The organism is Phaeodactylibacter sp. (assembly GCF_040219495.1).
GTDB lineage: Bacteria > Bacteroidota > Bacteroidia > Chitinophagales > Saprospiraceae > Phaeodactylibacter.
The window spans coordinates 1-57671 of sequence record NZ_JAVJSK010000011.1 but is presented as its reverse complement, the minus strand read 5'-3'; the positions used below and the strand labels follow the sequence as shown (position 1 = coordinate 57671).

36 protein-coding genes (1 of these 36 running past the window's edge) are annotated in these 57671 nt (G+C 52.1%); 23 read left to right on the top strand and 13 right to left on the bottom strand.

All coding sequences use genetic code 11. The annotated features are described in order from the left end of the window. From RIC19_RS02195 to RIC19_RS02180, 4 genes are all read left to right on the top strand, one after another. Positions 1 to 923: the 3' portion of a hypothetical protein gene (locus tag RIC19_RS02195; protein ID WP_350176377.1), read on the top strand. Its footprint begins 628 nt before the window's first position; only the last 923 of its 1551 coding nucleotides appear in the window; the start codon falls outside the window, past its left edge; its stop codon occupies positions 921 to 923. Positions 924 to 1102: 179 nt separating this feature from the next. Beyond that, entirely contained in the window at positions 1103 to 1657 is a 555-nt protein-coding gene (locus RIC19_RS02190) for an RNA polymerase sigma factor (RefSeq protein WP_350176375.1), read from the top strand. Continuing rightward, positions 1647 to 3065: a hypothetical protein gene (locus tag RIC19_RS02185; protein WP_350176373.1), complete on the top strand. Its 1419-nt coding sequence runs from the start codon at positions 1647 to 1649 to the stop codon at positions 3063 to 3065. The genes RIC19_RS02190 and RIC19_RS02185 overlap by 11 nt, the downstream gene beginning before the upstream one ends. A 252-nt stretch (positions 3066 to 3317) precedes the next feature. Then, on the top strand, positions 3318 to 4856 hold the full coding sequence (locus tag RIC19_RS02180; protein WP_350176371.1) for a glycosyltransferase family 39 protein: 1539 nt from the start codon (positions 3318 to 3320) through the stop codon (positions 4854 to 4856). Positions 4857 to 4931: 75 nt separating this feature from the next. Here RIC19_RS02180 and RIC19_RS02175 read toward each other — a convergent pair whose 3' ends face one another. Together RIC19_RS02175 and RIC19_RS02170 are read right to left on the bottom strand one after the other, a co-directional pair. Further along, on the bottom strand, positions 4932 to 5345 hold the full coding sequence (locus RIC19_RS02175) for a HEPN domain-containing protein (RefSeq protein WP_350176369.1): 414 nt from the start codon (positions 5343 to 5345) through the stop codon (positions 4932 to 4934). Then, on the bottom strand, positions 5345 to 5680 hold the full coding sequence (locus RIC19_RS02170; RefSeq protein WP_350176367.1) for a nucleotidyltransferase domain-containing protein: 336 nt from the start codon (positions 5678 to 5680) through the stop codon (positions 5345 to 5347). Before RIC19_RS02170 ends, RIC19_RS02175 begins: the two co-directional genes overlap by 1 nt. A 156-nt stretch (positions 5681 to 5836) precedes the next feature. Here RIC19_RS02170 and RIC19_RS02165 point away from each other — a divergent pair, with 156 nt between their 5' ends. The 13 genes from RIC19_RS02165 to RIC19_RS02105 all read left to right on the top strand — a co-directional run bounded on the left by RIC19_RS02165 (position 5837) and on the right by RIC19_RS02105 (position 18281). Continuing rightward, complete coding sequence (locus tag RIC19_RS02165; RefSeq protein ID WP_350176365.1) at positions 5837 to 6718, top strand: pirin family protein; 882 nt, start codon at positions 5837 to 5839, stop codon at positions 6716 to 6718. A 49-nt stretch (positions 6719 to 6767) separates the two neighbouring features. Continuing rightward, entirely contained in the window at positions 6768 to 7340 is a 573-nt protein-coding gene (locus RIC19_RS02160) for a class I SAM-dependent methyltransferase (protein WP_350176363.1), read from the top strand. Positions 7341 to 7415: 75 nt separating this feature from the next. Further along, positions 7416 to 7913, top strand: coding sequence for a hypothetical protein (locus tag RIC19_RS02155; protein ID WP_350176361.1), 498 nt, complete (start codon positions 7416 to 7418; stop codon positions 7911 to 7913). 43 nt (positions 7914 to 7956) lie between these two features. Continuing rightward, positions 7957 to 8829: a dTDP-4-dehydrorhamnose reductase gene (gene rfbD, locus RIC19_RS02150; RefSeq protein WP_350176359.1), complete on the top strand. Its 873-nt coding sequence runs from the start codon at positions 7957 to 7959 to the stop codon at positions 8827 to 8829. 109 nt (positions 8830 to 8938) lie between these two features. Next, positions 8939 to 10000, top strand: a complete 1062-nt coding sequence (locus RIC19_RS02145; protein ID WP_350176357.1) for a VOC family protein — start codon at positions 8939 to 8941, stop codon at positions 9998 to 10000. 2 nt (positions 10001 to 10002) lie between these two features. Further along, positions 10003 to 10401 carry an SET domain-containing protein gene (locus RIC19_RS02140; protein ID WP_350176355.1) on the top strand — a complete coding sequence of 133 codons (399 nt, stop codon included), beginning with the start codon at positions 10003 to 10005 and terminating at the stop codon, positions 10399 to 10401. Between the two features lie 191 nt (positions 10402 to 10592). After that, positions 10593 to 11267: a hypothetical protein gene (locus tag RIC19_RS02135; protein WP_350176353.1), complete on the top strand. Its 675-nt coding sequence runs from the start codon at positions 10593 to 10595 to the stop codon at positions 11265 to 11267. A 356-nt stretch (positions 11268 to 11623) separates the two neighbouring features. Then, positions 11624 to 11977 (top strand): hypothetical protein, encoded by a 354-nt coding sequence (locus tag RIC19_RS02130; protein WP_350176351.1) that lies wholly within the window; start codon positions 11624 to 11626, stop codon positions 11975 to 11977. Then, positions 11974 to 15153, top strand: a complete 3180-nt coding sequence (locus RIC19_RS02125) for a hypothetical protein (RefSeq protein WP_350176349.1) — start codon at positions 11974 to 11976, stop codon at positions 15151 to 15153. The genes RIC19_RS02130 and RIC19_RS02125 overlap by 4 nt, the downstream gene beginning before the upstream one ends. Positions 15154 to 15223: 70 nt before the next feature. Beyond that, on the top strand, positions 15224 to 16120 hold the full coding sequence (locus RIC19_RS02120) for a hypothetical protein (protein WP_350176347.1): 897 nt from the start codon (positions 15224 to 15226) through the stop codon (positions 16118 to 16120). A 39-nt stretch (positions 16121 to 16159) separates the two neighbouring features. Then, positions 16160 to 16765, top strand: a complete 606-nt coding sequence (scpB, locus tag RIC19_RS02115; protein ID WP_350176345.1) for an SMC-Scp complex subunit ScpB — start codon at positions 16160 to 16162, stop codon at positions 16763 to 16765. A gap of 4 nt (positions 16766 to 16769) precedes the next feature. After that, the gene (locus RIC19_RS02110; protein WP_350176343.1) at positions 16770 to 17294 is read left to right on the top strand and encodes a DUF2480 family protein; all 525 of its coding nucleotides are present in this window, start codon (positions 16770 to 16772) and stop codon (positions 17292 to 17294) included. 72 nt (positions 17295 to 17366) lie between these two features. Continuing rightward, on the top strand, positions 17367 to 18281 hold the full coding sequence (locus RIC19_RS02105) for a transglycosylase SLT domain-containing protein (RefSeq protein WP_350176341.1): 915 nt from the start codon (positions 17367 to 17369) through the stop codon (positions 18279 to 18281). 3 nt (positions 18282 to 18284) lie between these two features. On the opposite strand, the gene RIC19_RS02100 is transcribed toward RIC19_RS02105, so the two are convergent. From RIC19_RS02100 to RIC19_RS02085, 4 genes are all read right to left on the bottom strand, one after another. Beyond that, positions 18285 to 19202 (bottom strand): DUF4249 domain-containing protein, encoded by a 918-nt coding sequence (locus RIC19_RS02100; protein WP_350176339.1) that lies wholly within the window; start codon positions 19200 to 19202, stop codon positions 18285 to 18287. A 4-nt stretch (positions 19203 to 19206) separates the two neighbouring features. Then, complete coding sequence (locus tag RIC19_RS02095; RefSeq protein WP_350176337.1) at positions 19207 to 21567, bottom strand: TonB-dependent receptor; 2361 nt, start codon at positions 21565 to 21567, stop codon at positions 19207 to 19209. Positions 21568 to 21760: 193 nt separating this feature from the next. Continuing rightward, a complete protein-coding gene (locus tag RIC19_RS02090; RefSeq protein ID WP_350176335.1) occupies positions 21761 to 23896 on the bottom strand; it encodes a T9SS type A sorting domain-containing protein in 2136 nt (711 codons plus the stop codon). Positions 23897 to 24165: 269 nt separating this feature from the next. Then, a complete protein-coding gene (locus RIC19_RS02085) occupies positions 24166 to 27468 on the bottom strand; it encodes a VCBS repeat-containing protein (protein ID WP_350176333.1) in 3303 nt (1100 codons plus the stop codon). Between the two features lie 237 nt (positions 27469 to 27705). Between RIC19_RS02085 and RIC19_RS02080 the strand changes: the two genes are divergently transcribed. Then, entirely contained in the window at positions 27706 to 29046 is a 1341-nt protein-coding gene (locus RIC19_RS02080; protein ID WP_350176331.1) for an HTTM domain-containing protein, read from the top strand. A gap of 84 nt (positions 29047 to 29130) precedes the next feature. Here the strand turns inward: RIC19_RS02080 and RIC19_RS02075 are convergent, their stop codons facing one another. Next, on the bottom strand, positions 29131 to 36204 hold the full coding sequence (locus tag RIC19_RS02075; RefSeq protein ID WP_350176329.1) for a PKD domain-containing protein: 7074 nt from the start codon (positions 36202 to 36204) through the stop codon (positions 29131 to 29133). Positions 36205 to 36611: 407 nt separating this feature from the next. On the opposite strand from RIC19_RS02075, the gene RIC19_RS02070 reads away from it, so the two are divergent. Further along, on the top strand, positions 36612 to 37214 hold the full coding sequence (locus RIC19_RS02070; protein WP_350176327.1) for a hypothetical protein: 603 nt from the start codon (positions 36612 to 36614) through the stop codon (positions 37212 to 37214). Between the two features lie 77 nt (positions 37215 to 37291). Here RIC19_RS02070 and RIC19_RS02065 read toward each other — a convergent pair whose 3' ends face one another. Then, complete coding sequence (locus tag RIC19_RS02065; RefSeq protein ID WP_350176325.1) at positions 37292 to 43684, bottom strand: T9SS type A sorting domain-containing protein; 6393 nt, start codon at positions 43682 to 43684, stop codon at positions 37292 to 37294. 434 nt (positions 43685 to 44118) lie between these two features. Beyond that, positions 44119 to 46830, bottom strand: a complete 2712-nt coding sequence (locus RIC19_RS02060) for a PD-(D/E)XK nuclease family protein (RefSeq protein WP_350176323.1) — start codon at positions 46828 to 46830, stop codon at positions 44119 to 44121. A 198-nt stretch (positions 46831 to 47028) separates the two neighbouring features. On the opposite strand from RIC19_RS02060, the gene RIC19_RS02055 reads away from it, so the two are divergent. Continuing rightward, the gene (locus RIC19_RS02055; RefSeq protein ID WP_350176321.1) at positions 47029 to 47433 is read left to right on the top strand and encodes a hypothetical protein; all 405 of its coding nucleotides are present in this window, start codon (positions 47029 to 47031) and stop codon (positions 47431 to 47433) included. A 6-nt stretch (positions 47434 to 47439) separates the two neighbouring features. Here RIC19_RS02055 and RIC19_RS02050 read toward each other — a convergent pair whose 3' ends face one another. Beyond that, on the bottom strand, positions 47440 to 47817 hold the full coding sequence (locus tag RIC19_RS02050) for an START-like domain-containing protein (protein ID WP_350176319.1): 378 nt from the start codon (positions 47815 to 47817) through the stop codon (positions 47440 to 47442). A 566-nt stretch (positions 47818 to 48383) separates the two neighbouring features. Between RIC19_RS02050 and RIC19_RS02045 the strand changes: the two genes are divergently transcribed. Beyond that, positions 48384 to 49253: a sigma-70 family RNA polymerase sigma factor gene (locus tag RIC19_RS02045; RefSeq protein ID WP_350176317.1), complete on the top strand. Its 870-nt coding sequence runs from the start codon at positions 48384 to 48386 to the stop codon at positions 49251 to 49253. An 83-nt stretch (positions 49254 to 49336) separates the two neighbouring features. Here the strand turns inward: RIC19_RS02045 and gpmI are convergent, their stop codons facing one another. The 3 genes from gpmI to RIC19_RS02030 form a co-directional block, all read right to left on the bottom strand. Continuing rightward, positions 49337 to 50866, bottom strand: coding sequence for a 2,3-bisphosphoglycerate-independent phosphoglycerate mutase (gpmI, locus tag RIC19_RS02040; protein ID WP_350176315.1), 1530 nt, complete (start codon positions 50864 to 50866; stop codon positions 49337 to 49339). Between the two features lie 123 nt (positions 50867 to 50989). After that, positions 50990 to 54301, bottom strand: coding sequence for an isoleucine--tRNA ligase (ileS, locus tag RIC19_RS02035; RefSeq protein WP_350176313.1), 3312 nt, complete (start codon positions 54299 to 54301; stop codon positions 50990 to 50992). 320 nt (positions 54302 to 54621) lie between these two features. After that, the gene (locus RIC19_RS02030; protein ID WP_350176311.1) at positions 54622 to 55029 is read right to left on the bottom strand and encodes a hypothetical protein; all 408 of its coding nucleotides are present in this window, start codon (positions 55027 to 55029) and stop codon (positions 54622 to 54624) included. Positions 55030 to 55530: 501 nt separating this feature from the next. On the opposite strand from RIC19_RS02030, the gene RIC19_RS02025 reads away from it, so the two are divergent. Continuing rightward, entirely contained in the window at positions 55531 to 56160 is a 630-nt protein-coding gene (locus RIC19_RS02025) for an ABC transporter ATP-binding protein (protein WP_350176309.1), read from the top strand. Positions 56161 to 56163: 3 nt separating this feature from the next. Continuing rightward, positions 56164 to 57492: an ABC transporter permease gene (locus RIC19_RS02020; protein WP_350176307.1), complete on the top strand. Its 1329-nt coding sequence runs from the start codon at positions 56164 to 56166 to the stop codon at positions 57490 to 57492. Positions 57493 to 57671 lie beyond the last annotated feature (179 nt).

The window sequence follows — 57671 nt, the reverse complement described above, 5'->3', positions numbered from 1 at the left end:
AGAGCTACAACGGGTTCTTCAATCTCGTCGAAAGCTGTGATGGTATGGGCGTTAATCCTCCGGTTGTGGTTAACGGCCAGTTTGAGGTCACCGGATTTGGGTGCTGGGAACTGCAATTCCCTTTCACGTTGGAGTTGAGCGATGGCACGACTACAGAAGTCAATACAGAAAGTGAGTATGCCACCACTATTCTGAATGCAGGTGAGGAGTTCCAGTTGATCTATCCATTTACACTTCAATCCCTGTTAGACGATGAGGAGCTCACCGTTTCAAATGATGATGAATTCATTTCAGCTCTGGAGTCCTGTGGAATCATAATTGATATTGGCGACGGCGGCGACTGCGGTTCGAGTGAGGGCCATATCATTCTGTTTTTCAATGAAGGCAGCTGCTATACTGTTAACTACCCCGCTCAGGTGCAGGCGGAAGGCATAACGTATACGCTGAATAGCATCGCTGATTATTTTGATGTGTTCGGCATGTATGCTACACAGGTGGATGCCATTGAAATCATCTACCCCATTTCCGCAACCAATACGGAAACCGGTACCGAAACCATACTGAATAACAGGGATGAAATTTGCGATTACGTCAATGCCTGCTTCGATGACGATAACAATTTCCCAGGATGTGACAACCCGAGCGATGACGATCAAACCATACACGTACCCTTGTTTTTCAGTGCCTATAACTTCTTCAGTGTATTCGACTGCCCATTCGACTTCGAGTATCCGGTACAGATAGAAGTGGAAGGCACGCTTTACAATATCAACAACAGGGATGATTACATGGCAGTGGTCAGCCCGTTCAGTCCCGGTGAAGCGACACTGATTTTCCCAATCACCGTGATTGAGGAAAATGGCGCTACCCTAACCTTGAACAGCAATGCCGACGTTTGCAGCTTTATTTCAAGTTGTGAATAGTATCTGGTTGTAGACTATATCAGCGTGTTGGAGCTCCGGAAAGCTAACATCCGTTTTTCGGAGTCCAACATTAATTTTCGCATTAGTAACTACCGACATAATGACATTGATGAAAAATAAAGAATCGGGTCTTCAGTCCACCGTCAAGCCAGTCCACGCTTGCCAAAACGACCTGCCCCGTGGTTGAAACAAACGTCATAAATGCTGCGGTACGGCGCGACAAGGGGGCTTTCAAAATCATCTATGAAAGCTGTGCCCCTTATGCCTTTTCCATCATCAGGCGATACATCTCAAGCACCAACGACCACAAAGATATCCTTCAGGAGGTTTTTGCGCGACTGTTCCTAAGCCTGAACACCTTTGACACTTCTAAAGACTTCAAACCCTGGTTACGTAGAATTGTCATCAACCAATGTATGCAGCACCTCCGGAAAAATAGGAAAAGGTCCGTTGTGGTCCCACTGACACCCACTACCAGGGAACCCAACGAAAACCTGGAAGCTCAGCTAACAAAGCTATCCAAATCAGATATCGAAATGTTGCTTTCGCAAATGCCGGATGGCTACCGGCAGGTCTTTATGCTGATTGCCATTGACGATTACACCCACAAAGAAGTAGCTGAGCTGGTCGAAATCAGCCCTGAAACCTCCCGCTCTCAATACCTGAGGGCAAGAAAATGGCTTAAGAAGCACCTGATCAACAACAACTATAAAACATTAGCGAATGGACTCTGATCAAAACAAACTCAACAAGCGCTTCTCGGAGAGCGATACGGGCCTGCCGCCGGAACTGAGCTGGGAGCAGATGGAGGAGGGTATCCTGGAAAAGATGGAGGCTCTGGAAGCACCGCCTTCAAATGGGCAGTCCAATGGCGATATTATCAGGATCGTGTCCACGCTGCTGTTGTGCCTGTTGCCTGTCCTCTTCTTCAATAATGGCTTGTTGCTGGACTTCAAAGGCTTGGCCTCTTCTGAGCCCGGGCAACCGATAGCAGATGCAGCCGCACCAGCTGCTTCATCTTCTTCCCTGCCAGTTACTTCCGCAAAGGATAAAGGTGAGCGTACAGACGACGCTTTGCTACAAATGGACCAGCAAACATCAGCAGCAGCCACTAATGAAAGGCCTGAAACAGCAGTAGCATTACCTCCCGTAAATGGCAGAAAAGATCAGCGTACAACAAGCTCAGAAGCACCATTCAAACCTTCCCCTTCTCTGTTGCCTGGTAACAGCCTTTCTTCTCCAAAGAAGAGTTTAGACAGCACTGAAGAATCACTGAACGATTCCGGTCATACGGCAGGCATTACAGCAGAAACACCAGCAATACAGCCCCCAATCGCTGCACTGGCGAACCTGGCTACACTGAACTTAGCGCCCCAAAGGAAAGCAGCAGAAACGCTCCTTCCGATAGCAGCGAATACTGAAGCTGAAGCCAGCCTGATACCCGCCCGTCAGCTGTCCCTGCACAGCGGTGTTTCCCAATGGAACCCGGGATATGGGCAGAACTTACCCGAAAATGCCAACTATGAACAGTCCATCCTGTCCTACTACACCCAGCTGAGCTACACCCACCGGTTCGGCAAAAACTACACCCTGACTGCCGGGCTGCAATACCAGCAGCTGGAGACTCAACTGCAGTGGAGTCAGCGCATAGAAGACTACACAACGGTTACCCTTCAGGATACGATTGTCGAAATACAGGTCAGCACTTTAACGGGCAATTCCACTGCCGTACGCGGAGATGTGGAAGTCAGTGTAGACGCCACCCGAAATATCCGCCATTACAATCAATACCGCATCCTCCAAATTCCACTCGCCATCGGTAAATCCTGGACTTTTGGCAAAAGATGGCAAGCTGGCCTGTCGGTTGGCAGCGCGGTCAATGTGCTCAGCCACAACAAAGGCCGCTACATCTATCAGGGGGAGCTACAGGAAATGGACGGGCCAGCCACCAGGCTCATCGACAACCGCTGGGGCATCCATGGGCTGGTGATGGGAAGGATGGGCTACCAAATCACACCAAGCCTGGGCGTCATGATCGAGGCGCAGTACCAAAGGGGCCTAACCAACTGGAGCACAGTTCCAGGCTTTGAAATACGGCCAGAGGTACTTAACCTTGGAGTTGGGGTCTTTCGTAGGTTGTAAAAGGATTGGGTGGAGGTTTTTGGCCGCCTGCTCTTTTGAAGAGCCTGGAGGGCTTGGGAGGAGCTTCAGTTCGGGCCTCTGTAGTAATCAAGGCAGACTTTACTTTCGGTCCTGTTGACTGGCTGTAGGAGTCTAATGCATCCTTTTGCTGTCATTCAAATATTCCTCTTTTTAAACCCTTAAAATCAACCATCTTTCAGCTATATTTGAACCATTGTATGACATTGCTCTAATTCTTTAACATAAAAGGATATGACAGCGCGCCAGCTTAACCACCAACAAAATAGCATCTGGATTTTTATTTTCCTGGGTTACTTACTGATTTTACTCTTCTCCGCCAATGCCCACGAAAGCCTGTTCTACCGCCCGCGCAGCGTGCATCAGTGGCGGCAGGCAGACAGTGCCAGCCAATCACTGAATTTTCATCAGAATGAAGTCTCTTTCTGGACACCACAGCTGCACAATCAGGCTGGGAAAAATGGCTACGCTATCGCAGAATTCCCGGTCACCTATTACTTCATCAGTATATTGTATGATTGGTTTGGGGTCCATGAAGTGTTCCACCGGGGCACCCACCTCCTGATCGTTATGGCAGGCTGGTGGTTTTTGTTCCTGATCGGGAAGCGGTTGACGGGTAGTGGCGGTCTCGCTCTGTTTCCGGTAGCCCTGATGAGCACCTTTCCAGTCTTCTTTTATTACAGCAACAACTTTCTGCCTAATGCCCCGGCAATAGGGCTGGTTTTGATTGGATGGTATGCTTTCTTCAGATACCGGGACAACCCAAAGCTGGTATGGCTTTACTTGATGGCTTTTTTTATGCTCATCGCCTGTCTGCTGAAGATTTCGGAAGGGATTAGTTTCATTGCCATTCTTGCGGTTGGCCTGCTCAGCTTGCTACCGGGGCGCTTGTTCCCCAACGCTTTCATACCCCGAAATCACCTGCTGCACTGGGTTGGAATTGCCGTGGCCGTCATCGCTTTGAATGTAGCCTGGTACGAATACGCCCGTTATTACAACGATGTATATGGCAACAACCAAAGCCTGATCGGTATTTTACCCTTCTGGGAAATGAATAAGGACGACTGGCAACTGCTGGAGTATATGGTAGAGGACGTTTGGCTTCCTCATTTGATGCACCCGGCATGGTTGTATACGCTGGGCGCTATGACGCTTTTGTTCCTGGGGCTCTTCCTAAGGATGCATGAGCTGTTGCGCTGGATTACCCTCCTTTTGCTGGTGGGGTGTGGAGGCTACGGGCTGCTCTTTTTGAAAGCCTTTCCCATGCATGATTATTACTGGCTAACCTTTGCCATATATCCGACATTTCTGCTGATCACCTTATTGGAATGGGGAAGGCGGGCGTTTCAGGGGCGGCATTGGCTCATCAAGGCTGTCCCGGTAGCCGGCCTTTTCGTGCTAAGCATCCTGGGGCTGATGCAGAACCGCGAGATTCAAAAAGTGCGCTACACCGATGACCGGTTCCGGAGCGGACTGCCCGAAGGTTCCTACGAACTGGAACCCTACCTCCGTTCCATAGGAGTAAGCCGCCATGCCAAGGTGGTGAGCGTTCGGGACAAAAGCCCCAATATCACGCTTTACCTGATGAATAATCCGGGATACTCAGAGGCTTTCAACGGCGGTGACTATACCGTAGCCGGGTTTCAAAAAGTAGGGGCAGAATTCCTCATTATCAATGACAGCAGCTATCTGGAAAAACCCATGTACCAACCTTTCTTAAAGAAACAAATCGGGGCGTACAAGGGGATTTTGATCTATGATATTCGGGAATAGCAGGAGTTAATTGAGGAGCTTTGCTATATCTAAAGCTTATAATGTAAATAGGCTCAGGTATAAAAGTTCAGTACGCTAACGGTTTGAATTTCCCCTGCCGTGACCTTTTATTATGGAAACCAACTCCTCAACAATCATCTCCACTGCTTCAATCAGAGGGCTTATTTCATGCTCTGAAAAATCTCTAAAGTCCCTGTAGTCTGCATCCTGCCTGAGGTTAAATAACCTGGAATAAATTAGCCCGTATTCTTTGGGAATGATGGCAGTCTTGATTAACGCTTTGTTGAAGGCTGTCTTAACTCCATTATGAGTTCCTGCCTTGATATTATTTGCGATGAGGTAAGCTGATGCAACGTAAAAGCAGGCGTAATAAAGTCGGCTAACGGTTGTGTTCCAATGATTTTTTTCAGCAAGAATTTTAGCCTCATCGATAGATTCCATTGCCCGATCTATCCTATACTGGGCTAAAGCCTCTTTTGAATAGCTCATTATGCAGCTTTTGAAACGAATACCTCAATACCTTCCTCCTTCACATACTTATACAGCTCTGACGCTTGATATTTATGCCAGATATCTTCATTTTCAATGATGTAAGAAATGATCTGTTCTGCATCAAGCTCAATGTCGTATAAAAGCGCTCCTATCTTATTATAGATGGATGGGGAAACTTTTTGCCGGGTAATGATCAGGAAATCCCAGTCTGAGTCGGATTTATGATCCCCCCGCGCTCTTGAGCCAAAAAGGATCACTCTGGCTTCCGCATCTACCTCAGCTACTTTTGCTTTTACCCTTTCAGGTATTCCGTTAAATTCGGCCCTTTCCATAATCTCGCTCTTTTGGGAAAGTTAAGCATATAGCGGTAAAAAATCAATCCATCTGCCCTCTTTGTCCAAACTTAAAAATATATTGGGCTGCATCATATTCCTGTATAATATCTTTAGGGTAATACCCCATTGTAAAAGCACTCAACAAAACAAGCCATGGCCAACAACACACTCATCGTAGACGAACGCCAGAAAGACCTTGGAAACTTCATGGTCGGCCGGTTGCTGCCCTTCCGCAAGAAACGGCAGGTGGGGCCCTTTACGTTCATCGACCATATGGGGCCTGCCCGGATTGGCGATGGCATTTATGTGGATGTGGACCAGCATCCGCACACCGGGTTAAGTACCCTGACGTATTTGTTTGAAGGGGAAATTGAACATCGGGACAGCATAGGAAGCGTGCAGGTCATTAGGCCGGGAGATGTGGGGTTTATGACTTCAGGCAAGGGGGTGACGCATACCGAAAGGACCCCGCAGGATCGGAGGGACGGGAAGATGTCCACCCTGCACGGGTATCAAATCTGGGTAGCCTTGCCTAAAGCACAGGAAGAGATGGAGCCCCGGTTTGATTACTATCCAAGTAAGGATATTCCCTCCTGGACGCAGGGCCCGTTGCAAATTAAACTGGTGGCCGGCCAGGCTTTTGGCAAATCCGCTCCGCTACAGGGGTATTCTCCCTTTTTCATGGTGGATATTTTCACTGCCGAAGAAACGACGTTGGATTTAAGCGGGCAGCTCAAGGGAGAAGTCGCATTTGTTATCGTAAAAGGGGCAATCAGCAGTCAGGGGCAAAAGGTAGAGGCAGGCCAGATGCTGATCAGCAAAACGGATGAGGAATGTGAGATCTGTCTTGATGCCAACTCCCAAATTCTGCTTTTCGGAGGCGAGCCTTTGCCCGAAGAGCGGTTTTTAATGTGGAACTTCGTATCCCACAGCAAAGACCGCCTAAAAAGAGCCAAAGCGGAATGGATAGATAAGCAGTTCCCTAAGGTGCCGGGGGACAATACCTACATTCCCTTTCCTGATTTTATAAGGTGAAAATGGCCAACAACAAATGGATAGCAGACGAAACGCAAACAGCAAAGCTATGAGTGTAGGCTACGACAAGCACTACCAAACCGAAAACCTCTTCGGCGCCCCCTACCCCGAGCTGGTGGCTTTTTACGCCGGCCTTAGCCACCGCGGCAAGCTTTTGGATGTAGGCTGCGGGCAGGGAAGAGACGCTATTGCGCTGGCCCGCCTGGGGTATGAAGTGACCGGAATAGACCACTCTGCGGTTGGCATTGAGCAGATGAATAAAATTGCTTACCGCGAGCATCTGCCCTTAACTGGCATCGTTGGCGATATTTACGAATACACTGCTTTCGACCAATATGATTTCATCCTGCTGGACAGCCTGTTCCACTTTGGGAAAAAAGAAAGAGCCCGGGAGGTTGGTTTGCTGGAACGTATTTTGAAGACCGCAAAGCCGGGCGCCTACATTACAGTATGCATACAGGATGTAGGGAAAAAAGTAGAAATACTGAATGCATTGCTCTTCAGGTTCGAGGAAATTGATTTAGTGGACAAGACCAGTCTTGTTTACGAATTCAAGGATCAGGCTTCCAGTCACACCTCTACCACAAAGTACAAGATGCTCATAGTCCGAAAACAGACCTAACAGTTGGGTGCCAGAGCACAAGACAATATTTGCAGCCGCCCGCGATCAAAAACAGACTGTCGATGTTAACAACACATGGGCAATTTCTTTCTCTTTCTGATCCTCATATTGATCATCGGCGTACTGCCGCTGTCGGTTTATCTGTTGCGCAGCCTGCGCGAAAGCACCAACGGCACCGGCCCCCTCGATGAAGACCTGACCCGCACCGGCGAAGGCGCGGAAGCTATCGAATGGTGGGAAGCCCGCCGCAGCACCTTCAACCGAAGCCTGCTCGCCTCGGGCGCGGTGGTCCTGCTTGTCTACTATGCGCTCATGCGGTGGCGGGTAGCCGCCTTTACCGGAGAAGCCTTTCAGGTGCAGCCCCGGCAGGTCCTCTTCCTCATCGTGATTTACCTGATCTATATGGGCATTGCCAATCTGCTGTATAACATCGGCGTATTTGTGGAGCAGGCACAAAAACCTGCCACGCCTTCCGCTTACCGGCACCGTACCTTTCAACTCATTTACTGGGTGGCTATTGCAGCGCCTTTTGTCGTAGTTTTGTGGAAGGCGCTAAGCCCGGTTGCCCGGTAAGTTTTGCTATCTTTAGCCATTCGAACCAAATACGCACAACCCCATGGCAAAAATACTCGTCACCGGCGCCAACGGACAGGTAGGGCGCGAACTGCAGGTACTGGCCGCACAGCGCTCCGATATACAATTTATCTTCACCAACCGGACCTTACTGAACATTACCGATGGTGATGCGGTCGAAAAGTTCTTCAACGAGCAGCAGCCGGATTACTGTATCAATTGCGCAGCTTATACGGCCGTGGACAAAGCCGAAACGGAGACTGATTTGGCGAAAGCCGTTAATGTCACCGCCGTACAGCACCTGGCCACTCAATGCCATAAGCATGGTGCCCCCTTTATCCACTTCTCCACCGACTACGTCTACCACAACAGCCTCAACCGCCCGCTACGGGAAGACGACCCCACCGAGCCCAAAGGCGTCTACGCCCAAACCAAGCTGGACGGAGAAAAAGCAGCCCTGGAGGCCCACGACCACAGCATGATTGTGCGCACGTCCTGGGTGTACTCCACCTTCGGGCACAATTTTGTCAAAACGATGCTCCGCCTGGGCGGGGAGCGCGACCGGCTGACGGTGGTGTTTGACCAAATTGGCAGCCCGACCTACGCCCGCAGCCTCGCCGATGCTATGCTCAAGGTCATCCAACTGCACCGCATGGGTACGGTAAGCCAGGAAAAATGGCACGGCATCTACCACTACAGCAACGAAGGGGTTTGCAGCTGGTACGATTTTGCGAAAGCAGCGATTGACGCCAAAGGGCTAACCTGTGAGGTACTGCCTATAGAGACCAAAGATTTCCCTACGCCCGCGCAGCGCCCCCCCTTTAGCCTGCTCAACAAGGCCAAATTCAAATCGGCATTCGGGCTCGCCATCCCCCACTGGCAGGACGACCTGAAAGCCATGTTGGAGCGCCTGTAAAAAATGACTAGCTGACCACTCGACTTTAGAATTTTTGACTTAATTTCGTCCTTCTTTTCCAGCCCCGGTCAAAGTATTCATCGGATAACAAGAACGATCAAGATCAGACATGAGCTATATTATCAGTGGCATTCAGCAAATGGGGGTAGGCGTAAAAGATGCCGACGAGGCCTGGAAGTGGTACCGAAAATACTTTGGCACCGATGTACCCGTTTTCACGGAAAAGGCTGAAGCCGGGCTGATGCTCCCCTACACTGGTGGGCAGCCGCGCAGCCGCTATGCGATACTTGCTTTGAATATGCAGGGTGGTGGTGGGTTTGAAATCTGGCAGTATACCTCCCGTGAGCCTCAACCTTCTGCTTTTGATATTCAAATGGGGGACTACGGCATTTTCGCCGGGAAAATCAAGACGCCCAATGCACAAAAGACCTATGATTATTATCAGGCTAACGGTGTAATCTGTTTGTCCGGAGTGCACCGGGTTGGGCAGGGAGCCCTCAACTTCTTTGCCCAAGACCCCTACGGCAATGTCTTTCAGGTTGTGGAAGCTCAAGACTGGTTTCAGGACCGCAAGCAACTGACTGGCGGCATCTATGGTGCCATCATCGGCGTTTCCGACATTGATGCTGCGTTAAAGCTGTACCGTGATGTCCTGGGCTACGACGAGGTCATTTTTGATGAGGAAGGCACCTTCACCAGCCTCGGGAAAGTACCCGGCGGTCAGCATCCGGTCCGTCGGGTGTTACTGCGGCACAAAGCCGAGCGGGCCGGCGCTTTTGCTCCCCTGCTTGGTCGTAGCGAAATCGAACTGGTACAATTAAAAGGCGGGCGGGAGCCTCGTAAAATTTATGGCGAGCGCCTTTGGGGCGACCTCGGCTTCATCCACCTTTGTTTTGACGTACGGAACATGGATGAACTCAAAGCCAAGTGTACCGGGGCGGGCTTCCCCTTTACCGTAGACAGCAGCAACAGCTTCGATATGGGCGAGGCCGCAGGCCGTTTCAGTTATGTAGAAGACCCCGATGGCACCCTCATCGAATTTGTGGAAACCCATAAGGTGCCCATAATGAAAAAACTGGGCTGGTACCTTAACCTCAAAAAGCGTCAACCTTCCAAACCCCTGCCCCGCTGGATGATTAAGGCGATGGGGCTGTCAAGGGTAACGGAATAATCATGCAGCGAATCCCTTCTTTATACTACGCAGCAAGTGACTTAGGCGGTCGCGGAGTCTTCACAGCAGCCGAGGTGCCGGAAAGAGCCTTACTGGAAATATGCCCCGTTATTGTGATGCCCAGGGAGCACCTCAAACATCTCGACCAAACCGGGCTGTATGACTATTACTTTCTCTGGGGTGAGCAGGAGAATGCCTGCGCTATCGCGCTAGGGTATGGATCGCTCTACAATCACAGCTACACGCCCAATGCCGTATACCTGCCCGACTTTGACGAGCAGGCCCTCCACTTTATGACCTTACGCTCCCTGAAAGCCGGCGAAGAAATCACAGTCAACTACAATGGCCATCCTACCGATGAGGACGAAGTCTGGTTCATGGCCAGAAGACTGGAAAGCTAAGAGCTCCTATCGTCTGGTATCTCTGCTAAAAACTACGTAGCTTCCGCCTAACTTAATTTCGGGCTCCCCCCTCAACAAAGGCACAGAACCCTACTGTTGATGATGCAGTAGCAGTTCTTTTCAGAAAAATAACTATTTTTCGGTAATGGTAGCGGGCATGACCCACTGCCCAATTCATAAAACCCAGCCCCATGCCAGCTCAAAACGAAACACTCATTACTTTACTCCGGGATATTCACCAATCCTGTATTTCCAAGCTTCAAAACATCCAAAGCACTGATACAGAGGAGGGTACCCGTCTATCCGAAACACAGGCGCAAATCGCTCAACTGGAGAAAGACTTCAATAACGAAGCGCTTTGGGCACATGCGGTAGAGTACGACAACCATGAGCTTTTGCAGGCTATTGTTGCCGTTAAAATGGCGCCGGAAACGGAAACCGGTCACTTTCTGGACAAAGTGGAACACCTGCTTTTGTTTCTGAAAGACAACCTCCTTTCCAAACTACAGGCCTTTTCCAATCAGGCTGACACTTCCGTCTGGAACCAAAAAATGCTGGATGAACTCCTCAAAGTCAGGCGGGCACTGCGGCAAACAAAGAGCACCCTCACCGAAGCAGGGCATGACCTGGAAAGCGATGAAGAACTAATCATTCTCGAAGAATCCTTCACCCTCCTGCTTGCCGACTACCGCAAGCATTTGCGGGAAAACAGCGTACAGAGCAACGAAGACCATATCCGCTTGATGCAACTCCTCTCTGACCTGATAAAATCAGCCGGAACGGTTGCAGATTTCAAATCAGCCTACCAGACCCTGAATGATTTTGTGGAGCGCCAAATCCCTTCCAATGAAAAAGAGGACTCATGAGTAAGAACCTGTCTGGATTTCACACTTCGGCCAGCTCTGGTCAATTTTCGCCCCGCTCAGCGTTCCGCTCCGGCCTGCCAAAATCTCGTGCGGACTCCGGTGGCCAAAGCCCACAGCCAAAGCGGTACGGGCAGGCCGGTCGCGTAACTATGGCAATGCGCCCTCATCGAACCTTGATCAGAACAACACCTGCCGGCGTTCGCACCAAAAGCAAAACCCCAACAAGCGCTCGGTATCGACTTCTTACCACAGCACTATGCCTTTGTTTGGGTGCAGTCAGTTGCGGTCACGGCGCCGAACCCACCAGTACCAGTGAATCGGCTGGGGAGATCAGGGTCAGGGACAGCCTGGCTTTAATGGACAGCCTAAGGGCTCGTGTGGGTGGATGGGAAGCCCAGCTGCTTGAAGCCCTCACGGATTTCAAGATCACTTGCCGGGTTAAGGAGGACAGCCTGATGGAAGCGGGGCAGGCGATGCTCAACGACTCTGCATTCCTCCTCCTTCGCTCAGAAGTAAAGGCCCTGTCTGACAGCCTGCGGACCAGTTTGGTATTCGGCACGTCGACTTCTGACGAAGCACAACTTCAAACCCTGCAACTCATCAACAGCCTTACTGCCGAAAGCAAAACAGCGGAGGAAGTACAGCAGGCCCTTCTTCTATTTTGCGACTGGGCCCGTGTAAAAAAAGATTCAACCCCTATTATCCAATGACCAAGCGAAACACTATGCCTTACCTATTCCGAACCCTGGCCCTCTGCTTGCTTAGCGGGCTTTTTGCTACAGGCCTGCAGGGTCAAAGCCTGATTGAGGACGCCGCAAGGCTCGTGGAAGCCAAACGCCTGCTGGAGCAACCGGTAGACAGCCTCAACGCCGATTCCATCGCCCAGGCTTTTGCGAATACGATGGCCATCCTGCAGCAGTACGATGCCTCTGATATGCCCCAAAGTGAGACGGCAGCAGAACTGCTCAAGACCGCTGAGCACTACCAACACAATCAGGTGCTGGCAGAGTGGCTCCCCTTCAGACAGCTGAAGCAGTACGCAGAAGTACCGGACAGCCTGTCTATGGCCAGGTACAAAGCACAAAGAACCCGGTTGCAACGAGCGCCCAGAGAGCAAATGGCCCGCGCTTTAAAGAGCAATGAAGGCCAGACTATGGCTGACTACCTTTCAATTTCCAAAGCCCTGCAGCGGTACACCATTCCACCGGTAGAGAGCCGGCTGGCACTGAAGAGCGCTGCTAAAACCAGCAACCGAAACATCGATAACGGAATGGTGAACACCAGCGTACTGCTGGAGGGCGTGTTCCACTTTGTGCTCGAAAGGGCCCAACAGGAAGTCGCCACCAACTTCCTCGACCGCTTCCTGGAAAAGGAAGTCCCGCCCGTCAAACTCCTGTTCCCAACGGTGTTCAGCGAAGTCAGCAGTACCAGCTTCAGCTATTCCCAGTCTTTCCTGGACCGGGTGCGCAGTGCTTTCTATCAGGACTTACAGCTCTTGAGCGTCCGCCTGCCCATTATCCTGCTGGAAGACGAGCGGTTTGAAGCCTTGCAGACTGACCCCATTATGTACAACCTGCTGACCGTCTATACCATCATCGGGCTTTCGCAGAACGAGATACCTTTGGGCGACGTCATGAGTGTTACCCACCGCAACCTTTTCAGCAATTACGAAGAAAATGGGAAAAAACTCAACTTCACCCTTGCCGATACCATGAAGCAGGGCTCCGGTTTCGACAAGCTGCACGCTAAAACGAAAACCGTCACCAATCTGCTGAGCACAATCTACCTGGGCCTGAATGAGGCGGAGAACATTCTGGAAGACAGCCTGCAAGCCATTGAAAACCGAAGGCGGTCCAGTACAGACAGTACAACCGTTCAGGGAGCAACCCCCCATTTCTCTTACCTCTTTAAGCCGGCATACAACCTGGGCACATTGATGAGCGACGAGGCCGAGGGCTACCGGCTGAACTTCCTGCCCTATCTGTTGCAGGGGCGCCTCGACAGCGCTTACCTCATGGGTATCCGGAGTGTGCCCACATACGACCGCTACTTTGCGGAGGAGCCCACCGAACGCATGCTCATTGCTGCCGGTTTGGAAATTGCCCGCCGGCTGGACGGCGCATGGTACGAAGACCAAACCCTGGCCGATCTCCTGGACAACTGGGTGGCTGACCTGACCCTCTACCATCGCAGGCTCAATGAGTGGAAATACAAAGTGCTGCCCAAAGAACTTGACGCCCGGGTCTACCAGAACCTCGAACTCAAGCGGCAGACCCTCTTTATTGCCGTAGAGAACACCAAAGCCTATTGGGGTAACCGGGACAGCCTGAGCTATCAGCAAGGGCTGGCTTTCCAGGTCCTCGGCAATATGCTCAGTGAGCCCTACGATATCAACAGCCCGGCGGTGCGCATTGAGCTGCTGTCGCGCAAGGTCACCCGTCAGGGGCTTATCCGCGAGTGGCAGGAAGAACTGCAGTCCATCGAAGAGCGGCTCTTCTCACTCAACGAAAGGATCATGGGCGAGGATGCCGAACTGCCCCCTCAGCACCCGATCAGTATCTACCTGCTCGGGCAACAGCCCGCACACCCCTACTCCGGGCTCGTCTTCAAGGTGCAGCAGCTCAAAAATGAGTTGAGCAATTTAAAAACCGAACTCCGCAACGTCGATACCTCCTACGCAGCTGTACCCTACCAACTGCAGCGCAATGCAGAGCCTATGCTCTTTCTGACCGAGTCGGTGTCTCAACTGACTTACTGCCTGCGCTCTTCAGACCCGGTTCGGATGTGGATAGAACGCCCGGTGCTGGACAGTGCACTGAATGACTCTGACCTCCGGCCGGCCTTCCTCGGGCTACTATACCAACGTATGCGGCAGGTCAAGCAGATCCGCGACATTTCACCGGACGGGCTGGCACAGCTGGTGCAGCTGACCGTAGCGGACCTGCCTGCCCTCACTTCGCCAGATACGCTGACGATTGAGCAGGACACCTTGCTGTTTTACCGCAAAGCCGCTTTTGTGGTCAATACCCTCAACCGAATTCTCGAACTCCCGCTGATGGTTGACCCCAACAACAACGGGCAGCTGCTGCCATTGGTAGAGAGCAACCCCAGGCTCAAGCCGGTACCTGAGATTTCCCAAAAACTCCTTGATATGGTGTACCACCTCAACCGCCGCGACCATCGGCAGGCGATGGGGGCAACGCTGGGCCTGTTTACCAGTCTGGCGCCGGTATTTCAGGGCGACCCATCGGGGCAGAAGGAATTGAGCGAATTTCTGAGCTTCCTCACTGAGTACGGCTACTTCATTGCCGGGCTCGTTGATGCCCAATCTACCAATGAAGTCCAAAGCCTGATGGAGGGTATTGCTGACCCGCCGGGCAGTTCTCGCCTCAAACGGAAAAAGGACGTAACCGTAGCCCTGAATGCCTACCTCGGTGCCTCCACCGGGCAGGAAACCTGGGAACAAAACAGCAGCAATACAGAAGAGACCTTCATCAATGTCATGCCAACCATGCCCATTGGGTTTTCCATTAGCCGGAGGTTGGGCAAACGCCACATCGAGATCAACGAGACGACCCTTCAGACCAAGCAGCTGGACGGGCACTCGATTTCCCTCTTCCTGAGCCTGATTGACCTGGGCAGCTTTTTTACTTATGTGCCGGGCGACACCCAGTTTGGAGAAACGGACCTGACCTTCAAAAACGTCTTCAGGCCAGGGCTGCAACTGCACTATAATTTCAAGAACTCTCCCTTCTACACGGGGGTTGGCGCTCAATACGGGCCCCAATACCGGGAACTGCAGGGCGAGCAGATCACCCTGCAGTCGACCCGCTTTTTCCTGAGTTTCGGCGTGGATGTCCCTTTGAAAACCTTGTTTGTCCGGTAAGATTGTTAAACCCAGGTCAAACAAGCAGAAGACATAGCATTTTTCCCATTGGCTTCGTACCTTTAGAACGATGCTACCACACCAACTCACCTGGACATACGCCAGCGATACCGGGCAACGGTATACGGTCGGGCTTTTCCATAGCATTCGGGAAGGGCATCTCATGGTGTACTGCAATCAAAAGGTGGTATTGATTGACTTTAAAGTCTTTGACACCCGCTCTTATCCCCTTTTTCTGGATGATGAGCTGTTTCATATTGATATTGAGCGTAAGAACGGGAAGTTCTTCTACGGCTTCCGTATGGACAAGGAAGTGGATACGCCCCGCAACAAAGCCCGCCGCCTTCTGGAGCAGAAGCACTGGAAGCAAACGCTGGTTTTTGTACTGCTGCTGGCACTTGCCGTAACGGCGGTCACCATCGTGGGGCGTAGCCTGAAAGAAGAGACAACCGATCCGGAGGCACGCGCCGAGCTGATCCGCTATCATGGCAAACCAACAGAATGCCGGGTCGAAGGCATTTATCAGCATGATGACCAAACCACCGTCCGCTACAGCTTCAAAATCAACGATAAGTCTTACAGTGGCCGGGAGGTACTGCCTCCGCTGGCCCAACCGATCCTGCCCAGCGGGCTGCCACTCCGGGAAGGCGATCAGTTTGCGGCCCGCTACGTGGGCGACCGGCCCGGCTGGAATGCGATACAGTTCGACCACCCCACAACGGAACAGATCAAAAGTTACCGGCAGCTTGCGCTGGAACAACAGGCGCAGCAACACCCGGAACAGTCCCTGCCTTTCATCGAGTGCCTACTTGATATTGCCTATGCACAAAACGGGTTGTCCGGATATGCTGCTTTCATTTTTCAGACCGCTACGGCCACCGAAAACCCTTTCGCCAATGAGCTGACCTACAAGCGGCTGGTACGTTCTCTCGATTTTCAGAATGCCCGGCAGCGGCAATGCTTGTAAAACCGGCCGGGTTCACCTATTTTCGCAAAAATGATCAGTTTGGACCCAATCATTCCACATATCGAAAGCCTTATTTTTGTTTCGGATGAGCCCATCACGCTGAAGGAAATCCGCGACTGCCTGGAAGCGGTGCTGGAGGCTACCTTTACGGACGAGGCGCTGATGGAAAACATCACCGCCCTTCAGGAACGGTACGCGCAGGACCACTACGGCTTTGAGCTTGCCCTGATTGCAGGGGGCTATCAGTTCCTGACCAAGCCCGCCTACCACAATACGGTGGGTACTTTTTTGCGGCAGACCACCCGGAAGCGCCTGTCCAGAGCAGCCTTGGAAACGTTGTCCATCATAGCCTACCGGCAGCCGATCACCAAATCGACGATGGAAAAAATCCGTGGGGTCAGTTGCGATTACTCCGTACAAAAACTATTGGAAAAGGAGCTTGTTGAAATTACAGGGCGTGATGAAGGGCCCGGCCGGCCATTGCTCTACGGCACAAGTTCCAAATTCATGGACTACTTCGGCCTGAAAAGCCTGGAGGACCTGCCTAAGCCCAAAGAGTTTAAAGAAGCCGATTTCGAAATTGGCGAAAAAGCGCCCATTGAAGAAGACATCGCCGAAGGCGACAACCTGAATGAAGAGGAATAGCAACATGAGTACAACCAACCCACCACTCGTTAATAAAGTAGCCAGCAGCGGCCTGATCACCCTAAAGCTGGAAACATTCTGGCCAGACGCTGAGCTGGCTGAAATGGACATTAAGGACTACCTGTTTAAGGAACTGCTGCTCAAGGAAAAGGACTTCCGGGAAGCTATGCAGGCCCACGACTGGGCGCAGTACGAAGGCAAGGTATTGCTGGTCGACTGCTCCACGGATGCCATCATCCCCATGTGGGCGTACATGCTCATTTCGGCCCATGCCGCCCCTCATGCAAAGGATGTTTTCCAGGGTACCGCTGAAGACTATTACCGCACTTACTTCACCCAAAAACTGAGCAGCCTGGATATGGCGCCTTATCAGGATCAGCGGGTTATCCTCAAAGGTTGCACCGACGGTAAGGCGATCCCGCCACAGGCTTACCTGGAGCTGACCAAGCGCCTGCGGCCCGTTGCCAAAAGCATTATGTTTGGAGAGCCCTGTTCCACGGTGCCCATCTATAAGCAGCCCCGTAAATAATAAGCCGGTTGTAAAAATCAAAGGAAAGGTGTATCTTATCTAATTATTCCTTTTGCTGAAAACGTGTTACCCATGAACAGTCGCCATCTGCAGTATCTCAATATTGCTTTAGCTGCCTTTTTAGGCATCGCTATCTTTACCTCATCTGATAAGCCGGAAGATGAAAGCCGGGCCTACCGGCCGGATACGGACATTCCACAGGTTGTAAAGCCCGTAGACCTGGACCGCGAATTTGACTTTGCGGGCGAACTCCTCCCTATGGACAATTTCGACGTGCGGGAGCGCCTCGACCGGGAGCTGCTCGTCAATACCTACTGGCACAGTAGTACCCTGCTGAACCTGAAGAGCACCTACAAGTTCTTCCCTATGATTGAAAGAAAGCTGGCTGAAGCAGGCATCCCCGAAGACTTCAAATACCTCGCTGTAGCGGAAAGCAGCCTGCGCAATGCGGTATCTCCGGCGGGCGCCCGCGGCCTTTGGCAAATCATGAGCGCTACGGGCCGGGAGCATGGCCTGGAGGTCAACAACGAAGTGGACGAGCGCTATCATTACGAAAAAGCCACCGAAGCGGCCTGCAAAGTACTGAAACAATACTACCGGAGCTTCGGTAGCTGGACTACAGCCGCCGCTGCCTACAACGCTGGTTATGGCAATATCAAAGATGAGATTGAAACCCAACGGGCAAAAACTTACTACGACCTTAACCTCAATTCAGAAACCGGCCGCTACATCTTCCGCCTCGTTGCTATCAAAGAAATCCTGAGCCGCCCCGCCGACTTTGGTTTCTATCTGGAAGCCGAAGACGGGTACCCGCCACTCGACAATTATGAGCTTATTATTGTAAACGAGACCATCAACAACCTTGGTGATTTTGCCCTGGAAAACGGTACTACCTACCGCATGCTCAAGGTGTATAACCCCTGGCTACTCGACTCCCGGCTAACGGTACGCCCCGGGCAGGAATATGAGATCCGGGTGCCTAAATAAGAGCTATAGGTCAATCTTGTAGACAGTGGTATGCCCCAGCCCAAAAATCCCGTACCCATTCTCAATATTGCTGTGGACCGTCACCGGCTCTGCGAAGGGGTTGCCGTCTGCTTCCCAATATTGCCCCAGAGAGCGGAAGTACAGAAAGGCATCCCGCGACAAGCTGGTGACCCGAATCCGCAACTTGCTCCCGGACATGAGCCCGATTGGCAGATCCTCCCAGGTATAGGTAGCAAAGCGGTAAGTACTGCCGTTAAAGGCGCCATCTGAACAAATCAATGCCCCCCTCCGGTCTACTTCAGCGTAGGAAAGGATAGGGTCATTGGATTCCAGCCAGACGGTGTAATAACCAGCAATGGTGTCGTTGTTTTCATCTACATACTGGTATTCCACCTCGCCCTGCAGTGCGTAGTAATGCTCACCCGGCTCATCTTGTATTTCAATGACAATCTCATCCAGTCGCTCTCCGCTCTCGCTGAGCGCTCCCTCTTCATCAACTATGACATCCAAAACAATTGGTGCCTTGGGCATTAGCTGCTGCGCCCTGACCGCTGGATAATCCGCTTGCTGTATATCAAGGGTGTACACTTCATCTCCCGCAGCCCAATCCGGACTTAGCACCGTATAATGCCGGCCATCATCTGGCGTATAGGAAAAAGTTACACCATCTACATTCGGGCCAGAAAACTGGATTTCAGCATCCGGAAAGACCGAGAACTCCTCTTTCGAAAGGACACTACGGCTGTTGGAGACCAGAACACCAAAGGCATCACTTTCGCTAAAGGCCAGGGCATGCACAGCCAGGCGCGGCTCATGCTCCGGCAGTTCGATATCAACAATTTGAGTGAAGGCATCTTCCCCGCAGGAGGAGAAGCTGATTGCCGTCAACAGACCGATTGCAAAAAATAGGCTATAGCGCATGGTTCTAGAATTTGAATTGGTAAGAAATAGATGGAATAATGGGCAATATGCTCACTTCCCGGAACACCGGCTGCTCCTCGAAGCTACCGTCCGGCTGCTGTACCAGGTCCCGATCAGCGAGAATAAAGTAGGGGTTGCGATGGAAGTAGGCATTGTACACTCCAAATACCCAGGTCCGAACGTGACGCTTCATCTGTTTCGTCATGCGTAAGCTAAGGTCCAGGCGGTGGTAGTCGGTCATGCGGAAGGCATTGCGCTCGCCCCCACTCTGAATGGTGGAAAACCCACTGAAAAAATCAGACCCAAAGTAGTTGATCGGGTACTCAAAAGTATTGAGTGTAACGGCATTACCGGTGCCATAAACCCATGCTCCGGACAGGGAGATGCGTTCATTAAAATCGTGGTTGACCACCAGAGAGAGGTCATGCCGCCGGTCGTAGCGGAAGGGGTAGCGCCGCCCGCCGTTGATTTCATCAAACTGCCGGTAGTTCCAGCTCAGCGTATAGCCCAGCCAGCCGGTGGTACGCCCAAACTTTTTCTGCACGAAGAGCTCCGCGCCGTAGCTTTCGCCTTCGCCCTGCGTGACTTTGTCCTGCCAGTCGTTTTCCAGCCCAAACAGGAAACTGGCCCCCTCTTTGTAGGAAATGACGTTGTGCATTTTTTTGTAATACCCCTCCAGGCTGACTTCTATCCCATCGCCAAAGGTCTTGGCTGCGCCCGCTGCCACCTGCCAGCTTTGCTGCGGCTTGATGCGCTCCGTGCTCGGTACCCACAAGTCGGTGGGCAAACTGAAGGACTCGCTCGTCAGCAGGTTGATAAACTGTGCCATGGTGGCGAAAGAGGCTTTCAGGGCCACATCTTTGGGCAACAGGTAATTGAGGCCGATACGCGGCTGCAGTGAAGTGTAGAACTCATCGCCTACCTTAAAGCCCGAGCCGTGCAGGCCTACGTTGGCTTTGAGCTTGCCCAGCTGCATATCATCTTCCACGTAGATAAACAGCTCATCGGAAAACTCATTCTGTGAGCCGATAAGCGTATCAAAACGCTCCTGATCAAAAGCTACATCAAGGCTTAGCGCGCCCGGGCGATAGGTGTGGTTAGTCACACCACCTCCAAAGCGGACGTAATGCCCCGGTGCAGGCAGGTAATCGAAGTCAATCCGGCCCGCCCAATCTTCTATCCCGGAAAAATAGTTGGCAGAAAAGCTCTCTTCTGTACCATCCTCATAACGGCTGCTCTGTTCCGCAATCACATCAATCTGAAATCGGCTGTAAGTCAAAGTGGTATTGGCAAAGAGCTTGTTACTGATCTGCCAGTTCCAGCGTAGCGCAGAAATGCTGTTGCCCCAGTCAATGCCGCCACCAAAGCTGTCCTCGTCATCAGACACGTCCGTAAAAAATACATCTGCCCCAAGGTAAGCACTAAGGTACAGGCGGTGCTTGTCATTGAATTTGTGCTGTAATTTGGCGTTAAAGTCATAGAAATGCAGCTTGATTTTGACGTCCTCCTCAGACTGCTGATTGGCCAAAGCCACAATAGGCCGAAACAGCAAATCGGCGTACGTCCGCCGGCCGGAGACGAGAATGGAGGTTTTGTCTTTTTTGATGGGGCCTTCCAGAGTCAGCCGGGAACTGATCATCCCAATAGCGCCCTCCCCATGCCATTCCTGCAGGTTGCCTTCCTTCATGTTGATTTCCAGGATGGAAGACAGGCGCCCACCGTAGCGCGCCGGGAAGCCGCCTTTGGTCAGGGTGACGTTCTTGACGGCATCGGCGTTGAAAACCGAGAAGATGCCCAACAGGTGAGAGGTGTTGTATATAGGCACACCATCGAGCAGTACCAGGTTTTGATCAGGGCTGCCACCGCGCACGTAGAGCCCGGTCTGCCCTTCCCCACCCGATTGTACGCCGGGCAGCAATTGCAGGGTCTTGAGGATATCGGTTTCACCGAGCAGTACCGGGGCCATTTTAATCTGCTCCACCGGCACCGTCACCTGGCTCATTTGGCTGCGCTCTTCGATTTTTTCACCCTGACGGGAGGCCCTTACCACTACTTCTTCCAGCTGTACGGCCCCGCCCAAATCAATATTCAGCGTGGTGTCCTGCTGCAGCAAAAAGGTGTAGGCGGCTGGCTCATACCCAATGTAAGAAAAGTTGAGGCCTACAGAATCTGCCGGCAGCGTCAGGCTGTAGAAACCATAGACATTAGTGACGGTCCCCTGATCGGAATAGTAGTCGTAAATATTAGCGCTGATGAGGGGCTCACCGGAGGTGGCGTCGCGCAAATAACCACTGATGGTGTGCTTTTGGGCAAAGGACAGTAGCGGCAGGGCTAAAAGCCCCAGCAAAAATTGGAGTCGTTTCATTTCAGTCGGGTGTATGGTGCTATTTTGGTTTTAGTATGTTTTCAGAACGTACCAATCCGCCATTCGCTGCGGCGTCAGAAAACCTTAACACCAGAAAGACGACATCAATATAAAAAGGGTTGGTATTGAAATACAAAAGCCCCCTGACCACATTAGGCGATCAGAGGGCTTAGATGCTACAAAAAATCCGTTATTAATTCGTCTTCACAAAGCGCAGAACCTGAGGCTGCTGCCCTTCGTAGCGGACTTCGATATAATACACGCCCCCAGAAAGCTGACTGACGTTCCAATCGGCTTGGAACAGCCCCGCTTCTACCTGACGGCTCTCCAGTATCTGGCCCAGCTGATTGCGCAATGTAAGTGTTGCTGCTACTGGCTGTGCAGTAGGTAACGCAACGGTAATGCGGTCAGAAGTCGGGTTCGGGAACAAGTGGGCTGCGTCTACCTTAGTAGTTTGCCCGAAGCTTCGTACGCCAGGCGCTGTGGTCTTATCGCGATCGGTCAGTGCCGCTGCGGTTGTCTCATCGGCAGCTAATGCCGGACCACCGCCAACAACCGTTACATTACTGAAAGTTACGGTCGTCTGTCCGCCACCGATATTGGCTGTGACCATGCCCACCTGCACGCATGCATCCATAGGCAGGTAAGTCTGCGCAACCAGGGAGAAGCTATTGCCGGTAGTGCTGGCGTAACCCCGGATATAATTCCCGATGCGTTCCAATTTCAACCAGAAGGTATGTGCGCGCCAGTGTGGCGTGAAGTTGTTCGGCCCATTCGTCGTAGTCCGGGTCATCCAGGGCAAAACAGACGATTGATTGGACAACAGCATAACCTGCTTGGCTCCGGGAGCCGTGCTCTCACGAATGGCAACCCCTCCGAAACCATTGCCGGAAACGTCTTCTATCTTAACGGTAATGGAACCGCCACCGCAGAGGGTCTGACTGGCGTAAGCCGTATTGTCATTGCTGTTGCTGTAGCCGTTACTTCCTCCACCGGTTACGGTAAAGGTGCCGCTATCAAAACCATAATCATTGCCATTGCCATCGTTTCCGATGTCATTGGCGGTCCATGGAGCAGGCAGATCACCATCAGGGCCGCAGTCTCCCAGACCGTTATAGGAAATCGCCCAATCGAAGGAGGCAATAGACCACTGATTGTCCCACTCGATATAGTAAGTCGTACCGGCCTGAAGGCAAGCTGTGACTTCAGAGGCAGCGTCCGCCAATCCATTGACGTCATCGTTGTTGGCAAAGCAGCTCAGGGTACTACAGTTGCTACCGGTATAAATGGAAAGCCGGGTATCAGCAGACGTGTAGCCGGAGGACCCAATAGTGTACTCACCGGTCTGAGCAGGTGTAAAGGTAAACCACCGGGCATCGTCTGCCGTTCCGCTTACCGGGAATGTACATCCGTTTTCCGCGCCGTTGCCTGTATCGACCGTTTCCGTTTCATTGATGCCAAGCATGGCAGGTATTGCATTCGTACAAGTAGTATTTTCGGGTGTTGGTGGTGTACAGGGGCTGTTAATGGCTAGTTCCAGGCCGCTTTCAGGGGCACCGCCACTAAGCAGATTGTCTCCATTGACAGAGATATCCCAGCTTACTTCATTCTGGAAAAGACCGCCATCTACGTTTACCGTATAGCAGCCGTCAGGCAGGCAGAAGGATTCTGAGTTACTGGATCCACTTGTAATCGTAGCAGAAGCCACGGTATTGTTATTCTCATCTACGATGTCTAGTATATTGCCATTCCAGCCATCGCCGAAGGAGTCAGCCATGTCTACGACTACTTCGTTGTCATTGCAAGTGCCGCCACCGCCACAAGACACTGTAGCTTCCCAGCCGGGTTCAGACTGTGAGGAATCTGAATCAAAAAGAACGGTCAGGCAGCCGTCCGTAGCGGTGGAAGTAAAGGAAGAACCTGGCGTAATATCATCCGCACCAGGACCCGCAACATCCCCACTGCCGGATTGCTCGCCACAACCATTAACCAAGGTGCCATTAGCATCTGTAATGGTTAAAAAGTCCCAACAGCCAGGAGACGAACCCCTTGTTTCAATATCCACACTACTGAAACTGATCGTAACCGATTCTCCTGGCGTACCCGGGCAGAAGTACACGCTACCGCTTTCGCTACTTGAATAGTTACCTGACGCGCCACCGGAGTCGTAGTAGTTTAATGTTGTGCCACAAGGCACTGATTCGATCGAGGTGCCGCTAGTGGGATGGATGATGTCCTGCGCCTGCAGGCTTATCAAGCCGAAACCAGCTATAAACAATAGGACAAGGCTCCAAACGGGGGCTTGTCTAAAAAAGTAATCATACTTCATTTTATATCAATTTGTTGAATAATAAATACAATATCCCTTGAAAGCTTATGCTTCAAGTTCGAAAAACACAGTAAGGGGGGGGGAGAAGACCGATTGGAAATCAGTCTGTTCGAATTGTTGTAGTACGGATGATTACTAACTAAAAGGTATGTGTAGCACTTATTAACCCAAATATAGCAATCCAGAAAACTAATCCAAATTTTGAAATTAAAAATTCATAATCTATCTGATTTGGTTTAAACTAAACCCAAGCTACAGCAACCGTTTGGTTATTGAAGCCTGACCCTGCCACGTGGCTCGAACAGCTGCAGCTGATCATTATTGTTAGCGATCAGTATTTTGCCGTTCAGCAGCGCAATGCGGCGAGCATCATGCGGAGTATACCAGCCACTCTCTTGTACCGTAAGTGCTCGGAAGCCCCCCATGCCATCCCCCATTAAGCAGAGCCCGGTACCGGCATCGTAGCGTACGGTTTCCACCTCAGCGCCATACAAGTTGCCAACCAGCAAAGCATCCAGATTACCATCCTGATCAATATCTGTAACCTTAATATCCTGAACGGGGGCAAATTGAGCCTGAACAGGCAGCTTGTGCTGCTCAAACTGCCCGTTGCCCATATTGATAAAAACGGTACTGTAAAAGCTGTGCACTTCGCGCTTGTTGGCTTTCTTCAGGGATTGCTGACTGTAGATGTCTTCCAGAGAAGCACTGGCAAAACCTTCAAAAGTGGGGAACTTCTCCGCAATGAACGGCATTTGCTCAGACGAGCACTCCCGGCCCCGCACAGGCACCTGTTTGCCTTTGTAGTAGCCCGCCAATACAACATCGTTGCTGCCGTTCTCATCAAAATCACTTTGATAGACCAGGAAGGGCTTTTCGGCAGAGGCTTTAAACTTAGCGTTCTTGCCCAGGTTGCCGGCCATGTAGTCCATATCGCCATCTCCATCGAAGTCCCCTTCGGCAATACTCCACCACCAGCCGCCGGTTTGTGCCATGCCTGACTGCGCGGTATGGTTTTCGAATACGCCGCTATTGTTGTTCAGCACAGTAAACGGCATCCACTCCCCGACCATCAGCAAGTCAGCATCCCCATCGTTGTCGTAATCTGAGAAAATGGCATCCGTCACCAGGCCCATGGGGTTGAGCCCTTCCGCCACCTCAGCGGTGACATCCGTAAACTTGCCTTTGTCATTGCGCAGCAGGTAGCTATTGGCAGGTGCAGGATACTTGCCCGGCACAATACGCCCGCCGATGAAGAGGTCCAGGTCCCCATCGCTATCGTAATCTCCGGCTGCTACGGCCTGCCCGCTTTCAAATAGTGTTGGCAACGTTCCTGAAGGAGCAGCTTTGAAATGCCCCTGCCCGTCATTCAGGTACAAACGGTCGGCATAACGCTGAGAACCAGGTGCCCACTCACTGCCGCCGCTGGCTACATACAGGTCAGCATCTGCATCCCCGTCGGCATCGAAGAAGAGCGCGCCCACATCCTCATGCCCCAGGTCTGCGGACCAGGGTTGCTGAGGGGCTGGCGCAAAGGTGCCGTCGGCTTGTTGCAAAAAGAGTACGCCCGCTTGCCCGGCGGCTCCGCCTACATAGAAGTCCTCTTTCCCATCTCCGTTAACATCGGCAGAAGCTAAGGCGGGTCCGTTGGTGGATTGCTTGTGGGGCAGCAGTATTTCGCGGCTGTAGTCGTCAAAATCATTTTCCTGATGGCGGAAGGCAGGGGCTTCTGCAACGGCAAAGAGCGGCTCAGGCAGAAGCTCGGCCTGAGGCGTACTCCGCTCCACTTTCTTGTAGTCCACGCTGAGCAACTGGTCGGCCTCAACGTCTTGGAGGACCGTTTCTGTGCCGTCGAACCAGCTTATGGTGAGTTCATCAATCTTCGCCGCTTCACCCAGACCAAAGTGCAGAATGGGTTCGCTGGCCGAAAGGTAACCTCTTGTAAAGGTTGCTTCCCTTAATTGTACTTGATCGCCGTATTTGATGGTCACTTTGGAATTTAAAGCCTGCCGGTTTTGAGCGTCCCCCGTCAGTTTCACCCGCAGGTAGTGGCGGGCGTTGCCCCAGCGGTTTTCGTAGATTAGGCCTTCCATGTCGTTGCTGTTCATCACCATGTCCAGGTCACCATCGAGATCAAAGTCAGCGTAGGCTGCACCATGAGTAAAGTTGGGGTCATCCATACCCCAATCTGCCGCCTTATTTTCAAAGGTGAAGTCGCCTTGATTATGGTAGAAATAGTTGGGTAAAGGGTTCGAAGGTACCATGTTAACCAGGTTCATTACGCGAAATTCCTTTTGCCCGGCTTTAGCCATTTGGCGTACTTTATTCAGAAAGTCGTTGTTGCGGATATCGCGCTGAATCCCATTCGTTATCGAGATATCCTGCCAGCCATCGTTATCAAAATCGGCCAGCAGAATACTCCAGCTCCAGTCGGTTTTGGAGATGCCCGCAAGTTGGCCAATATCGCTAAAGGAGCCATTGCCATTGTTCAATTGCAAGGTATTGAACATGTACTGATAGTGCTTGCCGTTGGCTACACTGGCCCAAAATACCTCTGGCTGCATGGAACCCATATTGGTTTTGGAACGGAAGTGGTCGGAAGAAGCCATATCAACCACTGCAATATCCGGCAAAGCATCGTTGTTAAAGTCCGCTACGTCGCTGCCCATGGCGTAGAAGGAGATGTGCTTGGCGCTTTCGTGAATATGGTCAGTAAAGGTGCCATCCTGGTTGTTGATGTACATCATATCCGGCTCGCCGTAGTCATTGGATACATAGAGATCCGGCCAGCCATCGTCGTTGAGGTCGCTGGCTATGGCGTTCAGGCCATAAGCGTTGTTGAACAGCCCTGCTTCTTCGGTGACGCTTGTAAAGGTATCCCCATCATTGCGAAAAAGGCGATCGGTAATCACCTCGCCCATCGTCGTCACATCCAGGTTGAAACGTGAAATCAGGCGGCTGTTCGGCGGCTGGTTGACCAGATAGATATCCAGGTCGCCATCTTTATCGTAATCAAAAAAGGTAGATTGTATGGAATAACCGCCGTGCGCCAGGTTCATCTCTTTCGCACGCTCGGTGAAGGTATTGTCGCCATTATTGAGGTACAGGCGGTTGCGCATGTTATCGGAATTGATCGTAGGCCCCATGCGGCAGACATAAATATCGAGGAAGCCATCTCCATTAACATCGCCCATTGTCACCCCGGCCGACCACTGCCGATCCTGCAAAATACCAGCAGCGGCAGTGATGTCTTCAAATTGCATATCGCCTTTATTGAGGTAAAGAGCATCACCTACCATGTTCCCGGCGAAAAAGAGATCAGGTAAGCCATCGTTGTTAATATCCCCTACGGCCACACCAGCGCCAGAGTAGATATGATCCCAATGCAAGTGGTTGAAGCCATTGGGTTGTTCTTCTATTTTATTGATGAAGTTCACCCCTGTCTGATCCGGAGTCAGCAACTCAAACAGCGGGCCATCGGCAGTCACTGCGGGCTCCTGTTGGCAACCTAATAACCCAAGGATAAGAGCCAGGCTGAAAAAACGTAAAAAACCAATTGAATAGGTGTTCATAGCAAGTCGCTCACTTTTCTGTTCTTTATACCATACCAGGACCTGCGCGATGCTACAACAGCCGCACAAAGCCTGATTTGTCCAAGTTACTTTCGGTAATAGTATGCGTAATTAGCACTCCTAGGGGGGAAATTTGGAAAACTTTCGCTCCAAAAGTATTTAATTTTTCTTAAAACACTAACTTGTTTGTCGCAAATTTGACATTTGAAGGTCAACAAGCCTAAAAACCCTACATTTATGACACAGAAAATACACCCCTTTCTCTTCTCCCCCATACATACCTCCACACTCAGCCTGTTCCGTCTTTTGTTCGGAGCCGCTATGGTGTATCAATGCCTGTATTATATCCGTATCGACTATGCTTTCCAGTTTATGGCAGGGCCTGAAATACTGTTCTCCTACCCTTACTTTGAATTTGTGCAACCTCTGCCGGTGGACCTGCTAAGGGGCATTCAATGGTTGATGCTCCTATCTGCTGTACTCATGACGGCAGGCCTTTTCACCCGATGGGCAAGTGGCTTTTTCTTCATCAGCTTCAGTTATTTCACGCTGATTGATAAAACCCTGTTTAACAACCATTTGTACCTGTTCATGCTATTGGCCCTGCTCTTCGCTTTCGTAGACTCGGAGCGCTGCTACAGCTTGCGCAACCGGTTTCGCGCAAAGCCGGTGCCCCCTTACGTTGAATCCTGGCAAATCTATGTGTTCCGGTTTATGGTATTCCTGGTTTATTTTTACGGCGGCGTGATGAAGCTCGACCGGGAGTGGCTTAGCGGCAATATCGCCGAATCCGCACTGATCGCCAAAGGAGTGGGAGACATGCCCCTTCTGAATGCGTTCTTCACCTACGGGGGGGTGGGCTATGACCTGCTCATTGGTTTTTTGCTGCTCTACAAGCCGACCCGGGCGGTGGCGGTCGTGTTCGTACTGTTTTTCAATCTGACCAACCACTTTTACCTCTTCGATGATATCGGCATATTCCCGTTTACTATGATTGCCTGTACGGTCGTTTTTTTCGACCCGGAGCGCACCGCGCATTTCATGAATCGTCTCACCGGCGCTCCTGCCGTCAGAAAAAAAGACCGGCCCAAGCCTGCTGCCGCTACCTGGGACTGGAGAAAAAAATGGATCGCAACGGGGCTCGGGTTTTTCCTGGCTTTTCAGCTGCTCTTCCCTTTTCGGTACCTGCTTTTTACCGACAACCCGGAATGGTCAGGCATTGCCGAACGCTTTTCCTGGCGGATGAAAATGCAAACCCGTGCGGTAGACCGCTTTGAAATGACAATACAGGATTTGCCCAACGGGCAGCCCCAACCGGTAACACACGAAGCTTTCCTTTCTTTCAATCAGCTCAAGCACCTGACCAATGACCCCTACAACATCATACAATTGAGCCAGTACCTGGCCGAAGAAGCCAAGCGCCGTGGCATGAAAAATCCAACGGTCCGGGCAGATGTGAGGGTGCGGTACAACCGAAGGCCGCCACAGCCCATGATTGTCACTGAAGCCCCTCTGGAGCAGCAAACGATTGACCCGTTTGCCCCGCAAAACTGGCTGGTGCCCTTGAAAAAGCAGTAAATCTGGCGGCTCCTATCACAGCAAACAAAAAGCTGCCCCGAACATACGCGGAGCAGCTTTTTTAGTTTGCCCGGGGGCTTAAGCCTACTCAATGACCACCCGCCGGTAAGCGCGCTGCTGACCGATTTGTACTTCCAGCAAATAAACCCCTGCCGGTAGCTCGTTGCCGTCAATCTCCTGTTGCCAGTAACCCGACTGGAAGTCGGATTGATAGTCTTTCAACTGCTGACCGATCAGGTTGTAAAGCTGACAGTGCAGGTGCTTAGAAGGCGGGGCAACGACCTGAACCGTAAAACGGCCACCGGTCGGATTAGGAAAGACGTTGAAGGCCTCGAGGTCAACCCACTCGCCTGTTGAAGTGATCATGATATCGAGCACTTCACTGAAGGTTACGGTATCGCAAGCGTTGGCAACAGTCAGGGATACGGTGTACTGTCCCGTCATGTCGTAGCTATACATAGGGTTAGGGTCTGTACTCGTTGTGCCATCACCAAAGTCCCATTCGAAGGACAAGTTCGTGCCCTCTGAAACGCTGGTGAAGGTAACATCGCCCTCTTCAGCAACATAAGTAAACCCGGCTACCGGAGGTTCTTGCAGGTTGAGGGTATCGAGCAGGATAAGGGTATCTGCGCCAAAGGCATTAGTGCCAATCAGCGTGATGCTGTAGGTTCCGGCGTCGTTGTACGTCACCGTGACCGTATCGCCGGCAGCTGTTTCGGGGGCTCCGCCGGGTAGCAGCCACTGCCAGGCTTCTGCAGGTGCACCTTCGGGGCTTGAGGCATACAGCTGCAATGTGAGTGGTGCGCAAGCCCCGGCAGGATTGCCAAAGCTGATCGTGGCTTCGGGAGCCTGACCTACAATTTCAATACTTTGCTGTAAAGTATCCACACCACAGTCATTCCCCGCAATTAAGGCAACCTCAAACGAGCCGGCAGCGCCATAGTTGTAAACCGGATTGACCGCTGTGCTGCTGCTGCCATCTCCAAACAGCCAGAGGAATGTATCGGCATTAAGGGCTGTATTGGTAAAGTTGACAGTCGCCTGGTCTATGGTATAACCGAAGTTAGCCTGCGGGGCGGCCTCTACCGTAATCAGGCCGGGCAGCTCTATGGTATCCGTACCGGAGGCATTAGCAGCAATGAGGGTAACGCTGTACACACCCGCTTCCTCATAGGCTACAACCGGGTTTTCATCCGTAGAAGTAGCCGGGGTCCCTCCGGAGAACTGCCACTCGAAGCTTTCTCCAAATTGGGAGGTATTGGTGAAAGCCACCTCAAAGGGCGCACAGCCGCTCGTACTTTCTACTTCAAACCCAGCTGCCGGCGGCGGTACCGTAATGGTTACCATGACCGTTGTGTCGGCCTGCCCGCAGTCGTTGGTTGCGGTGAGCGTAACGGGATAATCGCCCGGTGCGCTGTAGGTGTACACCAGATCGGCATCCGTACTGCTATTCCCATCTCCAAAGTCCCAACTGTAATCAAAGGCCCCCGTTGAGGCATTGTCGAACGTCACCGTAAACCCATCCGTACTGGCGGTAAAGGCAGCGTCCGGCACGTCAAGGACTTCCACTGTGGCGGAATCTATACTTACCCCAGCAGCGTTGCTGGCTTCCAGGTAGATCGTATAGGTACCGGCAGTGGTGTATAAAAATTCAGGCATCATTCCCGTTGCCGTTTCCGGTGATGCACCGGGAGCAGTCCATGACAGCGCGGTAGCATTAGCGGAAGCTACACTAACCGGGGTCACGGTGAATGGGAGACACCCTTTGACTGTATCCGACAGGATTTCAGCAGTCGGGGCGGTGATCACGAAAATCTGTTGAGCTACGGTATCCGCGCCACAATTATTTGCCGCAATTAGGGTTACCGTGTACGCACCGTCCATGGTGTAAGTATGGGTCGGCTCAGCCTCCGTACTTCCATTCCCATCGCCAAAGTCCCAATCATAACTTGTTGCACCGAGGGTATTGTTTTCCACCTCAAGCAAGGTGCTGCCCGGCACAACTGCCCCCTCAAAACCAGCGTCTGGTACATCTCCAACTAAAATGGCCAAAGTATCTGTACTGCTGCCGGCGGCATTGCTGACCTGCTGAATGATCGTATACGACCCCGCTGACGGGAAAGTGAACGCCGGATTAGGATCCGAAGAGACCGGCGGTACAGCTCCGGTAGCGGTGTAGGTAAAGGAGGCGGCATTCGCACTTGCAGTGCTACTCAGGTTAACGGTGAAAGGCGCACAGCCTTCCGTAGACTCGGTGGCAAATCCGGCCGTAGGTGCCGTCACGGCCTCTACCTCCCGGGCGGTGGTATCACTGCCACAATCGTTGCTGACAATCAACTGAATGGTATAAAGCCCATCGGTAGCGTAAGTATGCGTTGGCAGGGGTTCCGTGCTACTGTTGCCATCCCCGAAGCTCCAGGCATAACCGGATGCCCCGGTGCTGTTGTCTATGAGGGACAGGTCAAGGCTGCCCAAAGTGGTATTGGCCTCAAAGCCGGCTGCCGGTGCATCGCCTACCGTGACTTGCAGGGTATCATTACTGCTGCCGGCAGCATTAGTCACTGTTTGTACAATCTGGTAAGTGCCGGCAGCGGTATAGGTAAATACAGGATTGGGGGAGGTTGACCCGTTGGGCGTAGCCCCGGGCGCCTCGTAGCTGACTGCGGTGGCATTTGCGCTGGCCGTACTGCTTACGCTGACGGTGAAGGGTACACAGCCGTTGGCGGCATCCAGACTAAATCCGGCTACCGGGGCCGTAACCACTTCCACAACCTGCTGTGCCGTATCGGCCCCACAGGTACTGCTGGCCACCAATTGCACGGTGTAGGAGCCATCTTCGGTATAAGTATGTTGTGGTGAAGCCTCGGTGCTCATATTGCCATCGCCAAAGTCCCAGCTGTAAGTAGCGGCATCCTCGCTGTTATTGATTAAGTCCAGGTCCAGGTTGCCAGGCGTTACTGAGGCGTTGAAAGCCGCATCCGGGGAGGCTCCGACTGTAACCTGCAGGGTATCCGAACTACTGCCTGCAGGGTTGGTCACCTTCTGAATAATGGAATAGGTGCCAGGGCTGGCAAAAGTAAAAGTCGGGTCTGCCACAGAGGAAACCGAGGGCTGAGCTCCGTTAGCCGTGTAGACATAGTTATAATCTGCATCCGGATTAGCCGGCTGAATTTGTACCGTGAAGGGTGCACAACCGGTAGCTGCATTCAGGGCAAACCCGGCAACAGGCAAGGTGAGGATGTCTACTGTCTGCTCCATCGTATCCGTACCACAGCTGTTCCATACGATCAACTGAACGGTATAGGTGCCGTCTTCATCGTATTGGTGCGTGGCGGAAGCTTCAGTGCTCGTATCGCCATCGCCAAAGTCCCACAACAAAGAATCTACCGCTATGCTTTGGCTGGACACGGCAATGGTATCGTCCCCGGTAGTATAGGACAGGCCGAAATCAGCCGTTGGCGGCCCGCCTACTGTTACGAGCAGGGTATCACTGCTGCTGCCCGCAGCATTGCTCGCCGAGACGATCAGGAGGTAGTCTCCGGGCACCTCGTACGTGAAGGTAGGCGCAGCAGTATCCGATGTCAGTTCGACGGAGCCGGGTGCAGACCACAGGAGGGTGTCCGCATTCGCAGACCCCTCGTATGAGGGTTCCAGCACAAAGACCGAACAGCCTGAAGTATCGGCATTGCCTATTGCTGCCACCGGCGGAGTCACAATGGTTATCATTTGTTCGAGGGTGTCTGTACCGCAGCTGTTTTCTGTGACAAGCGTAACCGTGTAGTCGCCATCCTGTGCGTAGGTGTGTACGGGTTCGGCTGCACCGGAGGTATTCCCATCGCCAAAGAACCAGGTGTAGTGGTCTGCATTTGTACTGTTATTGACCGTCGCAATTTGCGGAGAGCCCAGCGTATCATCAACCACAAAAGCAGAAGCGGGCAGGCCGCCAATCACCAGGGTTGAAGTATCAAAGCTGGTCCCCGCAGTATTGGTTGCCTGCAGGATGATTTCGTAAGTCCCTGCTGAATCAAAGGTAAAGGTGGGATCGGCCACGGTGGCGGTGTCCGGGCTGGCACCGGTGGCTATCCACAGCCAGCTGTCGACAACACCCTGAGAGGTATTCGTGGGCATTACCGTATAGGGTGCACAGGAAGTATCCAATGGGATGGAAAAACCAGCCGTAGGCGGTTGAACGATCGTAACCGTTTGTGTAGCGGTATCGCTCCCGCAGTCATTCGTTGCGATGAGGGTAACGGTGTAGACTCCTGTGGTATCATAGGTATGCGTGGGGAAAAAGTCGGTATTCACCGGCGAACCATCCCCAAAGTCCCATTCAAAGGCGAAGGCCTCAAGGGAAGTATTTTGGAAGGATACGGTAAAGCTGCCGGGCAGGTAGTCGGCAAAAAAGCTGCTTTGGGGCCCGCCGGAGACGGTGATCATCTGGGTCAGCGTATCGGACCCGATACTATTGGTGGCAATCAGGGTGACCTCATAAGTGCCCGACTCGGCAAAGCTGCATATCGGATCGGGATCAGTAGAAGTAGCAGGGTTGCCATTCTCAAAAGTCCAGTGGAAGGTTTCCCCAAAGGAACTTGTATTAATGAACTGCATGAGTACCGGTGCACAGCCCGATAAAGATTCGCTGTGAAAGCTGGCCGTGGGTGGCGGCACGATGGTAATGTCCTCCGTATACTCTGCCATGCCGCAGGCATTCTGAGCCGACAGCCTGACCGTGTAGGTACCGGGCTCGGCATAGGTATGAGTCGGGGAATCATCTTCGGTTTCATTCCCATCCCCAAATTCCCATTTAACGCCGGTATAATTTTCTGTCAGGTTGCCAAAAGCGACAGTAAAGCTGTCAATATCATACAAGAAAAAAGGCTCCGGCGGCCCCTGCACTTCGATGTCCGTATTGAGGGAAGTGGTACTGCTCCCGGCTGCATTCGAGACCGTCAGGGTGACGGGGTATTCGCCCGGGACCGGGTATTCCACTGTGGGGTTTTGCTGATTGGAGGAAGCGGGTACGCCCCCGGGGAAAGACCACTGCCAGGTGTCGATATCGCCAAGGCTAAAGTCGGTGTATTGCACCGTGAGTGGTGCACAGCCCATTTCCACATCAGCGGCAAAGGCGGCAGTTGGTGGCTGGAGGACAAAGCAGTTGGAGACCACCTGCACATTATCGATGTATAAGTTGTTGCCAAAGCCGTTAGTATTCTCAATTTTGATGCGCACCTCCGGCTCTCCGGCGTAAGCAGACAGATCAATATCCAGGCAATTTGCGCCGAAGTTGCCCGCAAAGCACCAATCTGCAGGCACGCTGGGGTTGAACAGGTCCGTCCCGTCCGGTGTAGTAGCAAAGTTGCCACTGCCGTTTTCTTCACCGAAGAATATTTCATCCGGATAGGTATTCCCTCCATTCGTTGAGACCAGGACGCGCAGCTCATCGGTCAGTGCCAGGCTGTAGCGCTGATAAGCGTAGTCAATTTTCAGGCGCATGCCTGCTTCCGCTGAAAAATTAAGGATGGGGGTAATCAGGGCATCTCTTTGCCCCTCGGCGTCGTAGTTATAGTTGTTCATGTACGCCGCCTGTTGCCCAAACTGCGCTCCACCTATATTGGTGATGGTCCAGGTGGTGCCATTATCCGGATTTTCAACGGTCCAGTTATTCAGGTTGCCTTCCATGGCATCGTAAAAAAGGTATTTCGTATTTCCTTCTTGCACGATGATGGTGTTAGATACCGTAAAGGAGGAGCCGGCCGAATTGGTGGCATTCAAGGTGGCGGTATAAATGCCCGGGTTGGGATAAAAGACCACCGGGTGCTGCTGACTCGAGGAGTTGGGCACTCCCCCTGTGAAAGACCAGGACCAGGAAGTCGGACTATTTTGTGATTCGTCAATAAATTGAATAAAGCTGCCCGGGCAGGCTTCCTCCACAGGGGTCCCAATCTCTGCGACCGGAGGAGCTATGGGTGAACCGCAAGCGCCAAAGCAGCCCGGCACGCCCGATTGGGCATTGATGTAATTATTGATGGTGTTGATCGAAGTATTCGACCAGTTGTTGCTGGTATTAACCGAGGGCGCCATAATGGTATTCGAATTGCCCCCATCGTGAAAAGCATTGAAATTGTGCCCGATTTCATGGGCTTGCAATACCCGGAGCACCGCAGCGTTGGAAGAGAAACGCTCACAGGTATTGTAGCGGTCAGAGGTACAAAGCCCACCCAACCAGGCAACACCGATGGTGCTGCCATCAAAGTTGCGGTCAGTCCAAAGGGTCGCCAGGCTGTGGTTGAAGCCAAAGCCGCCCCCATTCCCCCAGTTAGTGAAGCTGTTTAGCAAGCTGGATGCGTTGTTGGACCCCGTCCAGGGGTCACAACTGCTACAAGACGAGATAAAAGTACCGTTGACAATGAATTCGATCTGATTGGCAAACTCATCATCGTAGTTAGTGCCTACATTATTGAGTACGCCAAGCATAAAGTTTTCCACTGCGGTTGCCGACCCTAAGGCATTAAAGAGCTGAAAATCAGCTGCCAGGCCCATACCGACGGAGTAGCACTGCATCATTTGCCGCCCAAGCTGAGGGGCCGGGCCAGGTTTAAAGCTATGGTCGTGTTCGGTCCCGCAGGTATGCGGTGTTTCGGGTGCTTTCAGGGCGCCTTCTTCGTACCAGACATAAGTGCCTTCTGCCAGCGTAGCATCCAGAAGCCAGGCCGGCTCAATGAAGTAGGTCTCAGCCTCCCATTCAATAAAGCCATAAAGGAAGTTTTTGTCTACTGTTAGCCGGGCCTGATCTGCTTCGGCGTGCAGGCTGTGCCCGCGGTAAGTCTTGTTCTCTCCGACAGGCAATTGCCGTTTGCCTCCGGGTTCCGCTACAATCAGCTGATAGTCCGGTGCCCGCAGGTCATGCGCGGCCACAAGCAGCTCGAAGGCCTCCATCTGCCCCAGCTTCAACGTGAGGTGTACTTCCCGGCCGCCGGCGCTTTGCAGCCGCTGTTGCAGGGCAGCAACCGGTGCCTTTCCCAGCTGGTAGTCCGAGAATTGCCCGTCCAGTATTTTGGAAGAAGTCGCTTCGAGTGGCTGAAATTGTAAGACAGATTGCCCCTCTAAGATGAAAACGGTAAGATTAAAGAGCAGAAGAATCAGTAGATGTTTTTGCATTATTCTTTGTTTTTGCAAGCTGGGTTTGGTTAGGTTATGCTTGTTTTGGGTAGCCTTCTTCTGTTGATACCGACAATGATGGATATAACTTAAAGGCTTCTTTTTTGGAAAAAAAAGGCACGCCATGAACTAGTTCATGAGGAAAAGTAAAGTGTCGGCTAGTGGTTGCAGGGGTATTGGCGTCAGACATTCTATTGTATGCAAAAATAAAATTTCTAAACTGAACAGAAAAGGTAGCTGTTCATTTAGTCGTTACCTGTACGTAAAAAAGCCCGTTTTGTATCCTGTAAGCCAGTTTTCTATACCTGGCCCAATGAAACAAGAACGTTAATACACACCTTTAAATAAGGGGAGCCCGACCGATTGTTTATTTTTACCATCTGAACACATTAGCAAAAACAGTCATTATGAAAAAAATCTTGCAATTTGCCCTGCCCGTATTTATGCTGTTAGCAGTCATGCAGAATACAGCATCCGCGCAACGCAGCGACAACGACCGCTACTTTGACGAAAGCCAGGGGTTTACGCACCGGTTATGGTATGGCGGGGGCGTCATTTTGAATTTCCTGAGCGTAAGTGGTGAGAGCGCCTTTACCATTGGTGTTTCGCCACTTGTCGGCTACAAAATCACGGATAACTTCTCCGTTGGGCCGCGCTTCTCGCTCATTTACACGAACTACCGGTTGCAGACCGGATTTGACCGGGTCACTAGCACTAATTTATTTGACTACGGTGTAGGCGCTTTTACCCGCTACAAGCTTTTCCGCAGCTTTTTTATCCACCTGGAATACGGGGCTGATAATGAAGAGCTGGTAAACGGATACGATTCATTTAATGATGAACTGATTACCTCCAGGGTCCTCCGCAGTAATGCCTACGTCGGAGTAGGCTATAACGATGGCGGTGATATTTGGGGCTATGATATCTATCTGCTTTACAATACGCTGGCCCCTGAAAACAACGTGCGCCTTCCCATCGAATTCCGCTTTGGGCTGACTTACAATTTCTGATTGGACCAACCTGCAAACTAAAAAACCGGCACCTGATTGCTCAGATGCCGGTTTTTTTTATCGCCGTCAATCCGTTATTAACGGCTACCTACCATTACTTTAATGGCTTGGGTGGCATTTCCGTTCTGCAAATGCAGCACGTAGAGCCCCGGCACCCAATTAGCCACCTCAAAGGTGTGGTCATTGGCACCGGTCACGGTTTCCACACGCACCGTTTCCACCAACTGCCCCTGACTGTTGAGCACCCGGAGGATACTCTGAGGCGCAACGGAGGCTTCCAGGAAGAACTGTACGTTCAGGTACTGCGTAGCTGGATTTGGCGCTGCTGCCAGGCTGCGGATCGAAGAGGCTGTACTCCGCTGCTCCACTATCCCCCCACCAAACGTCGGGGCTTCTACCCGGTTTACGGTGATGAAGTTGCCCGACAGGTCCCAGCAATCATCGCTGAGCATATCAGTACCGGCGTTACTGCCCGGGAAGGCAAAGAGCTCACCTGTATAGGACAAGCCCCAGATTCGGCTTACACCCACCGCAGTATTCTCAAAGTCGTAGGTACCGTCCAGGGATACATCGAGGATGTGGTTATCCGTATCCGTAATCAGGTACAGGTACGGCACGTTCTGGCTCGCGCCTGTTGTGATGAAAGTCAGCAAGTCCGGCATAGTGTCTCCAACGGTTACCGTGACTTCGTCCTCCCCATTATCCGTAAATACAGTGCCGGCTTCCGGGCCTTCGTAAACTACAGTGATGAAGTTTTCGGAGTACTGGAAGCAATCAGCAGAAGCTGGTGTGGTCGGTATTTCATTTCCAAAGTTGAGGCTAAGATCCCCTTCCAGGCTGACGCCCCAAATGTGATAGATCCCCGGCATCGCACCCTCAAAGTCGATCACATCAATCTCAATATCATCTACAATCACCTGATCGTTTGCATTGGTGATGATGTAGCGATAGATGGGGTCCTGACTGGTTGTGGAGACGACCACGAAGTCAGGCGCACTACCGCCCGGACAGAGGTAAACGGTGTCCGCACCGCCCACTTCCGAGAGCACACCTCCGTCGACAGCAGGCCCACGGGTAATGGTCAGGAAGTTGTCCGATAGCTCATAGCAGCTGTTTGACAGCTCAATCGCTGCCGCATCTTCTCCGATAATATCGTTGAGCAGGCCACTGTAAGACAAACCCCAGATCCGGAAAACGCCTTCAGGTAGTTGGGCAAAGTTGAAGCTGCTGCCCTCAATCGTATCAATAACGATATTGCTTTCATCCGTCAACAGATACAGGTAGCTGTTGAAGGAACCACTTGTGGTAACAAAGTCAACAGTACCATCGGTTGGGCCTAAGCAAACCAGGATATCCGTTTCACCCGTACCTGTTGTCAGGCTACCGCCCTCGGGCTCATCCCGCAGCACCGTGATGAAGTTGTCGGAAAGGCTGGCACAACCATCCGAGAGTTGAATATCAGTGATCCCCAACCCGGGGCCGGCTAACAGGTTGCCAGTGTAAGAAATACCCCAAATCTGAGCAACACCTGTACCAGAGGTTTCAAAGTCAAACTGATTACCACCTGGCACAAAGCCAAGAATGATACCGGCCTCGTTGGTCAAAGCATAGATATAATTGGCATCCGTTGCGGTAGTACTGTTGAAGAAGGTGATCACGTTTGGTTCGCCATCGCCCTGACAGATGCTGATCACATCCTGCCCTACGCCAAAGTCCGTGAATACCACACCGCCGTCAACGCCTTCTGCATTGATTTCGACAAACTGTCCGGTCAGGTCGTAGCAGTCATCAGAAAGTGGGTCAATGAAAATATTTGCGCCCGGCAACACAGCAATTTGCCCGGTGTAGGACACGCCGTACACCCGGTAGGTACCGCCCTGAATATTCTCAAAGTTGAAGACGGAATCGATGGCACTCACCAGGAAGTCGTTCTCATCCGTAATGAGATAACCATAGGCATTATCCGATGCACCGGTAACTTCAAAAGCGATTGAGTCCGCGATGCCATCCCCAACGCAAAGGTCGAGGTTGACCGGGCCGGCTACCGTACCAATTGTTCCGGCATTAGGCTCTACACGGGTGACCGTGACAAAGTTGTCGGACAAGTCATAGCAATCATCGGTCAGCTCAACCACCCCGGCATCGTCGCCAACCTGGGCGAGGATATTTCCGGTGTAGGCCAGGCCCCAAACGCGGCTTACGCCTACGCCCAGCGGTTCAAAGTCGTAGCTATCACCTGCAATCAGGTCAATAATCACATTACTCTCATCAGTCAGAACGTAGGTGTACGGACCGGCGGTGCCTGTGCTGTCAAAGGTAAGTACATCAGGCATGCCGTCTCCCGGACAAGTCACGATCTCGGTTTCTCCATCAGTAGTCATGACCATACCGCCCTCAGGCACCTGACTGAAAATAGCTACGAAGTTGTCAGAAACCGTAAAACAGTCATCAGCCAGCACATCCGTATTGACATCTGCACCGATCAAAATCGTAGACAGGTTGCCCGCGTAGGCCAGACCGTAAATCCGGTAATCATTTTCCGCGAAGGGATCGAAATCCACCTGGTCTTCGGTCAGGGTAGTCAGTATAATATCGTTTTCATCTGTAAGCAGGTAAATAAAGCTACCGGACACACCCGCGCTATCCAGGCTCACGATATCCGGCACACCGTTGCCCGGGCAAACGTACAGCTCAGTTGCGCCGCCCTCTATACGCACGATCCCTCCGTTCGGTACTTCGCGTACAATCGTAACGAAGTTATCAGATAAGTCGAAGCAGTCGTCACTCAGCGGCACATCGGCGGCATTATCGCCAGGCGCAGCTGTGATTGTACCGGTATAGGCGAGACCCCAGACCCGGCTTACGCCAATACCTCCGAGGTCGAAGTCAAAGGCATCACCGCTAATCAGATCCACTATAACATTATTGGTGTCGGTAATCACGTAGACATACAATCCGGCTGTACCAGTGCTGTCAAAGGTCACAAAATCCGCGTTGCCGTCACCAGGGCAGGTGGTCACCGTTTCGGAGCCCGAAGCGGTTGAAACCATGCCGCCATCAGGGGTTTCCCGAATAACAGTGATAAAGTTGTCGGACAGCGAAAAGCAATCGCTGCTCAATGCCACAGTAGCGGCATCATCACCAACGTTTGCTGTAATCGTGCCGGTATAAGCCAGGCCCCAGATTCGGCAGGTGCCGGCAGGAGCGCCATCGAGATCGAAAGCATCGCCGGTAGGCAGTTCCAAAATGATGTTGTTGTCATCCGTAATAACATAGGTGTATGGCCCACTGGAAGTATTGGCGCTATCAGCCATAATGATATCCGCAATACCATCGCCGGGGCAGGTATAAATGGTCGTTTCGCCATCAGGCATAGCCACAGTCCCGCCTTCCGGTACCTCACGTACCACGGTGATGAAATTTTGAGAAAGGTCGAAGCACTGATCAGCCAGGGTAACGGCAGAAGCCGTATCCCCTACCTCCGCAGTGATATTGCCGATGTAGGACAAGCCCCATATCCGGCAATTGCCGGCCGGTGCACCATCAAAATCGAAGGTATCGCCACCGGGCAAGTCAAGGATCACATTGTTCTCATCGGTAATTACATAAGTAAAGGGCGTAATAGCCGCCAGTATGCTGTCTACAGAAATGATATCTGCCACCCCATCACCGGGGCAGGTATAAACGGTGGTTTCGCCGTCTTCTGTCGTGATCTCTCCGCCAAAAGGCACCTCGCGGATCACATCCACGAAATTCTCAGACAGGCTGAAGCAGTCATCACTCAGCGTAGCCGTTGATGCGGTATCTCCGGGTTCTGCGATCAGGTTACCGGTGTAAGCCAGGCCCCAGACGCGGACGATGCCGGTCTCATCGGTTTCAAAGTCGTACACATCTACCGGGAAGGCATCCAGGATGATGTTTTGCTGATCGGTCACCACATAAATAAAGTTCGGCCCAACCACACCTGCACTGTCAAAAGCCAGCACATTAGCCAGGCTGTCGTCAGGGCAAATGTAAGCAAGGCTGCCACCGCCTTCCAGTTCTACGGTACCGCCCACGGGCACGTCCCGGACTACGGTAATGAAGTTGTCCGAAAGATCGAAGCAGTCATCGCTCAGCGTTGCTACAGAGGCAGTATCGCCTACCATGGCGGTCACTGCACCTGTATAAGCCAGGCCCCAAACACGACAGGTGCCGGCAGGTGCGCTGTCAAAGTCGTAGGTATTGCCATTTGCAAAATCAAGGATCACGTTGTCCTCGTCCGTGATCACGTAGGCAAACGGCCCCGGGTAAGTCCCCATGCGTTGGAAGGTCAGAATGTCAGCCATGCCATCACCAGGGCACGTAAAGGTTTCAGTTGTGCCATCGTCGAGACTAATAGTGCCCCCATCCGGCGTTTGACGGATGACGGTAATGAAGTTTTCGGACAGGCTGAAACACTCATCAGTCAGGGCTATATCTGATGCGATGTCCCCAACGGCAGCCGTGATATTGCCGGAGTAGGCCAAGCCCCAGACCCGGCAGGTACCGGCGGGTGCGCCGTCAAAGTCAAAGCTGTCACCGGCTGGTAGTGCCAGTATTTCATTCGCTTCGTCTGTAATCACATAGGTGTAAGCCCCCTGAGAGGTGCCGGTGCTATCGAAGAATACCACATCTTCAACCCCATCTCCCGGACAAGTGAAGACGGTCGTTTCACCGTCTGCTGTTGATACGGTTCCCCCGTTTGGTGTCTCTACAACTACGGTTACAAAGTTTCCGGACAGTTCGTAGCACTCGTCAGAAAGGGCCACGGCGGAAGCGTCGTCGCCCGCTCCAGCGGTCAGAGTGCCGGTGTAAGCGAGGCCCCATGCGTAGTAAGTGCCCTCGGTCAGGGCATCAAAATCGAAGGTATTGCCATCGGCCAGGCCAACGATGCTGAGTTCATCGGTCGTGATGACGTAGGCGTAGGTGCCGGTAGAGGTGCCCGTTGTTTCGAAACCGATGGTATTCGGTGTGCCATCGGGGCAGACGAAAATCGGGTCGGTCCCGCTTTCTGCGGCTACAGTCCCGCCTTCCACGGCTTCCCGCCGAACGGTGATGAAGTTGTCAGACAAGCCGAAGCAGCCATCCGCCAGTGCGGTGGTGGCGGCATCGTCCCCAACTTCTGCCAGCAAAGTACCGCCGTAAGCCAGGCCCCAGACGCGGCAAATGCCTACATCAGCACCTTCAAAGTCAAAGCTGCCGGAAGGTGCGATGGCAAGGATAAGGTTATCCGTATCGGTGATCAGGTAAGTGTATTCGTCTGCACCGCCTGAGGTATTCACAAAGCTGATGACATCCGCTACCCCATCGCCTACACAGGCGAAGGTTTCGTCCCCTCCATCTTCGAGGCGTACCGTGGCGCCATCTGCTTCCTGCCGGTCTACCGTGATGAAGTTGTCAGACAAGTTGAAGCAACCATCGGAAAGGTCCGCGGCGGCGGCATCCTCCCCTTCCATAGCCGTAAGGCTACCGGTGTAAGAAAGCCCCCAAACACGGCAAATGCCGGCGGATGCATCATCAAAGTCAAAGCTATCGCCACTGACGATGCTCAGAATGACGTTGTTGTCATCAGTAATCACATAAACGTAAGGTGCTGTTGCCTGCGTTTGGTTGGTGAAAGTGAGCACATCGGGCTGCCCGTCGTTTACACAAACCAGTGCATTGGTGCTGCCATCCTCAAGTGCAACGGTCCCTCCGTCGGGCAGGGCGCGTTCGATTTCAATGAAGTTATCAGAAAGGCCAAAACAAGACTCTGCCAGCTGCGTGGCAGCAGCATCGTCGCCGGGCTCCGCCAGCAGGTCACCGGCATAAGCCAGGCCCCAGACCCGGTAGTTGCCTTCACTCAATAGATCGAAATCGTAGCTGTCGCCATCAATAATTTCAATGATGATGTTATTCTCATCGGTAAGCAGGTAGACATAGCCCGCTGTCATATCCCCCGTAGAGGTAAAGGACAACACATCGGAGATACCGTCTTCGGGGCAGATAAACTGGGAAGTACTGCCATCAGTCAGGGCCACTTCTCCTCCATCGGGCACAAAGTTGACTACGGGAATGAAGTTGGTCGTAAGGGCGCCACAGATGGTCGCCAGTCCGGCCGTTGCTGCGTCCTGCCCGGGCTCAGCGGTGATTTGCCCAAGCCAGGCAAATGCCCAGACCCGGAAGTTGCCTTCACCAAGCCCTTCAAAACTCAGGGTGTTATCAATGCTGACTTCTAAAATGATGTTATTTTCGTCGGTGATCAGGTAACCGAAAGGCATGGCCAGGGTGCTGGTCCTGAAGTCGTAAGTTTCTGCCAGCCCATCCCCTTCGCAGGTAATAATTTCCGTACCTCCCCCACGCAGCGATATCGTTGCGTAATCAATACAATTGACCGGGAATTGGGCTAGCGCTGCTGTGGAAGCAAAAAGCAGGCTTAGTATCCCGAATAGTAGACTTTTGACCTTCATAGATAATTGCGGTTTTACATTTATCCTGGCAACTGCAAAAAGGAAGCCAAACTTTTTCTGGCTTAGCTCTTAACGCCTGATGGCAGTGACCAAAATATTTTGTTTGTTATTTTGGAATTATGAAATAGCTAGATGTCATCGCACGGTACTCTGTAAATAGCACTGGTGCTAAGCGCTTGTTGGGATTTCACACCTCTGGCTGCGTTCGCTCCAAAAGCAAATTCTCAACAAACTCTAAATATAAGTCATTCAATCCGAAACAAATGAGGGGTAATGCGTCCTGACGGTTCTCCGGAAAAGGATTCGCCAGGTGTGTATACGCAGATGTGTAGCGTTAGGTTTCTCAAAGCGTTAGCAATGCGCTCTTTACAGAATACGTTGACAAGTTATTATATTTTTTTCTATAAAAAAAGTGGGCACTGGAAAATTGGTGATCAATCGCACAAGTTAATTAACACCCGGTAGTCGTCAAACGCGGCATCTTCGGCTTTCATCTCCAGCATTTCCAGCCACGGAGCGTCTGAATACTGCTCTTCTAAAGCGGCAGCGGTTTCGTTGCACCGGATTTCTACCTGCCCATTTTGGATTTGCGCCAGTCTCCACTCATAGGTTTTGGCCATGCGTTCCCAAATGCGTTCGTTGACTTCGCCGATATCGGCATCCGGCATCATGGCTTCGGCCGCTTTGAAGGCATGATTGTTCCTGGCCAGGATCACACCTTTGTTGATAATGTAAAAAGCGGTGTGGGGCCAGACGGCCTTCTCCCGCAGCATCCGGGCATAAAGCACGAGCTGCAGGTCTTCTTCGTTTCGCAGCAAGCTTTCACGGTAGCGCAGCCCCGACCACTTGAGGTCTAATATACAGCGTTCATCGCCCCGCTTAAGCACCAAGTCTGCGTAGCCTTTCAGGTCCGCTTCCCCAAACCGGCCTTCCAGTAGTTGCTCGGTGGCCTCAATAGCCCAGCCGCCTTCCTGAATGTGGCGGACCAAATTCCAGGCCGACCGTTTGATCAATTCCATAAAACGGACCCGCTCCGGCTCCCGCCCGTACATCAGCAGTACGTTACCTTCCCGCTCCAGAAGCACTGTCTCGATAGACTCCAGATAACGCACCACCTGCTCTTGTGTCCAGCGGTGCACTTCTTCCTGTTTGAGCAGTTCTTCAAAAAACCGGTGTGCCAGATTCCCCTGCAGCGCCCGCTCATCAACGATGCTCAGTAGTGCAGAGGGCCTCAGGTCAGCTTTGTAGCGGAACAGCCATTTGTGCGGGTAGTAGAATAAATCGCTGAGGCTACTGTAAGAAGCCCGCTCTTGGGGCTTAGCTAACTGCCCGGCATTTTTAATAACCTGAATAAACAGGGCCGGGCGACCAATTCCATTGACCGGGGCGGATATGGTTTCGGGCAGTGTAAACCACCGTTCCAGCCCGCCTGCTGTCAAATCACAAGTAATCAGGCTTAGCCCTTCGCACCGGGCTTCCAGGTCACCCATCAGTGGGTGTGGGTTCACTTCCTGCCCGTTGATGTAGTCCGGGGCAACGAGCATCAAACGTTTGCGGGCGTGCAGGATGGGCCGTAGCCGGTGCCACAACTGCAGCCCGTTTTCCTGTTCGGGACCAGTAAGTGCCACTCCGTTTTGGCGGAGGTAATCCCGTTCCGGCTCGTACCAGCGGGAAAAGAAGTAGGCTTTCTCAGCCTGGGCAAAATTCCACCAGGCCAGGTCGTCCACGGGCCCGGTCACACTGCCGGTCTGCGTGGTGTACCTTAGAAAACCCTGTGCCCGGCGGTTGAGCTGCACCGGGGCTGGCTCGTAAACAGTCCGCACAACACGCTCCAGCTCGAGGGCGGTCAGCCGCTCTTCCGGCAAGGTGTACAGCAGCGCACTGATGCGCCGGGCCTGTCCCGCCAATACAAGCAGGGAGGCATTCTTATTGCCTTCGTCTTCAAAGCAGTCCTGAGCCCATTGCCCAACGTACTCAAAGACACGAATAGCCTGGTCTTTGGGCACAGTATCCGCTGCCGGGAACCGCTTGCGGTTGAACCAAAATTTGTACTGCTGGTCCGCTCGTTCGTAATTGTCCTGGCCGGGGCGGTCCGGATTTTCCCGCAGTTCGTTGAAGTAGGCCGCGATTGTAGTGCTCCACTGCTCTCCAAACAGTCCAGGGCGTTGAGCCATCAACACTGCAATTTTGTTGGCCAGCCCTCTTTCCAGGGGCTTCACTGCAAGAGAGACAAACTCCATCACTTTATAGGGGTCTATGGGCTCCCACAGAAATACGGTAGCCAGCTTCAGGACTTGCAAAGTTGGCCGGGCCAGAGAAGCAGACAAGAGGCCCAGCTCGGGCAATCCTTCCTCAGACAAGGCATGCTCAAGGACCTGGCACTGTCCGGGCACGACCAACGCAGGCCTGTAGTCTTCGTTTTGGCGCAGTACCTGTGCAAAATACGCTGCCAGACCGGTATCTCTCTTCCCTTTTAGCAAAATCAGGGAGCCGTCTCCCTTGAGCACTACTTTTCCGGGCTGCCCCGTCTCGTTAGACAACAGGCTCTGTTGCAAACGTGCCAGATCGGTATCTCCATCCACCTCCGGGGGCTTGGCCCACACCACTTCCACGCCCTGCTGCCGGAGTGCAAGCAGGAGGCGGCGCATACCCGCCGGCAATAGCGTTTCGGGCTCCTGACAAACCAGTTTTTCGAACGGGGGCGCCCAGCCTTCCGTTGCTTCAATGGCCCGGAGCATGCGGTCGGCAAACCCCATCGCCAAGCCTTTCGTAAGCCGCTGTACCTGTACCTCCAGCTCAGCGATACACTTAAGCCGGGGAGGGGCATCCGGCTCCACATTTAAGTCCCAGCCAGCCATAAGCAGTTCATCCCTGCGCTCCAGAATATCAGTAGCCACAGCAAAAGGGTCTGCTTTAAAGGACGTACTAAAAAAAGCGGTGGGCTCCAACCGGAGATAGTGGCTGAGCTGTTGACGGTATTGCTCAATGCGCAAGTACTCATTATCCCGGGGCACATCAGGCAGCCCCCAGATGGTCTCGAGGTAGCGAAGTAGCCCCTGCGGGCCGAATGCAGCGTGGCCAGACTTATGGTTGCTTACAGCAGGTAGGGGCGCGTTGTCCAGGGTCATCCCAAAAGTTACAATCATCTTTACTCAGAGGCTTGTGGTTGCAAATCAGATGGTTCAAAAGCAGCGTAAATCGTTATCAGATAGATGGAAAATTAAATATACACAATCTGATCCAAAGAAAGCTGCACAAATATGTGCAATTTTTTCTTACTTTACGCTGGGTTCCCTCCACCCTGCCCCTCTACTTTTTTTGGAAAAAAGATAACACAAATGACCATGAAGACATCATTGTTGACTTTTCTGTTTGGTGTGCTTTGCCTGCTTTTTGTGGCGCCAGCTGAAGCCGCCGTAGCAACTCAGGATGGAAAGGCTCCGCTTGTGCGGCAAGAACAAAAGGTGCAGCACCAATTTGAAAGAAAGCAAAAGCGGATAGAAAAGCGAATGGACCGCTGGGTTAAGCGTATGGAAAAACGGCAGGCCCGGGAGGGCAATACCGGCAAACGCACATTGAGCCTGATCCTTGGCAGTGTACTGTTCGTAGGCGGCCTCGTTCTGGGTATTTTGGCTTTTGGCTCCTCGCTTGGCGGTTTTTTCCTGTTTCTATCGGGGTTGCTCCTGGTAGGTGGGATCGTGCTGCTGTTGTTTGCCTTACTTAAAAAGCCCGAGCAAGTAAAAACCTAAGGGCAGTTACCCCCCCATCTCTTTCCGGAGATCTTCCATTTGACTGTGCCAAAGCTGTTTTTGATCGTCTACTTCATCATCGTCACAAAAGTCCGTAATGATCAGGATGGTCTCTCCGGTGACCGGTGATTTTGAGATCTCGAATTCGAGGTACTCCCCTTCTTCGGTACCATCCCAGTGAAAGCGGAGCTTCTCATTTTCGACATCCTCTATAAGTTCTGCTTCTTCAGCGGAGCCGCTCCACGAAAAGGCATAGGTATCACCTTGTATGTCTACTTCATCGCAAAACCAACGAACCAGGCAAGAGGGAGTTGTAAAAAACTTGTAGACAATAGCCGGAGAGGCTTTGAACAGGAACTCTAAATCAAACTTCACTCTTTCCATATGCAATAGGGTTGTTGGAGAAATCAGGCAGGAAACATGCGAAGAGGAGAGTACCAAACTATGGTTTCTAGCTGAAAGCAAACTTTGGCTTCGAACACCGCTGCGCATCCTATGCCGCACCACAATAAAGAATAAAAAAATGATTTTTCCAAAAATAAAAGTCTGACCCACCGAGTTAACATCCCGTAACAAATCAGGGCTTGGGCCAGATATTGCCAAACACCATGCGCACGGGGCAGTTTTTTACCAAATTTCCAATCCGATTTTCAGGTTTTTGGATTGTAGGAAACTATATCACAGGTAAAGGCGTTGCTTTTATGTAAGTTAAGCCTATATTAAGAAGGCTCTTGACTTGAAGGCAAAAAAGCCTTATTTTTGTGGGCTGTAAGTCATTAGATAACTAAAGCACTTGTAAAGCAAGGCATAAAACTATGCAGGTAAATCAGACAACACTTTTTCCAGATCATGGCTTGTGCCTGACTTACGCTATTCGATCCCACCATATCTATTCCGGCCTGCATAGCACAGAACACTACCTTTGTAAACTTTAATTAAATTTAGCGTACATGAGACAGCTTAAGATTACTAAGTCTATTACTAATCGTGAGAGCCAATCCCTGGAGAAATACCTTCAGGAAATTGGCAAGGTAGACTTGTTAACGCCGGAGGAGGAGGTGGATCTCGCCAAGCGTATCAAGCAAGGAGATCAGGCAGCTCTGGAAAAGCTGACCAAAGCCAACTTGCGCTTCGTGGTTTCCGTCGCCAAGCAATATCAGAATCAAGGTCTCTCACTCAGTGACCTTATTAATGAGGGCAACCTGGGGTTGATCAAAGCGGCTCAACGCTTTGATGAGACCCGTGGTTTCAAATTCATTTCCTACGCGGTTTGGTGGATTCGGCAGTCTATCCTTCAGGCGCTCGCAGAACAGTCCCGGATTGTCCGCCTGCCTCTGAATAAAGTCGGCTCCCTAAACAAAATCAACAAGGCTTTCTCCGAACTGGAGCAGGAGTACGAGCGCGAGCCCTCGGCCGATGAGCTGGCTGAAACCCTCGAAATTGCAACGGAGGAAGTAGAAACGACACTTGGCGTAGCCGCCCGGCATGTTTCTATGGATGCTCCTTTCGTAGAAGGAGAGGACAACTCTCTGCTGGATGTGCTCGAGAACAGCAGCACGCCCAACACTGATTCCCAGCTCGATTACAAAGAGTCACTGCGCCGAGAGATCGAACGATCTCTAAGTACGCTAACGGAGCGTCAGTGCGATGTCATCAAGCTGTACTTCGGTATTGGAGTGGAGCACCCGATGTCCCTGGAAGATATCGGTGAGAAGTTTGGCCTGACGCGTGAGCGTGTCCGCCAAATCAAAGACAAAGCCATCAATAAGCTGCGCTCGGCTAACCGGAGCAAGCTGTTGAAGTCTTATTTGGGCGCTTAAATTGTTAATAGACTTAGTACCAATTATAAAAGGCGCTGCGGATATCCGCAGCGCCTTTTTTTTGCCTTTCTTTATTGTGTTTGCTAAGCAAACAGTGAAGTACCGTCCATATCTTCCGGAGCCTGCATACTCAGTATTTCCAGAATAGTGGGTGCAATATCCCCCAGTTTGCCATCCCTGAGCTTGCGCCCGTGCGTATCCGCAGCAATGTAAAATACAGGGACAAGGTTGGTGGTATGTGCTGTATTCGGAGAGCCGTCTGCATTGATCATAAAGTCGGAGTTGCCATGATCGGCGATGACAATGGCTTCGTAGTTGTACGCCAATGCTTTCTCCATCAGGCGCTTCAGGCTTTGATCTACGGTTTCAACGGCTTTTTTAGCAGCTTCGAAGTCGCCGGTATGCCCCACCATATCGGCATTGGCGAAATTCAGGCAGATAAAGTCCGGCTGATTTTTGTCTATATCGGCTACTATCGCATCCGTCACTTCCACGGCGCTCATCTCGGGCTTCAGGTCGTAGGTCGCTACTTTAGGAGAAGGGATCATAATCCGGTTTTCTCCTTCAAATTCTTTCTCCCGGCCTCCATTAAAGAAGAAGGTCACGTGGGGGTACTTTTCCGTTTCAGCGATCCGGGTTTGTGTGAGCCCGGCTTTGGACAACACCTCGCCCAGCGTATTTTCGATGTCTTTTTTATCCAGCATCACATGTAAGCCCTTATAAGAGTGGTCGTAGCGGGTCATCGTTACGAAGTGCAAGGGCAGGGTATGCATACCGTGGTCGGGCAAGTCCTTCTGCGTCAGGGCAATGGTCAGCTGACGGGGCCGGTCGGTGCGGAAGTTGAAAAAGACGACCGCATCCTCTTTCTGAATCGTCGCAACAGGATTACCTGCGGCATCGGTACAAATGACCGGTTTCAGGAACTCGTCGGTTTCGCCGGCATCATAGCGTTTTTGGATGGTAGCCAGGGCATCCTGCGTAGCTTCTCCTTTTGCATTGACAAGCGCATCATAGGCTATCCGGGTACGTTCCCAGCGATTATCCCGGTCCATAGCATAATAACGGCCAACCACGGAAGCCAGCTGCACCGGCTTGCCTTCGATGTGGTCCAGGACTTCTTTCAGGAAGCCTTTGCCACTTTTCGGGTCGGTGTCCCGCCCATCGGTAAAAGCATGGATATACACCTTTTCCAATCCAAAATCAGCTGCTGCATCGCAGAGCGCCATCAGGTGGCGATGATGGGCATGCACGCCACCATCCGAAACCAGGCCCATGAAGTGCAGCGCTTTGCCGTTGTCTTTGGCGTATTGCATGGCGGCTACCAGTGCCTCATTCTTTTGAAGCTCACCCTCGCGGATCGCCTTATTGATCCGCGCCAGTTCCTGATACACCACTCGGCCTGCACCAATATTAAGGTGCCCGACCTCGGAGTTGCCCATTTGCCCTTCGGGCAAACCTACCTGCTCCCCAAAGGTGGTCAGTTCCGCATTGGGATACTGATCATAAAGGCTATCTACAAATGGCGTATTGCCCTGGGCAATCGCGCTGACTTTAGGGTCCGGGCCGTGGCCCCAACCATCGAGTATGACGAGTAATGCACGAGTCTTTTCCATAGTGCTAAAGTTAAGCATTTGAGGCTGAAAAGCAGAAATGGGAGCCCAAAAAGCCAAAAGCAAAGCCGCAGCACTGCGCGATGCCTTTTCCGTAATATGGGTATGGCACTATCGTACAGGCTCTTAGGCTTTCGCCACCTGAATCTGCACTTTAATTTCGCCCGGCAGTTCAATTTCCTGGCCATCCGCAACGGCTGCTGCCAATTGCAAATCTGCCGTCAGGGTCTCCGCTTTAATGTAATCTCCGAACTGCGCTACCGCTGAGGACACTGCCTCTGCTTGCTCCAGTACCACCTTAATCTTATCCGTAACTTCGAAGCCACTATCTTTACGGATGTTCTGAATACGGTTGACAATATCGCGGGCCATACCTTCTGCTTCCAGCTCAGGAGTGAGCGTAATATCCAGTGCTACGGTCAGCTTACCGTCATTGGCTACGAGCAATCCCGGGATGTCTTCGGTAGCGATTTCAAAGTCCTCCAGGGTAAGCTCGTAAGTATTGTCGTTGGCCTGTAGGGTGTACACACCTGTCTTTTCAATATCAGCAATATCTTCCTGCGACATGCTGTTGATCTGCTTAGCCGCTTCCTTCATGTCTTTACCGAGGCGGCGGCCGAGGGTCTTAAAGTTGGGCTTGATCCCTTTTTTCAGCACACCCGCTGTATCATCCAGGTATTCGATATCTTTCACATTAACCTCGCTGGCAATCAGGGTTTTAACCCGGTCTACTTGTTCCTGAAAGGACTTATCAAGTACCGGCAGCATGATCTTTTGCAGGGGCTGCCGCACCCGCAGGTCTTCCTTTTTGCGCAAAGCGAACGTCAGAGAAGAAATCCGCTGCGCATAGTCCATACGCTGCTCCAGAGCTTTGTCAATTTTAGTCGCATCTGCTGTTGGGAAATCTGCCAGGTGGACAGACTCGTGGTCCTCCAGCTTAGTCGCTTCGTTGAGGTTGCGGTAGAGCCAGTCGCCGAAGAAAGGCGAGATGGGCGACAGCAACTTCGATACCGTCTCCAGGCACTCATAGAGGGTCTGATAAGCCGCGAGCTTGTCAACATCCATCTCCTCAGCATTACCGTTCTGCTGTTGGGATGGCTTCCAGAACCGTCGGCGGCAAAGGCGTACGTACCAGTTACTCAGGTTGTCCACTACAAAGGACTGAATCTTGCGCGCCGCCTGTGTGGGTTCGTAGTTGCTATAGTCCTGATCCACTTCTTCCACCAGGCTGTTGAGCAGGCTGATGATCCAGCGGTCGATTTCCTGCCGCTCCGAAAGAGGCAGCTGAGGCCTGGAATTATCAAACTGATCGATATTGGCGTAAAGAGAGAAAAACGAGTAGGTATTATAGAGGGTGCCGAAGAACTTCCGCTGCACCTCCCCTACTCCATCGAGGGAGAACTTGAGGTTGTCCCAGGGATTGGCATTGGCCATCATGTACCAGCGTACGGCGTCGGCACCGTACTGCTCGATCGCGCCAAAAGGATCTACGACGTTGCCTTTGCTCTTAGACATCTTGTTGCCCTCTCCATCGAGCACCAGGCCGTTAGATACCACATTTTGGTAAGCTACGCTATCAAAGACCATGGTCGCGATAGCATGCAGGGTGTAGAACCAGCCCCGGGTTTGGTCAACGCCTTCGGCAATGAAATTGGCCGGGAACTTGCGCTCAAACACCTCCTTGTTCTCAAAGGGATAATGCCATTGTGCGTAAGGCATAGAGCCTGAGTCGAACCACACATCAATCAGGTCTGCCTCGCGGCGCATTTCCTTACCGCTATCAGACACCAGTACCACCTCATCGATATAAGGGCGGTGCAAGTCTTCGGGTATGCTTTGGTTTAGCCCCAGCGCTTTGTTGGCTTTTTCAATCTCAGTGCGCAGCTCTTCTACGGAGCCGATGCACTGCTCCTCTTTCGCATCTTCGGTGCGCCAGATCGGTAGCGGGATACCCCAGTAGCGCGAGCGGGAGAGGTTCCAGTCCTGCAGGTTCTCCAGCCACTTGCCGAAGCGGTTCTCACCGGTAGAGGCTGGCTTCCAATTGATGGTTTTATTGAGCTCGTACATGCGCTCCTTGGCTGCGGTGGCTTTCACAAACCAGCTGTCGAGTGGGTAGTAAAGCACAGGGCGGTCTGTACGCCAGCAGTGCGGATAAGAGTGCAGGTACTTCTCGGAGTGGAAAAGCTTGTTTTCTTCCTTGAGTTGGATGACGATGTCGGCATCGACCGGGCGCTCTTCTTCCTGCCCGTAGTCTTTAACGTAGCGACCGGCGAAGTCAGTCACTTCCTTTACGAAGCGGCCCTGCCGGTCTACGAGGGGCATACTATTGCCATCCTCATCTTTGACCATCAATGGCGGGATGCCATACTTGGCTGCCACCTGAAAGTCATCCGCACCAAAGGTAGGCGCGATGTGGACGATACCGGTACCGTCTTCGGTAGAAACGAAATCGCCCAGCAGGACTTTGAAGGCTGGCTTATCGGGCTGCACATAGGGCATCAACTGCTCGTACTCCATGCCTTCCAGTTCGCTCCCTTTCACCTCGCCGAGGACTTCGAGGTAAGGGATAGGCTTATTGCCGGCCTTAACCTCTTCCGGTTTCAGGTCCGGGTTGGCTTCTGTGAAGTATTTATCCAGGCGGTCTTTGGCCAGGATAACGGTGCTCAATTGGTGGGTGTAACGATTGTAGGCCCGCACCTTTACGTAAGTGATGTTTTTGCCTACGGCCAGCGCGGTGTTTGAAGGCAACGTCCAGGGCGTGGTGGTCCAGGCCAGAAAGTATTCGTCTTCCGTACCCTTGATTTTGAACTGCGCGATGGCAGAGATGTCCTTAATATCCTGATAGGTGCCCGGCATATTCAGCTCGTGGGAGCTCAGGCCGGTACCGGCAGCAGGTGAGAAAGGCTGAATGGTAAAGCCTTTGTACAGCAAGCCTTTATTATACAACTGCTGCAGGAGCCACCAGACGGTTTCGATGTAGTCGTTCTCAAAAGTGATGTAGGGGTCATCCAGGTCTACCCAGTAGCCCATCTTGCGGGTGATGTTGTCCCACATGTCTTTGTAGCGCATCACCGTTTCGCGGCACTTGGCGTTGTACTCCTCCACCGTGATTTTGGTGCCGATGTCCTCTTTAGTGATGCCGAGCTCCTTCTCTACATTAAGCTCAATAGGCAGGCCGTGGGTGTCCCATCCGCCTTTACGCTCCACGCGCTGCCCCTTCATACTATGGAAACGGCAAAATAGGTCCTTAACGGTACGGGCCATCACGTGGTGGATACCGGGCTTCCCGTTGGCTGAAGGAGGCCCCTCGTAGAAGACGAAGTTGTTTTCAGCCGGGCGCTGTTCCACACTTTTATTGAAGATATCATGGTCCTCCCAGAATTTGAGGATATCCTGATCGATTTCCGGGAGGTTGAGCTTTTTGTATTCTTTGTACATCACCTTTCGTTTTTACCGGCGCAAAAATAACAAAAAAGCGCTGCCGAACCTTATCCGACAGCGCTTTCCTGATGTATCAGGCGTTACAAAACATCAGCAGCCTGGCGGATGAGCCGGAGCGGTAATAATGCTGATAATTATGATAGCGGCTTGATACATACGTTCTAAACGATTATTTTACAAGCTTAAGATTTTTTACGCACAAAAGCAAGCAGATTTTGTACCGGCTTGACCGAACCGCATTCAAACAGTAACCTGCAGCGGAAGCTGATGACCAGCTTGCCTGTTGGCACTCTAAAGCCCCGAAGGAGTCCCAATTCTCATGAGGGGAAAACGGCTGTAATCAATTGTTTAAGTATGTGCCGTTCTTCTGCTTCCAGAGTCATATGCCCTAAGAGCTCTTTTTCCAGATATTGCATTACAGCTTCCGGATTACCGGATGATAGTTGTTGTTGAAACCCCTGAATCGCAGTTAGTGGCAAATTAGTAAACTCCGCCAGCTCCTGGGCTTCCATTTGCGGGAATTTAGCCGCTGTTTTTAATAAGTGAAGAACACGCTCCCACTGACGACCCTCCTGACGGCCCTCCTGACGGCCTTCTTCCTTTAGCATTTCTAAGGTACTCATTGCTTCTGGCTTTGTTGTAAAGGTTAAGTTTTCCAAGGCTTCCATGAACTGCGCAGGAGAACGCTCCATAACAGCAAGGGTAAACGTCATCACCGCTTCCATACGCTCCCCCTTTATACCTTCTAATATAGCAGTAATGTATTGTAAAATCAACTGTGGGCGGTGCCGCAACCCCATGGAAAGCATCGCACTTCGGAAGTAGCTTAGCTCCAGCTTCAATAATTCTTCAGGGGCTATCTTCGAAATATCAGTGAATAAGAAACGAAAATCAGGAAGATAGGGTTCTATTTGATCGAAATAGGGGCTTTCAGCAAATAACTCCGGGCAACAGCTCTGTCTCCCATTGCTTACTTAAAGAAACGGTCGTCAGGCTGGAAAACTTCCTTTTTCCGGCTCATAATTGAGGAGCTATCATTAGTGATCCTTAAAATTAGTTTTTATTGTTTTATGATCCAAAAATAAAACACAAAAAATATAAAACCTGCGAAGGCAATGCTAAGTCCCGGCAGACAAGCCGGTATTTCACAACATATCTCGAAAAACCCTGTCTCCCTTCCATCCTAATCCCCTTATCTTTGTTTCCAGTTTATAAACAACACCTCTATGCTCAAAACCGAAAACCTAGGCTACGCCTATCCCGGCAGCCCGCCGCTCCGATTTCCGAATATTCAATGCGCCAAAGGCGAGCACTGGCTCGTGCTGGGCAACTCCGGTAGCGGAAAGACGACACTGCTACACCTGCTAGGCGGGCTGCTTTCCCCCAGGGAAGGCCATATAGTGGTGGGCGATACCGAAATGAATCAGCTCTCCAGGGGCGCCCTTGACCAGTTCCGCGGGCAGCACATCGGCATTATTTTCCAAACGGCGCACTTTGTACAGAGCCTCACGGTGGGCGACAACCTGGCCCTCGCCCAAAGCCTCGCGGGCATGAAAGTGAACCGGGAGCGCATACGCGAGTTGCTCGGCCGACTGGGGCTGGACCACAAACTGCGGTCCAAACCCTCCCAGCTAAGTGTGGGGGAAAAACAGCGGGCTTCCATCGCCCGGGCCATCATCAATCAGCCGGCGGTCATACTGGCGGACGAGCCGACTTCTGCTCTGGACGATAGCAACTGCAAACAGGTCATCGAACTGCTGGAAGAACAGGCAAAAGCCGTGGAGGCCACCCTCCTCGTCGTTACCCACGATGCCCGCCTGAAAGAACACATTTCCCACCAAATCTCAATCCACTAGCGCATGAACCTACTAAACCTGAGCTGGAAAAACCTGACCAACAAACCGCTGAATATGCTGCTCAGCCTTATCCTCTTTGGACTGGGTGTGGGCCTCATTTCCCTCCTGCTGGTGCTGAATGACCAACTGCAGGAGAAATTTGAGAAAAACCTGGCCGGAGTAGACCTGGTTGTTGGCGCCAAAGGCAGCCCTCTGCAACTCATCCTCAGCAGCATGTACCATATTGACGCGCCCACCGGGAACATCCCCATCAAAGCAGCTACGCCTTTCCTGCGGGACGGGCACCCGATTATCGAGACCGCTATCCCTTTGTCCTTAGGCGACAGCCACCGGGGCTTCCGGGTAGTGGGCACGGAGCCGGAAATCTTAGCCCTCTACAACGCCGCTGTAGCTGAAGGCCAAATGTGGAAAAAAACGCTGGAAGTCGTGGCCGGCGCCGCCGTAGCCGATGAGCTGGGGCTGAAAATTGGCGATACCTTTAAAAGCTCACATGGCTTTGACCAAAATGAAGACCTCATCCACGAAGATGCGGAATCCTTTAAAGTGGTCGGCATTCTCTCCCCTACCGGTTCGGTAATCGATCAACTGCTGCTCACGCGCTTTTCCAGCCCCTGGGCCGTGCACGAACATGGGCATGATGACGAAGAGCAGGAGCACGGAGAAGAGGATCATGACCATGATGATCACGATCACGAGGGGCACGATCACAGCGATGCGGATCACGACCATGCTCCCATGCCAACCAGCGGTGACCCCTACCCCGACGACTTGCTGGCCTACCAGGACAAGCAAATCACCTCCATCCTGGTGAAGTTCAAAGGGCACAACATACAGGCGCTGAATATGCAGCGCGCCATCAACGAAAACACAGAGATGCAGGCCGCTACGCCCGCTATTGAAATCAACCGCCTGTACGCCCTCATGGGCACAGGTACGAAAGCTCTGCGCTGGCTGGCCATTGTGATCATCATCGTATCGGGGCTGAGTATTTTCATCTCCCTTTACAACTCTCTCAAGGAGCGGCGCTACGAGCTGGCGCTGATGCGGGTAATGGGTGCCTCCCGGGGCAGGTTGCTGGCGCTCATCATCCTGGAAGGTCTGGTGCTCGCCGTACTGGGCTACCTGCTGGGCATGGTGCTCAGTCACGGCTCCATGTACCTATTGGCCGATCAGATGAAGGCGACGTATCAGTATGATTTCTCCTGGGCTAGTTTCCTGATTGAGGAAGCCTACCTGCTGGGCGGTGCGCTGCTGATTGGACTGGTTGCCGCTTTGATACCGGCCCTGCAGGTGCAGGGGATGGATATTTCGGATACGCTGGCGGATGGGTAAAGCATTAGCGTTAGCATACTAGTAATAACAACTAAAAAAGTAAACGTCCGAGCAACCCCGTATTGCCTGCGCCAGTCGCAAGCGCGACCTTTGTCGAAAAAGGCAAGAGATGAAAAACAATGGCCGCGCCGAAGAGATGGCGCAACTTTTAGAAGAGCAAGCTTCTTCAGGCATGAGCA

What these genes read in the sequence shown, in the direction of transcription:
- RIC19_RS02185 (WP_350176373.1), top strand. Translation starts at nt 1,647, where the DNA reads ATGGACTCTGATCAAAACAAACTCAACAAGCGCTTCTCGGAGAGCGAT.
- RIC19_RS02180 (WP_350176371.1), top strand. Translation starts at nt 3,318, where the DNA reads ATGACAGCGCGCCAGCTTAACCACCAACAAAATAGCATCTGGATTTTT.
- RIC19_RS02175 (WP_350176369.1), bottom strand. Translation starts at nt 5,345, where the DNA reads ATGAGCTATTCAAAAGAGGCTTTAGCCCAGTATAGGATAGATCGGGCA.
- RIC19_RS02170 (WP_350176367.1), bottom strand. Translation starts at nt 5,680, where the DNA reads ATGGAAAGGGCCGAATTTAACGGAATACCTGAAAGGGTAAAAGCAAAA.
- RIC19_RS02165 (WP_350176365.1), top strand. Translation starts at nt 5,837, where the DNA reads ATGGCCAACAACACACTCATCGTAGACGAACGCCAGAAAGACCTTGGA.
- RIC19_RS02160 (WP_350176363.1), top strand. Translation starts at nt 6,768, where the DNA reads ATGAGTGTAGGCTACGACAAGCACTACCAAACCGAAAACCTCTTCGGC.
- RIC19_RS02155 (WP_350176361.1), top strand. Translation starts at nt 7,416, where the DNA reads ATGGGCAATTTCTTTCTCTTTCTGATCCTCATATTGATCATCGGCGTA.
- rfbD (WP_350176359.1), top strand. Translation starts at nt 7,957, where the DNA reads ATGGCAAAAATACTCGTCACCGGCGCCAACGGACAGGTAGGGCGCGAA.
- RIC19_RS02145 (WP_350176357.1), top strand. Translation starts at nt 8,939, where the DNA reads ATGAGCTATATTATCAGTGGCATTCAGCAAATGGGGGTAGGCGTAAAA.
- RIC19_RS02140 (WP_350176355.1), top strand. Translation starts at nt 10,003, where the DNA reads ATGCAGCGAATCCCTTCTTTATACTACGCAGCAAGTGACTTAGGCGGT.
- RIC19_RS02135 (WP_350176353.1), top strand. Translation starts at nt 10,593, where the DNA reads ATGCCAGCTCAAAACGAAACACTCATTACTTTACTCCGGGATATTCAC.
- RIC19_RS02130 (WP_350176351.1), top strand. Translation starts at nt 11,624, where the DNA reads ATGGACAGCCTAAGGGCTCGTGTGGGTGGATGGGAAGCCCAGCTGCTT.
- RIC19_RS02125 (WP_350176349.1), top strand. Translation starts at nt 11,974, where the DNA reads ATGACCAAGCGAAACACTATGCCTTACCTATTCCGAACCCTGGCCCTC.
- RIC19_RS02120 (WP_350176347.1), top strand. Translation starts at nt 15,224, where the DNA reads ATGCTACCACACCAACTCACCTGGACATACGCCAGCGATACCGGGCAA.
- RIC19_RS02110 (WP_350176343.1), top strand. Translation starts at nt 16,770, where the DNA reads ATGAGTACAACCAACCCACCACTCGTTAATAAAGTAGCCAGCAGCGGC.
- RIC19_RS02105 (WP_350176341.1), top strand. Translation starts at nt 17,367, where the DNA reads ATGAACAGTCGCCATCTGCAGTATCTCAATATTGCTTTAGCTGCCTTT.
- RIC19_RS02100 (WP_350176339.1), bottom strand. Translation starts at nt 19,202, where the DNA reads ATGCGCTATAGCCTATTTTTTGCAATCGGTCTGTTGACGGCAATCAGC.
- RIC19_RS02095 (WP_350176337.1), bottom strand. Translation starts at nt 21,567, where the DNA reads ATGAAACGACTCCAATTTTTGCTGGGGCTTTTAGCCCTGCCGCTACTG.
- RIC19_RS02090 (WP_350176335.1), bottom strand. Translation starts at nt 23,896, where the DNA reads ATGAAGTATGATTACTTTTTTAGACAAGCCCCCGTTTGGAGCCTTGTC.
- RIC19_RS02085 (WP_350176333.1), bottom strand. Translation starts at nt 27,468, where the DNA reads ATGAACACCTATTCAATTGGTTTTTTACGTTTTTTCAGCCTGGCTCTT.
- RIC19_RS02080 (WP_350176331.1), top strand. Translation starts at nt 27,706, where the DNA reads ATGACACAGAAAATACACCCCTTTCTCTTCTCCCCCATACATACCTCC.
- RIC19_RS02075 (WP_350176329.1), bottom strand. Translation starts at nt 36,204, where the DNA reads ATGCAAAAACATCTACTGATTCTTCTGCTCTTTAATCTTACCGTTTTC.
- RIC19_RS02070 (WP_350176327.1), top strand. Translation starts at nt 36,612, where the DNA reads ATGAAAAAAATCTTGCAATTTGCCCTGCCCGTATTTATGCTGTTAGCA.
- RIC19_RS02065 (WP_350176325.1), bottom strand. Translation starts at nt 43,684, where the DNA reads ATGAAGGTCAAAAGTCTACTATTCGGGATACTAAGCCTGCTTTTTGCT.
- RIC19_RS02060 (WP_350176323.1), bottom strand. Translation starts at nt 46,830, where the DNA reads ATGATTGTAACTTTTGGGATGACCCTGGACAACGCGCCCCTACCTGCT.
- RIC19_RS02055 (WP_350176321.1), top strand. Translation starts at nt 47,029, where the DNA reads ATGAAGACATCATTGTTGACTTTTCTGTTTGGTGTGCTTTGCCTGCTT.
- RIC19_RS02050 (WP_350176319.1), bottom strand. Translation starts at nt 47,817, where the DNA reads ATGGAAAGAGTGAAGTTTGATTTAGAGTTCCTGTTCAAAGCCTCTCCG.
- RIC19_RS02045 (WP_350176317.1), top strand. Translation starts at nt 48,384, where the DNA reads ATGAGACAGCTTAAGATTACTAAGTCTATTACTAATCGTGAGAGCCAA.
- gpmI (WP_350176315.1), bottom strand. Translation starts at nt 50,866, where the DNA reads ATGGAAAAGACTCGTGCATTACTCGTCATACTCGATGGTTGGGGCCAC.
- ileS (WP_350176313.1), bottom strand. Translation starts at nt 54,301, where the DNA reads ATGTACAAAGAATACAAAAAGCTCAACCTCCCGGAAATCGATCAGGAT.
- RIC19_RS02030 (WP_350176311.1), bottom strand. Translation starts at nt 55,029, where the DNA reads ATGGAAGCGGTGATGACGTTTACCCTTGCTGTTATGGAGCGTTCTCCT.
- RIC19_RS02025 (WP_350176309.1), top strand. Translation starts at nt 55,531, where the DNA reads ATGCTCAAAACCGAAAACCTAGGCTACGCCTATCCCGGCAGCCCGCCG.
- RIC19_RS02020 (WP_350176307.1), top strand. Translation starts at nt 56,164, where the DNA reads ATGAACCTACTAAACCTGAGCTGGAAAAACCTGACCAACAAACCGCTG.